We start from the raw sequence: 57,671 nt of genomic DNA, 5'->3' as shown, positions 1-57,671 counted from the left end.
CTTTCTTGTCAGTTCCAGGCATTTCGCCGGCGCTCAGCAGATCGCCGAAAGTCTTGCCTTCCGTTGCGCTCGCTTCTTTCTCAGCCTTCTTCAAAGCTTCTTTCAGCTTATCAGCGTCGGTTTCGTTCTTCTTTTCGAGGAATTTGCCGACAGCAACGCCGAAATTGTTGCGAGCACTCTTCTTCTTTTCAGTTGTTGGGTGGCAAGTTGTGCAGGTAACCTTGCCGTCCTTACCGTGAGCTTCTTCAAGCTTTGGGTAAACTCCCTGCATCATCGTTGGGAACTTTGGTCGAGCTGAGACCTGTTCAGCTGAAGATAGTGACCACACAGCCACAAAAGCCCCAGCGACTGCGAATCGAACAACATTCTTAATTGTCAGCATTTAAAACCTCCAGAGTTACTTTTCCAACGCCTGCCACCACGGAGCGGAGACGTCTGCATTCTTCGGCTGAATGGTCGAAGAATCAACCGATAATTGTTGGTTCTTCGATGAGATAGTTTTTAGATGGCGACTCGCCCGAATGTCAACCGTACAAACCCGGCGACCGGAAAACTTCATCCAGCTGCAACGAACAGTATCGGCAGATACTGATACCGCTTTCGAGGCGAAAATAGGGCTGTTTCCAACCTGTGTGTGGACTGCCCCGCTGTCCGCGCGGCTAATCCGCCAGTCAAACAGGAAGGCTCCTCACTTCGCCCGCTTGCTCCGAGACCGCTGTGTCGTCCAGATCGCAGGCAGAACGCGAAAGTCCAATGATCAAACCAACGGAAACAACACTTACGAGCAAATTCGTGCCACCGTAGCTGATGAACGGATGGGGCACGCCCTTCGGGGGGACCATAGCCGTCACCACTGCAACGTTTGCCATAGCCTGAATGACAAGTTGAAGCAGAAGCGTGTTTCCAACAATCCAGCGAAAGGATCGCCGAGGGAGGCACTGCAGGGAAGCGCGCCCCGTCAGGTAGAGGGTCCACCAGACGCAGCAAATAGTCACGGTACCAACCAGTCCCAGTTCTTCGCCGATGACGGCGAAAACGAAATCTGTGTTGGCTTCTGGCAGGTAACTGAGTTTCTGCCAGCCATTCCCAATACCGACTCCATCAAGTCCGCCGCTCCCGAGCGACAGCAACGATTGCCTGATCTGCCACGGTGCACGGCTGAGATCCTGCCACGCTGCAATAAATCCCGTGATTCGTTGCATCTGATACGGCCGCAGTATCAGAAGCGACATTCCCGCCGGGATGACAATTGCTGCAGCGGCAGCAAAGTAGCGAACTGGCCATCCTCCCAGGAAAAGGGCAATCACATAGCCCATTCCAAGAAACACCGTCGCTCCAAGGTCCGGTTCAACAGCGACCAGCGGAAGACAAATGATCATTGGTAACAAGAGCACCGGCAGGGCTGCCAAACGAAATCCTGTGCTCCGTCTGGTCTCACAAATTAACGATGCCCCAACAATGGGCATAACAATCCGCCCGAGTTCTGAGGGCTGCAGGGAAAGTCCGGCAAATCTCAGCCAGCGCTGCGCACCATTGACCCGAGTACCAATTCCCGGTAGCAGGACGCACACGAGAATCGCAACAAATGCCCAGAATAAAAGTCGGGCATTTTGCTCGAGAAGGCCAGAGGGAATGCGTGCCGCAAACCAGGCACAGCATCCGGCGAGGGCGAGATAGGACAAATGCCGCGACAGGAACGAGACATCAGAATGGCTCGAACCTGAAGACAAACTTGCGCTGTGGACCATCTGAATTCCCACAGCAACCAGTATGCAGGTCAGCCCCCCGAACAGGCTGCGCATGTCGGCGTGGTCACGATTCTGAACTGTCGATTTGCACGCTTCGTTCATGTCTCGATTCGGAAATCCCCTGTCATGCTCAGCCTGCATCCGTCAGTACGCATCAACGCAGACGGGGCGACGCATGAAGTACGTGGAGATTCGGGTTCAAGGTTCGTAATCGGGAAAGTATCAACACAGGCGTTCCTTCCCATGGCGCTTCGGCATTGCGGCTTGAGACCTTTGCTCCGGTTCCAAAATAGATAGTTGTGATGGATTTTCGTTCTCCGGAGTCAACTTCTGGTTCCGGAGAGCTGCCATGTTCGTGGCGCACTTGGATGGTAAACTCACCACTTTGGGCTGCTCACTCGAATTATGCCGCCTCTATGCCTTATTCTGCGGTTCCAACTTCGGCTGCGTTTGGGCATCCGACTGACCGCGTACCATATTGACAAGCTTCCGACAGAGTGACGACCAGCGAACATCAAGAATTTGCGCCCGAGAATTCTGCGGAATCCAGTCAGAGCACTCCCGCCGCCTGGCTGCGGTGGTTTCCGATCGCGTTGTCCGTCATTTGCCTCCTGATTCTGTTGTCGCCAACGCCCGAGGGCATGACGCCCGAAGCCCACCGACTTCTGGCCGTGACCCTGCTCATGGCGGGGCTTTGGATGACGCAGGCACTGCCGCTTGCTGCGACGAGTCTGATTCCATTGGCGGCATTTCCGCTACTCGGAATTATGCCAGCCAAGGCTGTGGCAAAAGCTTTTGCAAACGACTCTCTGTTTCTGTATCTCGGCGGGATGATTCTCGCTCTGGGAATTGAACGCTGGAATCTTCACCGAAGAATTGCCCTCAACCTTGTGTCTGTTGTCGGTGTCAGCCCGCGCCGGTTGGTCGGGGGATTCATGATAACGTCGGCGGTGTTATCGATGTGGATCAGCAACACAGCCTGTACCATGCTGATGGTTCCGATTGCACTGGCGATGCTGAAAACGCTGGACGAAGGAAGCGAATCCACTCAAATCGGCAGTACAACCGCCAGCAAGAAACCCTCCGAAACTCTTGCTGTACCGTTGCTTTTATCAATTGCTTACTCCTGCAGCCTGGGCGGGATGTCAACGATCATCGGGACTCCCACTAACAGTGTCGCAGTTGGCATTCTGCAGGAACAAATGCCGCAGGTTCCACGCATCACAGTGGCCGTATGGATACTGGCTGCAGCTCCGGTCAGCATTGTCATGTTGCTGATTACCTGGTGGACACTCACCCGGCGTCTGGGAATCAAGACGAATGCCGATGCCAGGCTCCGAATGGAACTGGAGTCCAGACTGCGGACGCTCGGGCCGGCGACCCGTGCTGAAATTCGAGTCTTCGCTGTTTTCGCTTTGACGGCAGCAGCATGGGTTTTCCAGAAGCCACTTCGAGTAAATGGTGTCACTGTCGTTCCGGGAATTGTTGACATCTGGAGCTGGGCTGTGGAGCGAGCTTCCAATCTCGTTGGAAATGCACCGCCCCAGCTGACCGGGGTATCCGATACCACAATCGCCATTATCGCTGCTATCGTGCTCTTCATTATTCCGGCCGGGGTTCCGAAAAAGGAGGGGGCCGTCGTACGCCTGATGGATTGGCCTTCGGCGAATCGCCTGCCATGGGAAATGATTCTGCTGTTTGGAGGTGGATTTGCCCTCGCAGAAGGCTTTACGGCAACGGAGCTTTCTGCCTGGCTTCGTGATTCACTTCAGGGCCCTCTTGCAGGCAGACCTGCATGGGTTGTGATCGCGGCACTGTGTTTCATGCTCACTTTCCTGACAGAATTCACCAGCAATGTGGCAACCGTCAACACCCTTCTCCCCACGCTGATCCCGCTTGCTGAGCCTCTGGGAATCGATGTTCGGTTGTTGTTCTTGCCTGTGACGTTGTCTGCGAGCTGTGCTTTCATGATGCCGATTGCAACTCCGCCAAACGCCATTGTCTTCGGTAGTGGGCGCGTGTCCATACGTCAAATGGCGATGTACGGTCTGTTGCTTAATGTCATTGGTGTTGCGGTCATGACAATCGGGACGTTCGCCTTTATTGAGCCAATCCTGCGGCTGATTCAGACGGATTGACCAATCCCGCAGCTCCGGCGAATGGTGGCAAACTTTTTCTACGGGCAGCGAAACTGGACGAATCCCAGCGATTTACGTGTGGTTTCCCGTTGAAGAAGCCGTCAAACCTTGTAAAAATCCGCGGCTCGGGCATATCGATTTTAGTTCAATCGTTTGCTTCATGAGTCTGCGGAGAAGTCTCACTCGCCTGGGAAAATCCAGAGTTTATTGATGGTTCTGTTGATCTGCAGCCGACTTTTTCAGGTCGGATCACTCTCCGCCGATCGAAATACAAGCACTTTGACACGTTTTAGAGATGGTTTGGTGTGTTATGAAGAAGGACCGGCCCCGAATCGAGCGACAGCTTGAACTCGCAAAGAAAAGCCTTGCCGATTGCGAACAGGGACTCAAGGCAGCAGGAGTAGAAGGAAAACAATTGGCGAAAGACCCAAAGTGGCGGCATTTGAACGCCGATTACCGCCAGTTGCGTCGTCGACTGATCGCAGTTGCAGCAGTGGAAGAGCGTGAAGCTGCTGCGGCACAAAGGAAGGCCGAGAAACTAGCCGCTGCCTCCACGGAAGATTAGAGCACTATTGCGGATGTTCGTTGACTTTCCTGAAAATCAACTTCTTGACGCTTTTTCCTTCCCTGCGTAATCTGATGCAAGGGATTTTCGAATGGTCCTCCCATTTCAACCTGGCTGCAGCCGCAGGGTTAAGCCGGGCATGAGTTTCGGAAGAGGGGGTTTCTTTATCGAGTCATGAACTTCAGGAAAGTCGATAGGTGTAGCCATGCTGGTTTTGTCACGGAAGAAGAACGAAGTTGTCACAATTGGAGATAACATCCGGGTGCTGATCGTCGACATCCAGGGGGACCGAGTTCGAATTGGCATTCAGGCCCCAAAGGAAATACCTGTTCATCGCCAGGAAGTTCTCGAGGCGATTTTGCGAGAAAATCTGAAGATTTCCTCCTCGCCCACCGAAGAAAAAGCTGGCTAGTTTGTTATAAAACGCCCGCCGAAAGGCACTACCCGGCCCCATCGTCTAGTTAGGTCTAGGACATCGGATTTTCATTCCGGTAACGGGGGTTCAAATCCCCCTGGGGTCATAAACCTCGACCATTCCGGTCGAGGTTTTTTCTTGCGCCGGTAAGTTTCTGCTTCTTGAGTCGTTCCGGGCTGCTCCCCAAGCAGGACCAGGTTCTTTCGCAACGACCCGAAGTCACTTGCTGTATCCATAACGCTGCCCGTACATTACAGAGGCCTGCTTCGGTTCTGTTCCCCCCTTCGAAAAACTCTTCAGACCCTTCGTGTTCTGAAGTAGCGGAGTGAACATCGTTGGTTTCTCAGTCCCTGGCGAACCAGTATCTTTCTGATCCTGATGTTCAGTTGATGCTCAGAGTTGCGCACGAGGCCGATCAGAAGGCCTTCGAGCAGCTCGTCGTCCTGTATCAGGATCGCATGGTCGGCTTCTTCTTCCACATCCTGCACGATCGTGCCGCGGCTGAAGATCTGGCTCAGGAAGTGTTTCTGCGTGTGTATCGTTCGCGGGAACGGTATGAGGCCAAAGCCCGGTTTTCGACCTGGCTGTTCCGAATCGCTCACAATCTGGCCAGCAACCAAAAGAGAGGGGCAGCCCGACGGCGGGAAGTCTCGCTGCAATCGTCCGCCGATTCTCAGGGATTTCCTTCTCGTTCTGAAAATCTGGCAGAAAAATCGGCACTTATGCCGACCAGGCAGCTTGATTCCATTGAGATTCGCGACGTCGTGCGTCAGGCCCTTGATGAACTGGGGGAGCGACAGAAAACGGCTGTGCTGCTCCACAAGTTCGAAGGGATGAGCTACGAAGAAATCGGTGACATCATGGGCCTTGGCACAGTTGGCGTGAAATCGCTGCTCGCGCGAGCCAGAACCAAGCTCAAAGAGAGTCTTGAACGATACCTATAGGACTCGATCCAATGACAAAGCAGCCCGACGGAAACCTCGACGAACCGGAAGAACCGGTCAACAATGAACTCGCAGATCTCGTCGCTTACCTGGATGGAGAGCTGGAGATTTCGCGGGCTAATGGACTGGAACAAAGACTGGCAGAAGACGAGCCATTACGGAAACAAGCCGATCAATTGGACCGGGCATGGCAACTGCTGGATTCTCTCGAAGAAATCACTGCCAGCGGCCAGTTTACGAATCGAACACTGGAATCCATGCAGTCCATATCGCTGGCTGAGACAGAAACCGGGTTTGAACCGGATCTCTCAGCGACAAGTCAGAATGAAGTGGTGCTTCGAAATACGCGGTCGACAGCATGGTCACACGTTCTTGCTCGAACGGCCATCAGCTTTTCCTTTTCGTTTGTGCTCTGTTTCGCTGTCATTGAAACCGTCGAATGGAACCGGCTTAGAAATCGGCCGCCGGATGATGTCGAATTGCTCCGGCATCGAGAAATGCTGGAGGGCCTTTTCCTGTACGACTTACCTCCCAACACGGAATTTCTGAAGGATCTACCAACACCAAAGCAGGTGGAGTCAACCGGTGGGTAATACTCGCGTTTCAAGTTTCCTTTTCAACCTGCTTAACCTGCTGGGCCTCATCGGTGGTTGCGCGACGGCTTTCGCCATCTTCGGACATTTACCCGAATCTGAATTGGATCTGCTGCGTAGTTCCTCGGACTACACAGCAATGCCGGTGACTGATCGTCAGGCTCTTCAGGAGGCCTTTGAAGCATTCAAGGGATTCTCGGCTGATCGCAGGCAGCGAGTCGAAACGACATTCAATGCTGTTAAACAGGATGGCGTTCTCGCAGCAAAGCTGACAATGCTGAATGAATGGTATCTTTCGCTTCCGCCTGTTGAGCAAACCGAATGGCGTACAAAAATTGTTGCCGCCGACGTCGCCGCTGTTGCTGAAAAGATTCAAGCCGATCTGGCATCCCGTGACCTGATCGTTGTGGATTTTTCGTTCGGGGCCAGATTTTCAAGAACGCAGCGCAGAACACAGAAGCGACCGGCGTCGGATTCGAATGCTCAGGTATCCCCGTTGACACTATCAATCAGCGACTATAGCAATATCATCGATACTGCTTTTCCGGACAGCGAACTGCCACACGACGAACGACTCCTGCTGGCACAGTTTGAATCCCCCTCCGAGCGTTTATTGTGCAAGACTCTGCTGGTCATAGACCGCCTGCGAAAACAGCATTTTGCGCAGGGTTCTCTGGCCTCGTTCTACGAAGTATTTGAGGCGCACATCGATTCCATTGATTCGTCCTGGAGGCACGAATGGGAATCACTCGTCAGGAAGTCCGAACGAAATCCAATGGCAAGTGGTTTCGTCAGAGTAATGATTCCAATGTCGATTCTCGATCAGGCCGTGATTGCCCTGAGTCAGCCGATTCGAGGCAGTATCTCCCCCGACTCCGAAAACCTGGTCGACGCGTTCGCAGAAATCCAGGATGAGAAAGTCCGACGAGACCTGATGAACACCGATCCTGAATCCGCCCGATTCGAAATTGAACAGATACTCCTGCTCAGTCAATATGACCAGAACTCCGCGAGACACCAATTGGCTCAAAGGCTGGTCAACTACGAACGCAGCCTGGACGCCATGGGGTTTCTGCGAGAAATTGGCGGGAGAGGACGTTTTCCAGTGCGCGAAGACGATCCTGGCAGATAGATGGTACGTTCAGTTGCTCAGTGTGCTGATTGTTCAGTGTGCTGATTGTTCAAGCCCGGTCATCGTTCCTGTAGATGAAGCGAAACTATCCACCTCGGCACCTGAGTGCTGCAGCACACTCACAAACAAGTTGGGCAGTGGGTAGTTGTTCCGACGATCAAACGCCAGATGCTGGCCGTGTCTAAACCGACCGCCGGCCAGTACCACTGGCATGTTACGGTTGTCGTGGCTGGATGCGTTGCCAAGATTGCTCGTCAACAGGACCGCGGTCTGATCGAGCAGTGATTTACCATCTTCCTGCACCGAACGCAGGTCGCGAAGAAATTCTCCCCACGCTGAAACGATCTCGGTTTCTACGAGTGTCAGTTGCTCCAGCTTCTCTTCGTCCATTCCATGGTGGCTCAACGAATGATAGCCCTCGTCAACTCCGCGCAAGGGCACCACGCCGCCGGAACCACCCAGATGGTAGGTGATAAATCGCGTGGAGTCAGTCTCGAGGGCGAGCTTCAATACTGAACTCATCAATCGTTGTCGCCCGATAAAATCATTGGGATTGCCAATGTCGACGGGGCGCGGCGCAGTCACCTTTGGCTTTGGCAGGTGTGCCCAGGACTCGGATTCTGCCAGTCGCAATTCAAGTTCCCGAACGCTGTCGAAGTAGTTATCAAGTCGTTCCCTGTCACCCTGCCCAAGTTGTCCGGCAAGTCTTCGTGCATCGTCACTGACCAGATCCATAATGCTTCGGCCCTCCCTGACTCTCTGTGCATAACGTTCACGATCTGCGGGAGACTCGTCGACAAATAATTTCTGAAACAGACGTGATGGGCTGTCTTCTGCCGGCACCATCGCACCGTTTTCGGTGTAAGACGGACTTGAGCTACCGCTGCTGCCAACGACCAGCGATGGAAAACGTGTTGCCGACCCATGGTACCTGGCCAGGTACTGATCGATGGACACTGTGTTCCTGGCACGTCCTGTACTTCCCACCGGATTCGCTGTCAGAATGCTGGCTTCTGCCCGGTGTCCGCCCGTAACTCCCGGGTGCGAACTGCCGGAAATGACTGTGAAGTGATTCCGGAGATCGTCAATTGGTTTCAGGTAGCGACTGGGCTCGTAGTTGCTACCGCCGGACGCTGGATTAAGATTGTCAGCAAGCAGCCCCAGCCCCAGTGTCATCGCAACGAAGCGGCGTGGAGATGTTGATGTGTTCTGAGAGAATGCGGGTTGCATAGCAGTCAGCCATGGCACTGACAGCGCGACACCAGCTCCTCGCAGCACTGAACGACGCGGGATATGCAGACCGCGGCTGAAAAAGATTCTCTTACTCATGTCCGACTTTCATGAATGCCTTTGGAACTTTGTATGCCGTTTTCCGGCTACAACCGGGCGTCTGACTGTGTTTTTAAATAATGATCCAGGGCAGCCAGTAGTGGATCAATTGTTTGCTCCTGGATTTGATGTGGAGGACTCCAGTCAAACCATTCATACCCGTCATGTTCGGTAAGTAAAATCTCAACCGGTCTCGTCAGCCTCCCAAGAAATATGCGAAGGATTTTCTCTGTGGTCCCCTTACCGCCGTATCGTTTCTGACTCACCATATATCGGTGCTCGAAAAGAAATTCCGGAGCAACCTCAATCGCGTCCGCTTCAATTCCTGTCTCTTCGGCCAGTTCGCGCAGTGCACACTGCAAATCTGTTTCGCCTGGGTCCACGTGTCCTTTGGGAAGGTCCCAGCGCTTGGGATGTTTCATCAGCAGAAATGACTGGATGGGTTGCCCCCTGACGACGAGGAAGCCACACGAAACAGGTTTCTTTCGGTCCATTTCCGTTATCCCGGGTGCAAAGTACAAATGAATTTGTAATCGCGCTTATTCGGCCAGAAGGGCTTCTGCTTCATCGCGAGGCAGAAAGTTCATGACAAGCGGCTGGCTGAGATCCTTCTGCGATTGCTGCCAGGTTGCATAGTAGCCCTCCGGTGCAGAAAGCACGTCGACGTATCGACTGCAGCCGGTTCCGTAAGGGCTGACAAACATTGGAGCGAGACGGGATAGACGAGTAAACGTCCCCGGATCATCATTGACAATGAATCCGGCTCCCCCGATTTCCTCACACGAATAGCCGCGGGGCCGCATGACGGCGGTCGCATGTTCGTCATGAGGTCGCAAACATTCCCCCCCACAATAGAACAAGAGACTCGTCGCGTGATCAGAGAAACGACCAACTCGCGGCAGTGGCAGGATGCATGTGCCTCGTGTCATTGCGACATCCCAGGTCGTCCCGCGCGGGATAACTCCAAAGTCCGTTTGCGGACTGGTAGCAGAATGACTGTGATTGAGCTGTAGGTCAGTGACGCAGGTGTTCGAACTGGACCAACTGTACGGATGACTGCAAAACCCCAGTCGTGTCTGTGATTTTCCGTGCCAGAAAAATGGATCCTTCACATGCAGATGTTCCGGATCGTTTGATCGAAGAAAAGGTACCGCACGGCCGCCTGTCAACGTATCAACAGAGCTGGCCTGAAGGACATCGATCGTCCATACCCCCGCGCCTGGCTTCAGGTAGCCTGAAAGTTCATCCGGATACGGGATACCGATCTTTTCTGTCGATACATAAAGTTCTGCGCCAGCATCGTGGAATCGAAGGCAACTCCCCTCAATCGACAGCACTTCCGCCTCAGCGGTGTTCAGCTCCGCCTTCCCCCAGGATGCAATCTTGTGAAAAGACTGACCCTGATCGGCGGACTTGAATATCGCCAGTTCGAGGCCGCGCGTTCCACTGGCAACACCTGTTCGCGAATCGCCCGCATTTCTGTAGCGCCCGACGACGAACAAATTTCCATCGCCATCGATCTCCATATTGCCGCCACCAAACCAGAAGCCCGAGGAGTTCTCCATCGGCAGGATAATCGGTTTAGCGGCTTCCTGATCGATCAGACGATGGCAGAACCTGCGAAGTACTTCTACTGGCGACACGATTGGAGGATCCTGAGCTTTGGTCCCTGGTCGCCGCGGCGACCGTTTATTTCGAATCACGATTTTTTTTTGACGGCATCACTGCACCGGTCGCGATTCTCCACGCTGCCAACTTCTTCTGCAAGTCTGCTGCCAGATCGGGGCTTGTGGCTGAACAATCTGTTTCTTCGCCCGGGTCTTCTTGTAAGTTGTAGAGTTCAAGATGGCCATCTTCGTAGAACTCAATCAGCTTCCATTCTCCGGAACGAACACACCCGGACGGCGACCCACCCTGATTGCCGTAGTGAGGATAGTGCCAGAACATGTCGGCTCGTTCCCGGCGACCTCCCTCAAGAAGCGAAACAAAGCTTTCGCCGTCCAGATGGGCATTTGGGCGAGAGTCCAGTGATGCCAGATCCAGCATTGTTGGAAAAAAATCCGTACTGATCACAGGAGAATCGCAAACGGCGCCGGGTCGTGTGATTCCGGGGGCACGAACAATCATCGGCTCGCGAATTCCACCCTCATACATCCAGCCCTTCCCACCTTTCAACGGCAGGTTGGAAGTCGGGTGTCCCTCGGATGTCGAAAGCCCACCATTATCCGACATAAAAAAAACAACGGTGTTTTCGGATAGTCCGAGTTCATCAAGTGCGTTCAGAACCTTGCCCACGGCTGAATCCATCGCTTCCACCATTGCGGCATAGACTGCATGCTCCTGAACTAACCTTACTTCTCGCTCACCCAGCTTTCCCCATTTGGCCTCCAGTCCCATGGCCTCTTTTTTCTTCTGATATTTGAGTTTCAGATCCTCCCGGGAAATCAGCGGAGTGTGAACGGAATAGAAAGAGAGGTAGGCGAAGAAAGGCTCGGTCTTGTGATTGGCGATGAACTTGACCGTCTCAGAAGCAAGTCGATCGGGAAGGTGCTCGCCTTCAGGTCCATCAGGAAGACGGATATTTCCATAGGGGCTGAAGTACTTCTTGCCACCATACGGACCACCGCGCTCCAGGCCACCAAGATTAAAGTCAAATCCCTGGTCCTCAGGAAAGTATCCCTCCGGACCCAGATGCCACTTACCGGCAAAGAATGTACCGTATCCCGCCTGCTTGAGTGCCTCAGCAATTGTAACTTCCTGAAGGTCCAGCCGATCACGATAAGGTGCTGGCAGCAACGGAGTCTGTCGCTTCCACTGTTCCGGCTGATTGGCGCCGTTGGGTGCGATGTAGTCTGTGATTCCAACCCGGACCGGGTACTTTCCTGTCATGATCGATGCACGCGTGGGCGAGCAAACCGGACAGGCAGCATAGGCATTCGTGAATCGCATCCCTGATGCCGCCAGTCGATCAATATTGGGCGTTTCATAGAAGCGACTTCCGAAGCATCCAAGATCTGTCCAACCGAGATCATCCACGAGGAAAAAGACGAAATTGGGTTTTCGAATTTCGGCAGAAGACTCCGTACCGATGGCCCGGCTGGCAAATGCCATCATCAAGCATACGAGAACAAAACGCATAGACAGTGTCCTACGATTCAAGTCGGCCGGGCCTGGTATGGGAGACAACGAATGGTGCCGCTTAGTTGCCAGACGGCGAAGGAGGAGTCCCTGAACCAGGAAATCCATTGCCGCTCCGCGGACCACCAGGCAATCCAGGGCCGCCGGGCAATCCCGGTCCGCCGGGAGGGCTGGGCAGTAGCTCCGGATGTTCATTAAGAATTGTGACCAAATCGCCGGGGACAGACACAGAGACGGTCAACACACTTTCAGAAGCACTGGCTTTCAAGCTTTGTACTGCAGAATCTGCTACAGGCTGAAGCAAGCCAGGCACTGCGCTGCGTCCCTGTGGCGTGACTGTATAAACCTGCTGCGCCATCTGAAGCAATGCGGTCAAGTGGGGGACAGCATCCGAAGCCGCCGCTGCTTCCGTCAGCAACACACTGATGTCGAGATCCAATGAATTCGAAAACCTGAAACCCAACGCAATCCCCTGCACCTTGCCCCGCAGAGCATTTGCAACGGCAGCGGCCGGTGGGGGAGAGCTTGGCGGCAACTGCGGAATGTTGCCTGACAGGCCGGCGAGAAGCGGCGTTGTAAACGCTAGTGAAGCCTGCGCGTTCTTTGGTGCGAAAGCGAACTGAGTCAGCGTACTTTCACCTTTGCCACGATCCAGGGCGGCCTTCAGTGCGTCCATGCTGCCTGTGAGCAGCGTTCGCGAATCGACCTGACAGATCGCTGTTTGAGGAAGGTCAATATTCATCCCCGCAGGAACTTCAGGCTTTGGCAACTGGTATCCGGTGAAATTTCCGTGTGTGAATTCTGCGTAACCTTTACTGGCCGCCAAAGCCTTCAGATCGAAATCCGACTTCATGTGAACGACATTGATCGCTGTCGGGTTGTTAGCGAACTGAGCCGCAGCAGCTGCCGGATTCCCTGCATTCATGAACATGCCCATGACCTTTGTCATGACATCGCCCATTCCTCCGGTAATCGACTCGACTTCCATCAACGGCAGCCCCTGCTGCTCCTCCAGTTTCTTCAGACCATCCTGGACATCCGGCCGGCTCAGAAGCGGCGAAACGAACGAACTGTTCAGAATGTCCGACATGCGAGCTGTGAAGAGCAATTCAGACTGGGGGGCCAGCCACGATGTGTCAACGGTTGTGGCGGCAATGGCCTGTGAAAATGGATTCGATGGTTTCTCTGGCAATTCTGCCGTTAGTCCGCCGGGATTAGTGGGACTACTGAATGGATTCCCTTTCGGAATCGGAGGCACGGTCGGTTTGGGTTCAGCCACGGGCGCAACAGGAGGTTCAATGACCGTTTTCGCCTCAGCTTCAGCCGCCTGTCGGAAGGCCTCCAGCGATGCCATTTCCTTTTCGGCAGCCAGAATCTGTTTTGCCGCTTCTTCTTCTCTTGCTCGCCTCGAGGTCTCCGCTGCGGCCATTAACTGTTCCCGCTGAGCAGCGTCTGCAACCTGCAGCTGCCGCTGAAAGTTTTGATATTCCGCGATGACCTGCCGTTGTTTCGTTTGCCGTGTCAGCAGTGAATCACCAGTGCTGACCTCAGTTTCTTCGATCATTCGACGGGCTTCACCCTGAACACCGGCCAGAACACGGTTGACGGACATCACCTGGTCGTAGCTGTTCTCCAGCGCGAGACCTTTGCGGAACGAATCCTTCGCCTCATCCGTCCGCCCTGATCGTACAAGTGCCACACCTCTCATATAGTGAAATCTCGCATCGCTGCCATCCTTTTCGATGGCACGATCGAATGCCGCAAGTGCATCGGCAACATTCTGCTGGCTCAATGCTTCCATCGCATTTCGGTAATCAATCGCCGCGGCAGCACGATCAGGGTCTGCAGCAATGCTGATTTTTGCCGTTCGCCGCGCCGATTCGATGGCCGCCCGAACGTCCCCCTGTACGTGTTCGAGCAATGGATTGATCAGGCGAGTCGAACTTTGTGCCACTTCAAGTCTCGCGGCTCTCGCAAAATCTTCCGCGCCATCGGCCCCCATTTGCGTCGCCAGCACACCACGCAGATACCAAACGCGGGGATCGACTGACTTCGCGCTGGCTGCTTCTTCGACCAGAGACATGGCCGTCCCCAAATCACCTGCCTGCCAGGATTGAATTGCCTGTTGCAACTTCACATCCAGCGGGGCCGAACCGGCCGAAAGAGACGGACAAAACGAATAGAAAAACAATACCAGCGCCATGACGGTCAGCATAACAGACCGGTGAAGACGCACGTCGTCTCGCTGTGGATTCGCAACAAGGGCCATTCAATCAACTCCCGCGTAGAAAGCGTTTGCACTTCCGTCAACCTGCACGCTTCAGCTGGATATCCCGCCCCGCGCGCTTTGCAGAATTGTGATCGATCTCTGATGCAGAGCACAGGAAATCTGTGAAACAAAATCAAAACGTCGCGAGATCAGTCAACGACAATTGTTTGCCCGTTCTTTCCGGCAGAGATTCCGAAGACCAGATATTCGGAATCTGTTTCCCATTCGCTCGTCATCCGATGTATTTCACCGGGATCCACGATCACCGTGTCACCTGGTTCCATTAGAACCGATGTGTCCGCAACTGTCATACGAACCCGCCCACTCACCAGAACAAACGCTTCCTGCATATCCTGGTGATAATGTGGTCGGAAACACGCCCCGGCCGGAAGTCGGGCCCAGTTCAGCATCTGCACATGCCCTTGCTGAAACACGCTCCGAGTTGCAATCACACGTTTCAGCACTCCCGGCCTCTCCTGATCTTCGTGGGATGCAGGAACAAACGGAGCGTTATCGGATGAAATGAATTGCATCAAATCTATCGATTGAAAAGGAAAGCCGGACTATTAATCAGAGCCCACATTAAATCCTCGGCGGCCTCACGCGGTGTCCCTACGGAATCAAAGTACGCCAATGACTTCTCCATCTCTGAATCTGCCGGCAGGCGGCAAAGCGTCGACAGGTAAATGGTCCTGACGAGTTCCTTGTTGTCTGCCCCCGATGCCATCGTCCGGGCGATGACGCCGTTGGGATGGATAATTGCATCACTGATGGTCGGTCCGTTAATCATGTTCAGTGTTTGCGAAAGACTGACATCGCTGTTGCGTTCGCATTCGCATGGCAGTTCTCGCGGAGGTCGACCAAACATGTCAAGAAATGCAACTTCGACCTGAGGGTCCGGCAACTGCGCTGCGCGAAATCCCGCGGGTACGCCTGGCAGGTTTCTTGGAGCTCCCGTGGCCTGCATAATGGCGTCATATAACTGCTCCGCAGTCAATCGTCTTGGTGATGAATGAGAGAAATTGGCGTTGTCATCTTCATTCCACTTGTTGGTTTCGAGACTTCGCTGATAAGCAGCCGAGTTACAAATCAGGCGGATGAGCCGTTTCAGGTCATATTGATGCTCAACGAAATCTTTCGTCAGTGCGTCCAGAAGCTCAGGGTTGGACGCCGGGTTACTTGCCCGGATGTCGTCAACAGGATCAATGATGCCACGACCGAAGAAGTAGCTCCAGTAGCGATTGACTGCACTGCGAGCGAAATAGGGATTCTCATCGGCTGTCAGCCACTGTGCCAGTTGCTTTCGCCGCGAACCATCCGATTCCACCTCCCCACTGTGCAAGAATGGAAACTGGGGAGAAGCTGGCTGATTAGTATCGGGGTTAATCACAGCTTCGGGCGTTGCCCGTGTATAAATGATTTCATCGCCATCTGCTGCCGGCTTACGGCCAACTTCCGCAAAGTAGGCGGCCAGCTCGTAGTATTGCCGCTGTGTCCACCGTTCAAATGGGTGATCATGACACTGGTTGCAATTGAATCGAGTGCCAAGGAACACCTGAGTCATGTTCTCCATGACCAGTTTTGGCTCACGGGCAATGCGATAATAGTTCCCCGCCGGATTCTCGATCGTGCTTCCCGACGCCAGGATCAATTCGGAAGCGAACTTGTCGTATGGAAGATTTGTGGCGACTGCGTTTCGGATCCAGTTTCGAAACGCCCAAACGCCGCGTTCTGTAATTGCCTTGCGGCGAGCCAGTAACAGGTCGCTCCATTTCAATGTCCAGTGATCCACATACCCCGGGTGATTCAGGAGTTCGTCGATTTTCTTTCGTCGCTTTTCGGTGCGTTCGGCTGGATCATTGATGAATGCGAGCGTCTGTTCCTGAGTCGGAGTAATCCCCGCGATATCAAGCGAAACGCGTCGGAGAAAGCTGGCGTCGTCGGCAAGTTCGGAAGGAAGGATTTTCATACGCTGCAGCTTGGCGTTGACAAAACCATCAACAAAATTCAGTTCTGCAGACTCGTTCCATTCGTAGCCGTCTCTGTTCCCGAGGATAGCGACCGGAGCTGCTGCGTAGTGTCCTTCATACCGCACAAGTGCTGCCGCTTCGCCCCGACGGACGGCCCTGACCAGGCCTGACTTTGAAACTGTCGCCACTTCAAAATTACTTGTTTCAAAAACAGCGTCACGCGTCGCGTCTCTGCTGGTGCCATCGGCATAGGTTGCAATGACGCTCAATTGCTGTTCGTCGCCGCTCGACTGCAGAAGTGGCGTTGGTGGGTAGACGACAATTCCAGTCACTCGGGCAGCCTGCTCATTAAACTGACAGCCCTCGGCGATCCATTGCTCAATCAGCTTGTAATAACGGGATTGTTCATCGAACAGAAACCCGCCCTCATGAGGAACCCCCTGCGTGGGCTTCAGCAGCATCAGACTCTGGTTTGGCACGGACCGATTGAAACGGCGGCCGGAAATGTCGTCCACAAGCGCTCGGTAATCGTATAAGGCATCGTAGCCACGCAAAGACAGCTTGAACCCATTCTTTCCACTCTGCGAACCGTGGCAGGTCCCCTGGTTGCATCCAGCCTTTCCAAGGACAGGATTGACTTCACGAATAAAATCAACCGCCACAGGCTCAGCTGAAGCGACTTTCACCGGCACCACCGCCTGAATCCCGGCGACTTCAACCACAATGCTTCCTTCACCTGCTGACGATGGATTGATGTATCCGTCCCCATCAAGCTGGCAGCAATCCCCTTCCACTCGAAACATCGACTTAAGAGTCAGGTCAATTCGCTGACCGTCCTCCGTCACTCCAGTGACCAGCAGACGTCTCGCATCACGGATAGAAGACAACTCCAGTCGTTCGGGGTAAACCTCGATCGATTTGAAAACACGCTCGGATTCCTCGCTGGCTTCCCCCCAAACGGTGGATGACTGCGTGAATACCGCTGCAATGATCAACGCTCTGACAAGAACTAATTGCATGAATAAGCCTCTCCGTGTTCGTATCATTGCCAAAAACTAACGCAAAGCCGTCGCGCTGACTTCGAGGATTGGGGCTGATGAAAAAGTCTTCTGAAGCCTACCCGATTCACTATCGAACAGTCTGATCTGACCATCAAATCCTGCCACTGCAACCTGTTTTTCATCCGGGCGAAATGAAACGGCAAACGCTGGACCGTTGATCTCCGGCAGATCAATCGTCTTCGCTGGATCGTCGGTTTGATAGATTCGCGCCGCACCACCAGTTGCCGTACTGGATCCGCACACGAACCGTGTTCCGCCTGGAGAAAAATCGATGTCGCACAGTCGGCCCGGAAGTTTTGGATACGCTCGGATCAGATTGAAATCGTCCCCGATCTTGCGAGCCTGCACACGAAAAATGCGATAAAGCCGAGGTTCACCATCAGCACCGACAGCCAGAACTTCTTCGTTCTTTGGGTGCCGTTGTACGTCAACGAGTCCGCCTTTTAACGCACCAGGAGTGATACTGGTGATGTTGTCAACAAATTGACCATTCTCAACCATGGTCAACTTCATCGACTGATCCCGACTGACGCTGATCAAATGATCGTTGGCTAAGGAAAAGGTCGACCCCAGGACCCAGTCGGAGTGGGCGTCCATTTGCATCACGACTTCTCCGGTTTCTACTTTCAAGGCCCTGAGACTATTGTCTGCACCTCCGAAAGCGACCAGCGTGCCGTCGGCGTTAAAGGAAACGCCAAACAGCGTGTCGTGCGAAATCGTTGTCGAATGCAGTTGTTTTCCGGTTTCAACAGACCAGATCTGAATCTCACCAAAAAGCGAAGGCGCACCACCCGCGACGGCCAGTGTCTGACCATCTGGTGAGAAGCTTAACGACTCAATCCGAGGCGATCGGCCAATAAGACGACGGGGAGCAGAATCTGCTTCCAGAGAATGCAGCAGCACTTCATGATACCCGGAAACGGCCAGCCATTTTCCATCAGGAGAGTAGTCCATCGTTGTCACAACAGGGGCCGTTCGATAAACGGGCGGATTTGATTCCGAGATCTCTGGCCCCAGCGATGCCGGCGTATCGTCGATTGCCCCAGCCTCGATCCATCGACGGATGGTGTCGACGTCCTGGGGGCTGAGCGGTTCAGCATTGAGCGGCATTTCTGGTTCTTCACCACTGATGTACTGGACGATGGTGCTGTCATCCGGTTTTCCCGGGATAACGCCGCCACCAGCCTCTCCGCCATGCAGCAGATCAGCAAATGACACTACAGATAGCTTTCCCTCTCGCTTTCCGGGGAAATGGCATCCCGAGCAATGCCGCTGCAGAATTGGACGGACATTGCGGTAATAGCCCGGAGATGGACTCTTTTCATCCGCGCTGACGCCTGAGAATGGCCCGAAAAGAAGAAGCAAAGACATGGCAAGGACCAAATGGCCCAGCCAGCAGGTATTCAGACAAGCGGGTAAATGAAATCCTGGCGTGTGACTCATTCGCTGACACCAATCAGGAGGGAAGGATTGGAGAGGCTTCGTTCATCTCTGCCTGATCAGGATCAGAGCTGAGCCTCGCTGGTCGAGGAGGGATGAGTGGCCAGAGTAACCGGCAATCCGCAAAAACGCAAAGAATTCAGGCGAATTAGATGTCCACAATTGTGTGCTCCATCAAACAGAATTGTTTCAACCCAGTCAGATTTTCCGCTGCGACCTCTGCATCATTGCACCATTCATGCAACGGAACCGCAGCAATTGAAAATCGCGACTGCCGATTTGAAAAGGAGATATCTCTCCTTCGGCATCGCAAACTGTAACCGCGGCCAATCGTCTATTTTCGGCCGGCCAGCCACCGAATTATTCGCACGAAGCGGCTCTCCCGAGCGTAAGACTCTCGGTAACTGCTCGAAGACCGTCCCTTTGGTTGCTCTTTACGGAAACGTTTTTTGAGGTAGGAAGCGGGCGTTGAAAGGAAAGACGCTATGGCATTCCAGAATGCCTTCTCGATGGATTCCATCTTCTTTCCCATCCGGGAAAGCAGCGGCCGAGAGCCGTTGGATCGATCGGCCCGGTGCTTCTCTACCAGCGAATTTCTGTCGCTGTTGGCGCTGCGAATAGAAAACAGCCGCGTGACAAAAGGCAGTCGACCAAGAAACGCGATGGGACGCTGATACCGTGTGAAACAGTGGGGACAGACAAACGTTCGTACCAGAAACAAGCTGACGATTCTGTCAATCGACTCTTCCGCTGCCGGCTTCAGGTACTCATCACAGAATTGACACTTGTAAGGCGAGTGCCGTTTGGATGAGCTTCTTTTACGATGTGAAGGCACAATTGCGTCCGGAGAGAGAGTGACTATTCGCGTGTCAGGTGCCGCCTCCCTCGATTCTGAAATCCTGCCATCTCCTAAACAAGCAATTCCTGAAACTGTCAGATAATTTCCGGCGAGTCGGCATCTGATCCTGTAGTCAAACGTTCATGAATCAGCGATTCTGCATGCTGATCAAATCTTCCCCGGGCGATAACCAGCCCGATTCCAGCCAGAGAAGCCGCTTCCATTCGCTGCGTACGCACGTGCGGGCCATACGCAATGGCTCGCGATCGCTGTTCGTCGTTGAGGACGGCGGCCACCTCATCAGGGCTGATCGAAGACATCCCAAAGTCCCAGACGACAATCGCTTCTGGATATTGTGCGGCCGCAGGAGAAAGTTCATCAACGGATGAAACGCGACAAAATTTCAGCCCATGCCGATCGGCAATGGCACTCAACCGGGATGTCATCATCAGGTCACTGCATAGCAGTATGACCGCGTCCGGGCTGACCATCACGGCTTGTCTCGAATCGGGGCAAATTTGATTTTGCTGATGAAACGCACCATCTTTCCGTTGTCCATTCGCCCGGAGCATGCGCTGATTGCTGCAATCACGTTCTCGTAGTGAAGCCCGTATGCGGGGTCGATTTCAACTTCCTGGTCTTCCGCAATCTTTGAAGAACCCGCAGCTTCCAGAGCTCTGATGCTGCGAAATACTTCTGCATTCAACAGTTGAAATGCGCCTTCACCTTTCCCCAGTGGGTTACCATTGAAGTAGAGTTGCTGCAATTCTCCGGTATCGGGATCCGCTTCCATCCTGACCTTGAAGGGTTGCAGGTCGGCGCTGCTGGAACTGCTTGCCGGCTTTCCAATCGGCATATTGATGTCGAAGTCACCCTCTGGTTCAATAATTTTCAACGTCAGCATGAAGAAAATCAAAAGCTGAAACACCACATCAATCATGGGTGCCATTTGCGCTTCGATTTTCGTCTCACCAGTTCGGTTTCGAATCTTCATGATTGGTTACACTCGCAGGTCAGAGCCTTTGCGTCGATACGGAATTTGGCAGAATCACCGTCAGAATCCGTCAACCTTCTGCGTAGCCTTTAGCGCAAATCGTTCAAACTGGATGTCGTCTTCCTGACACATTTGAATGAGTTCCTGGACTTCTCCCGATTTCACATCTTTGTCCGCCCGAATCTCGACAGTCACATCGCTTTTTTCTTTTCCAATTGCCTCGTAGAAACGAGCCTCCTGTCGAAGGCGATTCCTCACCGTATCGATCGTGAACTTCTGATCGCCGTCAAAGATGTAGGCAGTTTGATCGACGATGTTCCCCTGTACGTCACGATCAAACCCGAAATTCAGTGTGAAAGCGCTTTCGCGTTTGGAAACCGGGGGTTTCGCAAGCTGATCCTTGGGAAGAGACACCCGCTCGTCGGCCTTGTCCTGCTCGAAATTGCTGATCACCATGAAGAAGGCAATCAACTGAAAGACAATGTCGATCATCGGAGTCATATCGACTTCGGGAACCGTCGATGGCTGGCTTTTGATCTTCATTTGCGAAACCCGGAGCTTGGAATCAATCGAACATCGATTTCACGTGAAACAGGAGGCATAAAGGCCTGTTGAAAAACGGGAGCAGCCTGAGCAGGAGACCTTACAATATGACGGTTTACAGCCGTCCAGCGTGCCTGCCCGATTTTTCAACGGACAGCTAGCTCTTTTGCTTACCTGCCACGGCAAATCGGCTCATGAGTCCTTCGCTCACCATACCGATTTCGAGGACGAGGCGTTGAATTCGATTCTTCAGAATGCTGTAAAACACCATCGCGGGGATGGCGATCCCAAGTCCGATGAGGGTTGTAAAGAGTGCGGTTGAAATGCCCTCAGCGAGTTCCGATGGCTTTGGAGACACTGCAGATGCCGCAATCTTATTGAAGCTCGCGATCATCCCCTGAACCGTCCCCATCAGTCCAAGCATGGGCGCCACTGTACCAATCAAGGCCAGATAGCTCAGGCGATGCTCCAGTGCCATGTTTTCATCCTCGCCCGCTTCCTGCATCCCTTCAACGGCTTCGGCATAGCCGCGACTAAGCCGCCCCATTCCCGCAGCAAGAACTCGCGCGACGAAGGAATCGTCACTGCGGGCCATTTCGTAGGCATTCTGGAAATCTTTCGCGTTGAGTTTCTGTTCAAATTCCTCAACGAACTCGTTTGGCAGCAAGACATCGCGTCGCACCTGCAGCATGTTCATCATGATCAGGGCCACCATCACGAAGGACAGTAACGCGAACACCATCAGCCAGAACCAACCCAGGGCACTGATCATCGACTGCAGAAAACTGATGCTTTTCGGCTCCGGGGTTGCTCCATCTGTCGTGGCCGGGGCGTTGTCAGCAGCCGGAGCTGCCGTTTCCGCTGGTGCGCCATCATCCTGAGCACGAGCCGAAGACATAGTGGAGGGAATGGTAAGCACCATCAGAGCGAACATCAGGAAAGCCGCCCATTTGGTTCGGGTCGCGCTCAAGTTTAGCGTGCTCTGGAGGTCAGCCGAGGTCATGTTCCGCATTGTGATCAATCTCCGTGCAGGGTCGCACCCAACAGGCTTTTGAGTTTATACCGGACGGACAACCCTGGCATAGATTGCCCTCCCTTTCCGTATGAGTCTGTTCTTCTACTGGCAACAGGCGGGTAACTTTAATACCTGTTTGATCATCCGTCACCTCATTTAACTGCCCGAAACCCCCGAGCCTCGGAAACTTGTGCAGCTTACCGGTGAGCGAGGATATAACGGGCCATCCGGCGTCTAGTTGCCCGCCCGCATCTGTTTCGCCCAGGTACTGTTCGGGTATTTTTCGAGCAGACGCCCGGCGGCGTCATCAGCCCGATCAGCGTGCCCTGCAGGCCCCCACAGCTGTGACAATCGGTACAATGCCTGAGCATGTTCGGCTGGTTCTGAGGCGTAAAGGACATCCACGTGGAGATAGGCCATCATGGCTCCCTTCGGCGAATTCTTCTGGCGGAGGCAATCCCCCTTTTTATTCCATGCTTCAGCAAGGACGCGCGTATCTGCATCGCCAGCCTTGAAAATCACATCATCCAGGGCGGAAATGGCCTGATCCACCTCTCCCTGCTGAAGTTGACACATTGCCTTCCCAAGCATCCCGTCAAACATCGCTGTGGTCGCAGAAGTGTCGCCAGTGCTTTGCTGAACGACCTGATCGAATGCGATTGAGGCACCATTGACGTCCCCTGACGAAAGCAGCAAACGCCCGAGCTGCACACCAGCCTGCAGTTGAAACCCTTTCACAGAAGAAGCTTGAACCTGCTGGAGCAGAGTTTGCGCATTTGCTGTATCGCCGGCTCTCGAAGAACTTTCCGCTTCCAGAAGGCAGGCTTCGAGGAAGCGGAAATTCGTTGGAAATCCCGTTCGGAATTCCTGAATAGACTTCAAAGCCTCGGGCTGCTTTGCAGGATCTGCTTCCGAAAGCTTGACCAGTGTTCGAGCGATCAGAAACTGGACTTCGGCCGACACCCGTTTGTCACCACCCCCAAGTTCGCTCTGTACTTGTTGATACTTTTCCAACGCGACATCCAGTGCCCCGCTGCGTTCGTTGACCTGAGCCTGAGACATCAATGCCGGCTCTGCATCGAACCGGACGTTCCTGATGTCTGAGACCGGCACAGATTCAAGCTTCCCGTTCGAGAGCTTGATGGAAACAGACTCCACGGTCATATCGGTGAACTCGCCGCGAAGTGTCGCTCCATCACTCTTACGCGTCACCTGATCGGCCCGTGCTTCAGACGCGACAGCAAGAAAGCACAACACCGCAAGAAGTATCCCTGCGTGAGATACCGACCGCGGTTCTCCGGAAGTGTGGCACAGCTCTGTCATCGTGAAAGTTCTCAGAGATTTCATAAGCAACAAACCTTCTATTGGCAAATCCCGCACACGGATTCGAGGATTTCATTCTACTTCGGCAAGCATTATTGCTCGGGCGGCTTGGGACGCCTGGCAGGCTTCGTTTCGTTCGCTGCGGGCGGCTTTGGTCGAGTTCCTGGTGACGGAGAAGGCTTGCCTTCTGACGCAGACGAAGACGGTGGGCGTTTCGCAGGTGGTTGCCCCGATGGCTTTGGTCGAGGGGCATTTCCTCCGTTCGTCGCAGGTGGACTAACGTCGGGCGGATTCGGCCTTTTCTTAGCGGGCTGTGCGGTAGGCTGCCCCGGCGCTGGTCGGCCCGGAGGGGCCGGTTTTTCTGCGGCGGGGCGGGGTGAAGCTTTTTCAACCGGTCGCTTCGCGCCCGACGACGGGTTACGGGGCTCTGCCGGTTTCTGCGCGGCTTTCGGTTGAGCCGACGGCACACCGGACGAGACCTGTCCACTTGTGGTCGGGGGGCGACGCACGGGCTTAGCTCCCGCAACTGGCGAATTTTCACTGGACGCTGACGAAGGTTTCGGCACGGATGGTGTTTGTTTAGGGCGGGGAGCCGCTGCCTTTTCTGACGTCTTCGCACGGGGGGATTTTGTACCACCGCTCGAAAGGTTACTCAGGTCAGGTATCCCACCGTCGCCACCACCAATGGTTGGAAAGGCATTGTTTCCGGGGCTGGAGAATGTGGTGCGAACTCTCTTCTTCGGCTTATTGAGTAAGAAGTAGAACGCTGCTGCCAGACCAGCCGCAAGACAGACTCCAATCAAGGGGAGGAGGATTCCACTGCCGCCTGCATCCGCCGTCGCGGCATCTGTTTTGGCGGTTGTTGAGTTCGAAGGCGAATCCTGCGGGGTTGGTACGGGATCAGGTTCGACGGGGGCCACAGTCACCGGCCTCGCAAGTGGCTTTGGTAACTCACCCAGATCCGCCTGGATATCCTGGTAGAGCCGGTCGAATTTTGCCCACCAGCTGTTGTCGATATCGCGAAAGACCTCAACAAAAATTGTGATTTCAGCCAGAGCAGACTTTAGTTGTTCCTGTGCGTCGGCGGCCCCCGATGCGGCGTACCTTCGACGACAGTTGGAGACTTCCCAACGAGCCTCCAGGAAGCGATCTTTGAAATCAACGTTCGAATCATCTGCAGAAGTTCGGGACAGTGTTTGTTGAAGTCGACGCGCGATATTCGACCAGCCCCAAATCAGAAGATCGTCTGAGCCATCCTTTTTGACCCCCTGAATTGCCTCAAGCAGTTTGGCAGGTTCTCCATTGGCGCCCCAGTCGGAAAGGATACGTGCTGCTTCGAACTGGGCATCCAGGGCAAGATCATTCTGGAGAAGAATTGTCTTCGTGATTTCCAGAGCATCCTGAAACTGGAGTTGCTGTCGCCGACACCGAGCCAATCGAAGATTGATCGCGGTCGTTGTCGGTTCCTGAGTCAGGTTTCCGGTCAGAATTTCATTGTACGCAGTGGCCGCCTTGTCATAGTAAGCGGCTGCCGCTGCGACGTCTTCAGAAACACCCTGGCCAAGCCCGAAATAGGTCTCCCCGATCCATAGCAGAGAGTTGTAATCGCTCTGGTTTCGCTGTGCGTAGACTTTCTCCAGGAACTTCTCAAACGACGATCTCACTTCGTTCAGACGCTGCGTTTCATTGGCCGCTTTCAGTCGCTTCAATTCTTCCTGCAATTCCTGACCAAGCTGCGTGTACACCGCGGTGATGTCCTGACCGCCTGTCTTTTCGAGCAAAGCCATTGTGGCGATGGCCTGATCGATCTGCTGCGTTCCGACATAAGCGCGCAGAAGCAGACGATATGTCAGCCCGGCAAATGATTGGCTTTTGATTCCCTTCGCGGGGCGAGTGGTGCCTTCAGCCACCGAAATCAGTGAGACGACTGCATTCTCTCCACCGTCCGTCAGGCGCTTAATGGTCTCCTGGAAACGTCCTTCCAGATTCAGAATGCTGGCAAGTGACACCTCAGCCGCCACGACCTCATCCGAAGGTTTGACATTCTCTCCGCCAGCAGTTCTGGAGATTTTCACTCCGTCTGCCAGTAATGCCATGGCTTCTTCGCGCAGCTTCTTCAGATCGTCCGGATTCCTGCGATCCAGCGGATCCTTGGTTTCTTCTTCAGCAGACTGTCTGGCGTACGCTGCCCAGAATGACTGCCCGGCACTAATGCGGGCCGAGGCGTACTTCGGATCATTCTGAGGCACCTGAAGAAACCACTTCGCGGCCTCCATTGGATTTTCAAGCTGCTGATAAACGAGCCCAAGGCGAATTCGAGCTTCATTTCCGCGTGCCGACTGGGGATACAGCTTAAGAATTTCAAGGCAAACATCCCGGATGAGAGTGGTCTCGAAATCACGATCATTCGGCGGCGCGTCGTTCCACGCCTGCACCGCCGCCGAAATTGCAATTTCTGTCGCATTCAAGGCGGTATCCGGGTCTGCGATGGCATCTTTTGTCATGCAGTAGGATGACATGATGATCGCATCAAAATTCTTCCTCTGTCGGAAGTAGACGAAAGAAAGAAGATATCGTGCCTGTGCTACAGCTTTTGCATCAGTCGTGTCTTCCCGGAGGTCCAGAGCCAATCGGAGCAGTCTGCCGACTTCATTGATGTGCAGGTCGAGGGCATTCTGTTTCGTTTCACGTTCTGCGCCGGTTGCATTTGCAGCCTCACCCTTCAGACGTTCGATTTCGTCGATCATTCCCCGAGCACGTTCGAAAGCTGTCTCAAAGTCGCGGGGCTCTTTATCTTTATCACCCAGCGCGGCTTTGATCCGTCGACTTAACGCGTTGGCCGGCTCACGGAAAGCCCCGGGGTACCGTCCTACTGACTGAGCGTCCTCCATCGCCTGACGAAGCAGAACCTCTCTGTTCTTGGGGTCACCGCTTCGATCTTCGGCGAGCTTCTCTTCCGCCAGGGCCTTTTCCCACAGAATTCCAAGTCCCGTTGGAGTAGCGATCTTCGATCGGTTCTCCTGAAGCCATTCGCTGGCTTCCTTCAAAACGACCTGGTGATCTGACTTTTGCGGATCATTGAGACAGATGAGTCGATAGTGCAGAGCAATACTTTTCAGGTCGCGTACGGCAGGGTGGTCCGATCTATGGTCTTTCATCTCGTTGTAGATGCCGAGCGCACGACCGATGTCCCCCTGTTCCTGGAAACACTTTCCCATCATCAGGCGCGCGTTCTGCCCGATGACATTTGTCCGGCGACTTGTGTGAATTTCCTCGAAGAGCTCAGACGCCCGAATCAATGTTTCATTTCGCTCTTTGGACCCCGCCTCGTACGTCTGTCCTCGTTCGTAGGTGCATCGACTGAGCTGAAACCATGCTCTCAGGTATCTCGCCTCAGCATCCTTCCGCGCCTGAAACTGCTCTGGCTCGCGTGCTTCATCAATGAAGGTTGGGAAGGATTTGTACTGACTTTCATAAAGATCGAATGCCTTTTTATAAATGCCTTCTGCGTCATCGATCAGTTTTCTGGCGGCACCCTGTAATTCCGCTTTCCTGTCGGCGTTCGACGGCGACTCCGTTTGCCAGATCAGAGTCCGAGCGCGTTCAAAAAGTAACTCCCCCAGGCTGGAGTTTGCGAAAGCAGCCATTTCATGCTGTGGGTTGGCGGCAATGAACTTTCGAAAGGCCGCTTCAGCCTGGCCAAGGTGTTGCTCGCGATCTTCGGGTACGCGTGCAGCTGCACCCATTTGTTGCAGCGTGATCCCTCGCTGCAGTTCAATTGTCTGCCTGAATTCCGGGCTGATGCGTGACGATTTTTCCAGTTCGTTCAAATATTCGACGGCCGTGTCGTAGTAGGAACGTTCCCTGAGTCCCTCCAGAAACAGTGTTTCATGGTCTTCGGATTGCGCAGACAGCATCGTGGCGGAGACGGCAGCGATGCTTAGAACAGTAGGAACCAATAATCTGCTGATCTGGAAGTCCACGTGAACTCCTTGCATTTGCAGAGTCAACTGCATTCAGTTCTCACCCCGATCTCCCACACGCGACTACAGCGTCAGGGGATGAGAGTGATACAAATAAAGAATCCGTAAAGGTCCGGAATCAATTGTGGTGGATTACGTTAATCCAGATTCCGTGAATGTCCATCCGGGATGATCCAGGTGAAGGACCCCTGAAGAGAATCGCTCCGACCTGGGCCTCAGTTTTGCGTCAGATTGACTAATCGTTCTGTCTGGACGATCGCAACACTGATTCAGCCCGACGCTGATGCAGATTTACCCGAAGCTGGTTAGCATAGGACGCTGCAAACACGCTGGCAACAGGGGGCAACAGATTTGAGCAGGCAGTTCGCCCCATTTCCTCAGCCAGCCGGTCAAAGTCCCCTGCGCCAGACATCAATTGCAAAACGTTTGCCATTCGCAACACCGGTCAATGTTGAGGAATCGAACATTTTGGCGTATGAATCCGGTCCGACGTTCGTCGTCAGAATACAAACCACCCCCTTGCGGGAGTCGCAGGGCGCTTGATTTCGAACAGGAGGTCCGCAGTGGCCGAGAATACAAATATCAACCTATCCGACACCGACCGCGACCTGCCGAAGCACGTGAAAAACGGCTTTATGCGGTACAAAGACTTTAAGCCGCTGACACAGGGAGGTGAAGCGATTCTGCGGACCTGCGTTGATGAAAATCTTGGTCGGACCGTGGTTATGAAGACACTTCAGCCACAGTTCCAGAATCTGGACACGTACCAGAAGCGATTTCTTCGAGAAGCTCGCGTGACTTCGCAGATTCCGCACCCGGCGACCATCCCGGTCTATGAACTCAGTCGGGATTCGGAAGGAAATCCGTACTTCACGATGAAGAAGCTCGGAGGACGGGACCTCTGCGACATCCTCGATCACATCGCAGAAGGACATGAACCCACGAAAAGCCAGTTCAGCCGGGATCAGTTGATTAACGTTCTGGTCCATGTTGCTCAATGCCTTTCGTTCTCACATTCGCGCGGTGTTGTGCACCGGGACATGAAACCCGCAAACATCATGATTGGTGAATACGGTGAAGTGATGGTTCTGGACTGGGGGCTTGCCAAGGTCTGGGACATGGACGATGACGACGAAGTCGACAAACTCATCCGCAGTGGACAGCAGCGGATTGCGGGACGATTGACGGGCAAAGGTGACGTTCAGGGAACACCTTTTTACATGTCGCCCGAACAGGCCACTGAAACCGGAGACGTCGACGAACGGACCGATATCTACAACATGGGGATTATCCTTTTTGAAGTTCTGACAGGCGAAAGCTACATGTCGGGTAAGAACTTCAAGGAAATCAAGCGCAAGATCCTCGAAGATCCCATCCGGGAGCCGGCCAAAGTTGCACCCAGGAATGGCATCTCTCCGGAATTGAACGCCATTTGTGTCAAAGCTCTGCAGAAAGAACCGAAGGATCGTTATTCGAAAATGAGCCTGATGATGGAAGACTTACGAGCCTCGCTTCTCGGAAATCCGGTTTCCGTCTACTCAGAACCAACCGTGGTCAAACTTCTGAAATGGCGTGATCGCAAGGTGCTGAGTGCTGCTTCTGTGGTCTGGATGGTGATTGGAGTACTTTGTACTCTCGCAATTCAGTACATCGTTGGATATCTGACGTAGAACACTCCGAGCGAAAGAACCTCGAGATGTCGGCAATCAACCTGTCGTCTGCTGGTAGCGACGGTACCGTGCGTGCGTTCGAACAACGACGCACTGGCCTCACTCGGATGAAATGCACACAAGCCCGCTGCGTCGCATCAGTCGTCGTTGCGATCTTCATGTTATCGGCTTTATCCGACGTGAATGCTCAGGATGGCAACCGAGCGCAAGTCACACAGAGTGCAGAAATACAGAGTGCAGAAACACTGTTTGCACTGGAGATCCAGCCGCTCCTGCAGCGTCGGTGTTTTGGGTGTCATGGCTCGGATGAAGCCGATCGAGAAGGCAACCTGGATCTCACCAGCCATGAGAGCGCATTGAAGGGAGGAAGCTCCGGCCCCATTGCGTTGGTTCCCGGAGACTCGGCAGACAGTCTGCTATTTCAGCTGGCATCCGGGGCGGATCCGGACCGCATGATGCCGCCGAAAGCATCCGAGCGTCTCACCGCGGAAGAGTTGAAGCTTTTGGAAAGCTGGATCAAGCAGGGTGCGCCCTGGCCAAGCGACAACGAAATCGAACGAATTCGCCATGAATCGGGCAGCGGCCTCGTTGTGAAAACCAGCGGTGGCCTCACTGCAGACTGGAATAACCGGCGATACGAGCCAAAACACCTTTGGGCGTTTCAAGCCCTCTCAGACTCCTCACCTCCAGCCAGTACGATTTCCGGGCACTCCGCTGTGCCCCCAACGATCTCAAATGGAATCGATGCCTTTGTTGCTCAAAAGCTGATGGATATCGGTTTATCTCCCGCCCCAGTGGCCGACAGAAGAACATTGATCCGACGGGTCACTTTTGATCTGATCGGCCTGCCCCCAACACCTGACGAGATTGAAGCTTTTCTGCGCGACACTCGCGCTGATTCCGCTGCATTTTCAGATGTCGTGGACCGTTTGCTGGATGATCCCAGATATGGTGAACACTGGGCACGGCACTGGCTGGACGTGGCCAGGTATGCCGACACTGCAGGACTTGCCAACGATTTTGAACGCCCGAATGCCTGGAGATATCGCGACTACGTGGTTCGTTCGTTCAATAAGGATGCGCCTTACGACCAGTTCGTGCGAGAACAGATTGCAGGGGATGAACAGGCTCTGGTGACCAGCGACGGACTGATTGCCGTGGGATTTCTGCGAATGGGGCCTTGGGAACAAACGGGGATGAGCGTAGCTCGGCTGACCCGACAACAGTTTCTGGACGACGTCACAGACATTGTTGGTCAGACTTTCCTTTCAACTCCCCTGCAATGCTGCCGTTGTCATGATCACAAGTTTGACCCGATTCCGACGCGCGACTATTACGCAATTCAGGCCGTTTTCGCTTCAACGCAGTTCGCCGACAGGGATCTTGAATTTCAGCCCGTAGAGGATCCGGGAGATATTACGTTCGACAGAAGCACCCTGCGCACACAGATTAAATCCTACGAAGCAAGCCTGGCAGCGATTCATCAAAAGAATGTTCAGGCGGAACGGGACTGGTATGCGGAACGCGGACTTCCGTACGTGGCACGCAGCGAGATCAAAAAGAATTCAATTCCGCCGGATCAAATAGCGCCACGCCACCTCGGATTAACGACGGAGGACTTTGGTTTCGAACGTGTGTGTCGAAAGAATCTTGTCCGCCACCGGTGGGAGCTGGATCGTTACCAACCCATCGCATTTTCCGTCTACAGCGGAGAAAATATCGACCTCAGGTCGGTTTCAAGTCGGATTTCACTCCCCGAAAACCTGGGATCACCCGCTGATCCGCCCGTCACTCATATCCTTATCGGAGGCAGCCTTGATGCACCGACAGAAGCCGTCACTCCGGGCGTACTAAGCTGTCTCCAGCAGACATTGACGCCCGTTGAAGCGAGTCGTGGCGGACTACGGAATGTCGGTTTCACAATCCCCGACACCATGAATGGACGACGCGCTGCACTGGCTGACTGGATTGCTTCGCCATCGAACGTCCTGGCAATGCGGTCGATTGTCAACCGAGTTTGGGCATGGCATTTCGGTCAGGGAATCGCCGGAAATCCAAACAACTTTGGACAAACCGGCCGGCATCCGACTCATCCCGAGTTGCTCGACTGGCTTGTCAAACAATTCATCAAAGACGAAATGCGATTCAAATCACTCCATCGACACATACTGCTGTCCGAAACCTGGCGGAGATCATCCAGCCATCCAGACCCGCGGAGCGTTCAGCAACTTGACCCGAACAACACGTCTCTTGCAGTATTTCGGGTAAGACGGCTTGAGGCGGAAGAGATGAGGGACTCGATACTGCACGTGAGTGGTGAATTAAATCTCCGGATGGGCGGGGTGCCGGTTCGGCCGGAAATCAACATGGAAGCAGCTTTACAGCCAAGACAGATCATGGGCACCTACGCGCCAGCCTGGCAACCGTCCGCTCGGCCGGAACAGAGGCATCGCCGGAGCATTTATGCGATGAAAGTTCGTGGTTTAAAGGACCCGACGATGGATGTGTTTAACCAGCCATCGCCCGATTTATCGTGTGAGCGCCGGGAGACGTCGACCGTGACTCCCCAGGCATTCGCGATGATGAACTCCAGCGACATGCAGAACCGCGCCATCGCCTGGGCGGCTGAGTTGCTGAGTTCTGACGGCCGAGATGAGCCCACAACGCTGGACGATGGACAAATTCTCGAAAAGGCCTTCCTTACAGCGTTTGGGCGGCGGCCGGATATTCTTGAGTCGAACGAATGCCTTAGCCATTGGCGCAAAATGACACGACGACACGAATCTTTGTCGTATGCGGCAATCAATCCGCCCGTTCAGATTACTCGTCAAGCCATTGAAGAAATGAACGGCGAACCGTTCACTTTTACAGAACTGCTGGAATCGAACCGACACTTCGTCGCAGACCTCCAATTTGCGGATTGCGACGCACGCACCCGAGGACTGGCTGAGGTTTGCCTGGTTCTTCTGAACAGTAATGAATTTGTGTATATCGATTAGCGATCTGCAGCCCCTGCTCCCGGCGAAGGTTGCGGCCTTCGGGTTTGATCCATCCGAAATGCAAGGGCCAGGCAGGCCTCAGGATCGGGAACCCGAATGTGATTCAGAACGGGAACTACCGGTCACCGACCAGCGTTCAGGGACAGTTCAGGTCCCCGACATCCGCTGATGGCCAAAGAGCGGTGCGACCGCTCGCTGCAATATCACAATGGGCTCGAAATCATTGAAAAAAGGCCAAATTGGTCGTTACCGGGGATTGTCTCAGTCTCGGTGAAACGCCGAACCCGCCCCGCAATCCATTGCCTGCGAACAGTTCGCCTCTATCATTCAGGCCAGTAGGGCCGCCTTGGGGCGTCAGTAACGCAGGACGTCCATCACACGGCAAACCGCAATCGAAAACGAATTTTGCTGCACGAACCCGGGAGTTTTTCAGGCAATGACCGAACAGAAGGCAACGAACGTAACTTGGCACGACCATCAGGTGACGAAGGAAGAACGTCAGAAACTTAACGGTCACAAAGGTGCCGTGCTGTGGTTCACCGGGCTGAGCGGTTGTGGAAAAAGTACCGTCGCAAACGCAGTAGACGCGATTCTCCACTCCCGGGGAATCCACACGTTCGTGCTTGACGGTGATAACATCCGAATGGGTCTCAACAAGAACCTTGGGTTCTCGCCGGAAGACCGCACCGAAAATATTCGTCGTATCGGCGAGGTCTCCAAGCTGTTTTGCCACGCTGCAACCATTGTCTCAACAGCATTCATTTCTCCCTACAAAGCCGATCGCGATCTGGTTCGATCAGTGATGGGTGAAGGCGAGTTCATTGAAATCTACGTGAACGCAAGCCTGGAAACATGCGAAGCTCGTGATCCAAAAGGGTTGTACAAGAAGGCACGGGCGGGCGAGATCAAAGGGTTCACTGGCATTGATGCCCCCTACGAAGCGCCGGACGCGCCTGAGCTCGTACTCGATTCCGACAGTAAGGGGATTGAAGAACTTGCGAACGAGGTGATTGCTTACCTCGACTCAAAGGGATATTTCTCCGCATAGTACAGTTAATGATCGACGCCCAGACTGCCCGGCAGTCTGGGCTCTGTTCTGGTTGCCGAATATCCCGGTGACCATCGATTCTGCCTCAATCCTGAATCCAATCGGAAGGCAGAAATCCCTGTTCCCTGCTCCTCCGTGGCGGCGATTCAACTTCAGGATGGCCGGGGTGAGCAATTGAAAGGACGCATTGCCAATGACCAGCATGCTATTCGTGGCAGCATTTTCGTTTCATCAGGTCATTTTTCTGGCATCCAGCAGGCTCCTGCTGGACAACGTTGCAGACCCGAACGTTGACCGAACGGACCAGCAAGTCGAACAATCATCGGGAATGCCGGATTCCGCGCTTCCCGGAACCTGGCTGCTCTCTTTCGAAGAGGCAGAGAAAATCGCTATCCGTCAGCAGGTTCCGCTGATTGTCCACTTCGAGGCTTCCTGGTGTGGACCGTGTCGACAAATGGAGTCTTCCGTGCTGAACAAGGCTGCAGTGCAGGATCAGCTGAAGCACCGATTTGTGGGGGTCCGCGTGGATGCAGATCATCACAGCGACCTCGTCTCCCGCTTTGGCGTTGCGTCTCTTCCAACCGAAGTGATCATATCTCATGATGGTCGTGAGCTGGCTCGCTATGTGGGAGTGACCTCACTGGATTCCTACATCGCTCGCTTGAACGATCTGGCCGGGCATTCGAACCCTCAGAAGTCTGCAGGTTCTAAGGCTGACGACGAATCAAACCGCTCCTGTCTGATTGTTCGACACGATGGCAAGATGGTTGGCCTTGGTGGCTTCTCACCTGTCGCACTGATTGGGGAGAAGGTCTGGGAAAAAGGTACCGAGCAATTCGTTGGAACCTTCGAAGACGTTGACTACTTTTTTCGTTCCGAATTCGAACGGGACCGATTCCTGAACGATCCCCAGGCATTCCTGCCAAGACTTCATGGCTGCGACCCGGTTTCGCTCTACATGAAAAACCGTGCAGAGGCAGGCTCAATCGAATATGGAGCCTTCTACAAGGGCCAGCTGTACTTTTTTGCGAGCATTCAAAACCGTCGCACATTTCAGCGAAACCCGGATTTCTACGCCGGGGGCGTTATGCGGGACTACATCGACAATTCGGAACAGTTCCCGTTCATCGATTCGACGATTCTTGAATGACCATTCAGCGCATCACTTCATATAAGTAAATCACCAAACAGCCCGGGAAGATCCTCGGGCTGTTTCGCTTTGCCCCGGAAGCGTGCCTTCCGCCGGGAAGAATCACCGTAGGATGGCAGTCCCTGAAGCAGCGGTCTGAAACACGACAGGTTGAGGAATAGCCTCCGGGAAATACACATAGTTGCTGATGCTGGAGGCGATCCACGGTCGCTGGTAGTACTCCGGCCAGAGATGTTTGTCCCGGATGTAGCGTGAGACATCAAGGTCTCGCACTTTTCGTCCGTGGTACCCAAGCTCTTCCCGGTCATCCTCTGTGAACCCTGCCTGCCCCAGTGAACGGCTTGAAAACGGTGGTTTTCGCAGCGGATACAACTTCAACGCGAGGTCATGCTTGTTTCGAAGGTTCAGCAAACATTCGACACAGCACAACGCTCGTCCAAATCGTTCGTCAGGATTCAGCCAGTCATGGTCGATCGCGCTGGCGGCAAATACAACGCGAATCCGTCGGTTTCGGCAACTCACACAGGGATGCGAATAGCCTTCGACAACACCACCGCCCATCAAATGAAGTGACGAAGCCACAACACGAGTGCCGTGGCTGTGTCCAATCAATGAAACAGGAGACTCCGGAGGCAAACGCTGTATCAGGTCTGCCAGATAGAAACCGTTTAAAGAGGCTCTCCGTCCAAGCACGCTGATATCCAGCTGGACAATTGGTCCGAGTGGCCGATAGCTGGGCCACGTGAAGTAGATGAACTGGAGCGGTAGTTCAGGACGTCCCGCCTGAAGCCATTTCCAGGTGCAACGGGACTCCGTATAGACGCTCTGCCAATCCATAAAGCTTCCATGTGCAGCAACCGAGACAGGCAGCCCCGGCGACAGGGAAGCCAGAAGCTCATCTAATGAACTATGTCGAAAACCAATGCATTCGTCATACCGGATGACTTTTGGACAGAACCCGGAGCGACGACTGAATGACTGCGACAAATCATGTGTACTGACAATCCAGTAGCCATGCCCCGGCGGAATAAACTGGACACCGGACGTGCTGGATTCAGGAAGGGTCAGCGGTGCTGATTCAAAAGTTAGTCCCTGAGTCTGATTCGACGGTGAGAAGGCAATTCGACTCGAATCGGCCAGAGGGATAGCGATTGGCGGTTCTGCGCCCGATGAATCTGCGCCCGATGAATCTGTCTGTGCAAATGCGGCCGGAAGACTTATGCAGGCGGCTGCGAATACCAGAAACAATCGCAGAGTGTGAGAGTGAGAGAGGGACACAGTCGGCATGTCTACACCCAGACTCTTCGAAAGTACCTTCATGGTGCTGTCGAAGACTGCAAAGGGAATCCTGCCGCATCCCATCGGCTTCGGGCCAGTTGAGCGCAAATACAAGCTATGTGGCTGTGTGCGCAAACGATCTTCCCAATGGTCATCGACGAGATGACAGTCTCTCTGTTTTTTTTTGCGTGAGTTTGTGTTTATGCCTGAATTGAGGATTAGTCAGAACAACGCAGAAGGATACCCCTGCCCGGATGATCCCCTGCCCCGGATGATCCCCAGCCCCGGATGATCCACAGCCCCGCAAGAACCTGTTCTGTTCCTTCCGGCGCGGCGTCGGTGATTCAATTCCTGCATTCGTTAAGATCTGGCAGGTCGCATCGCCCGACAATGCTGTTCGACACTGTGACTAAAATTTCTGACGGCCTGCATTTGCGTGTCCAGGGCTTCCAGAGTGAAGCCGGTGTGGTGGATTGACTTCATTCGACGCTGAAGCTGGAGGAAGTCATCCGAATCTGGTTCGGGAACGGTTAGATCTCGAGCATTTCCTCGAACCATTCGAAGGCAGTCAATCAATTCCCGCAGAAAGACGTAAGCTGTTTCAATCTGAGAGAACTGTTCCGGTGCGATTAATCCAAGACGAGCAGTTCGTCGGAGGGCGGTCAGCGTATTGCTGTGGCGTAATTCAGGGATCTCCTTGCCAAAGGAAATCTGGATGGCCTGCACTGCATATTCCAGATCCACCAGTCCTCCGTCGCTGAGCTTTGCATTGATGCTGCCGCCTCGCACAAGTTGACGAATCTGTCTCTCACGCATTGCCCGCATGGCAGAAAAGTCAAACGTATCCCGCGCGTAGATCACTTCATGACACGTTCGAATGACTTCTTCAGAGAACTCACGATCCCCCATCAGCAGTCGAAGCTTGACCAGCCCCTGACGTTCATACGGCCAGGCTGGCCCATTCGGCCCGTAGTACGAGATAAAGTCTCTCAGTGACACTGCTGCCGATCCAGCCTGACCAAACGGGCGCATTCGCAGGTCAACGTGAAAGATGCCGTCCTGACGAGCAGAAATCCCTGATCGAACGGCATTGATCAGTAAGTCGAAGAAACGAGACGTGGAGATTTGGTTTACGCCGTTTGTTGTCCCGTCGGAATGATAGATCAGTAACAATTCGATATCGGATGCGTAACCCATCTCAATGCCGCCGCATTTCCCAAGTCCGGCGACCACATATGGGCAGTGTTCTCGCCCCGAATGAATCAGTTCCGGCGTTCCATATTCTTTTTCAAGTTGTCGTCCAGCGATCAGGAACGCCCGTTCGACGACCAGTTCAGCAAGCTCAGTGATTTCTTCAGAGAATGCGCCGAAAGGATGGCAGTGTCCCAGCACATGCCGCATGTCAATGCGAAACAGATGTCGATCTTTGAATGTATTCAGTCTTTGCCATGGATCCTGAACGTACAGGGCGTTCATTTCATCGTTCAGCTGCCGGCTTAATTCTTCTCGTGAAATTCGATCATTCAGAGCAGCAACATTGGTCAGCAGCGGAAGAAGCTCGTCGTGCCGTGCGCGAAGAAAGTCTTCCCAGAGAAACTGACTAATTCCCAGGACACGTGCAATTGCATGCAACACCCCTGGATTTCTCATTGCTTCGATATTCTGAACAGATGAGGCTGACGGCTGCAGTCTTGCCAGTAACTCGCGAAATCGAATCAGGGCTTTCTGGGGATCAGATGTCGTTGGAAGCCAGTGAGTGAACTGCTTGATCAATGCAATAAACACCCGCAATTCTTCCAGTCTTTCATCACGAATGACCGGCGTGCGATCCTTCTCCGTAATGTCGATGGTGTCTCGAACCTGGTTACCTTCAGAAGCCACGATTGACCGAACGATTCGGAACTGGCTGATCGAAAGGGCATTGGACATTTCAAACAAAAATCCGGGCGTATCGGTCCCACTGATCTCAAGGCGTGTTTCCTGAGCAGCGTCGTCAGGGATGACATCAATCTGCATATCCGCCAGATGCAGGCCGGTATTGCCCGATTTGGATGCTGCAGCACCGGTCACCGAGACCGAATTCTGGGCGGCAGTCATCGTCCGGCAGAAGCGTTCGATTAGATGGTTTCGGACCCGTTGAATGTTCCCATTCTCCACCTGCTCAAACAGCGACTGGATTTCAGATGACAGCGAGTTGGCAAATGCATGCGGATCATTCACGGTTTCGCTGAAAGATTTGTATCCGGCGGCCTCGAAACTGCCGGATGGTTCCACTGTCATCTGGAAATAGAAGAAATCTTTGACGGGGGACTCGCCGTTGGCGGCCGACTCAAAAATACCTGCTTCTCCCTGAAGAATATTCAGATCTCTGCTGGCAATGAGTCCCGTAATGACCGACAGCCAACCGGACGTTGCAGTTCCCAGAATAACCAGTTCTGCACCTTTCGCAGACTTCTGAAGAAAGACTGCCGGAGACGAGAGATCCTCCACTGAAAGCTGGTAACGCTGCAGCAATTGTTCAGCACGCACACTTGTTGAAGGAGTTGCCACGACGTCCGGAGTACAGGAAGCACTCCCGGAATCCGGGCCTTCTTCTGGGGGGGACGTTCTCAGCAATTCGCCGCCGGAGCTGATCGGTGGAAGCGCCGCATTGTCGCCCACCATTCCTTCGGTTTCGACATTCCGAAGGCACTCATCGAAGATGTTTCGGATCGACGTTCGATGCTCATTGAAACGCCGGAACAGAGTCTCTTCGCCGGGATAATCCAGGCGATAGGCAAGCCACTCTCTTTGTGGTAATTCTGCTGGCAGCTCATGTGTCTGCTGGTTGTGCAGCAGTTGCAAAGAATGCTCAACTGTCCTCAGAAACACGTACCCCGCCCGAAGCTGTCGGTACCACTTCGGGCTGATTAGTCCAAATTCCGTGAGACGTACAAGGGAATCGAGCGTGTTGAAGCTCAGAATTCGGGGCTCTGCTGATCCATGTGCCAATTGCAGATACTGAACCAGAAACTCAACATCACGAATGGATCCAATGCCCAGCTTCACTTCGACATCGAGCCGCCCTCTTTGTCTCAGCCGCTGTTCAATGCGTTCCTTCATCTGCTGGATGCTGGTGCGAATCACCGATTCGGGCTCCTGCAGCAGAAGTGGACGAATGCGGCGGAGGAATTCCCCTCCCAACTCACTATTACCAGCGACAACGCGTGCTTTCAGCAGTGCCTGTTTTTCCCAGAGTGCGGCATCGGTTTGAAGGTACGAACAATATGCGTCGATCGTGCTGACAAGCGGTCCAGCATCTCCCCAGGGTCGCAGCCGAAGATCGACACGATAAAGGAAGCCGGGAGAAACATTGTCTGCAAGTCCATCTATTGTCAGGCGGGCAATTTTCTGGGTCACGCCAGCCTCTTCATCGCTGATCAGAATCAGATCGATGTCCGAACTGTAGTTCAGTTCTTCGCCGCCATGTTTGCCGAGTGCGATGACAACCATCGACTGGGCGTCCGCACCGCATTCTGCTGCCGCAAGTTGAAGGCAAACCTGCACCATAGCATCGGCCAGCAGCGACAACTGCAGAGTGACAAAGCGCAGATCCATCAGTCCAAACAGGTCGCACATGCTAATCCGCAGCAGTTCGCGGCGGTGGAACCTGCGCAGAGCGGCGAGTTTCCTCTGACGCTTTAAACTTTCAGGATTGATGCCACCAGGCGTATGTCCATCGGCAGGACTTTTTTCTTTCGAGCAGTATTGTTCAATGGCGACAAAAGCTTCCTGACTGAATTGCTCTCGCGATTTGACCTCTGATACTCCTCCGCCCTTGATGAGCGTATTCAGCGAGTCCGGATCTGCGACAAGCGTTTGCGTGAGGAACGGACTGCCGCATGCGATCCTTGCGAGCACTTCGAGCGCTCTGGGGGTCCCCCCGAACAGAGAGAATGGGTCGAAATGAGGAATTGCGTTTGCGACGAACTGTGTCACGGAATGGAGCACACGGTCTCGAAGCGGGGCGTCACGCAGTACACGCTCCAGAGTTACATACCAGGCAGGATCTTCTCTGAATCCACCGGGCGGCTGCTCGGCACTCAAGCTTCGCAGGGTTTCAAGTTCCCTGCAGGCCGATTCCGGATCATCGTATCCAGCGGCCAGCAAATAACGGACATTTGCTTCTCTGTGCCCGACTGTCAGCTTGTCAAATCGTGGAAACATCTGAGCAAAGTTCGTTTTCGTCAGGCGTGGGGCTAAAATCGATCTCAGAAATCACACCCCACTCATCCTTCGATTCGTTTAGAACTGACTGAAAGTCGTTTCACATGTCAATGACGTTTTCTGATCCGGACAGGAACACTCTGGAGACATTCGAAAACCCGTTTCCACAGCGCGACTTTCTAATAGAAACCGTCTGCCCGGAATTTACGTCATTGTGCCCGAAGACAGGTCATCCTGACTACGGAACAATAACAATTACCTACATTGCAGATCAAAAGTGTTTTGAACTGAAGTCGCTCAAACTTTACCTGCAGCAATACCGCAATCACGGTGCATTCTATGAAAAAGTCACCAATCTGATTCTGGACGATCTTGTAGCGGTCACTGAGCCGCGATGGATGAAAATTGAAGCGGCATTCACCCCCCGGGGCGGGATCCGCACCACGGTGCACGTCGAGCATGGTAAAAAACCATAGAGGGCAATCGCTGATTCGCCGTGTGGATTCTCAGACTTTCGCTGCGACCACCGGGACGACGATCCACCGGCACCACCGATCCCTCCCGGTATGCGTTGGCATTCCCGCAATGTTCGGGAATGCCGGGCCCTCCGGCCCCAGACTTTCAAGACGTGCGGAATCAGCCGAGCCGCCTTAAACGACTCAGCGAGAGCTCACTCAACAATAGGCTAATCAAACAGACTCCGAGGCCTGTTCCATCACGCTTGCAGGGAGTTCGTCGGTAATCGTACGATCGCGAAGCATCGCTACACGGCCGGTACGCACCATCTCAAGAATTCCGAATTCCCGCATACGATCGACGAACGCTTCGATCTTATTCTCGCGGCCGGAAATCTCAATCATCACATGGGCAGCGCCAACATCAACGATGCGACCGCGGAAAATGTCCACCAGTTCGCGAATCTCACTGCGGCGGCCATTTGATGTGCTGACCTTGATCAACATCAAGTCTCGTTCAACAAAATCGCTGCTGGAGAAATCCTGCACAGTGACGACAGTGATGACCTTCTCCAACTGTTTGCGCACCTGATCAAGCATCTTCTCGTCGCCATTGACGACAAACGTGATTCGGGAGAACTCAGGGTTCTCCGTCGCGCCGACAGCGAGACTATCAATGTTGTACGCGCGCGAAGCCAGCATTCCGGAGATGTGAGCGAGAACGCCGGGCTGATTCATTACCAGGGCAGAAAGTACGTGACGCATTGAACTGACGAACCTTGAGGAACGTTTGATTTCATTCGGAATGAGGCTTCAGGTACAGACTGCATGGCACCTCCGAATGATGGCGGCTAACGCAGCATACTAGTCGCCAACACAGGCTGGAGCAACCGCCCGTTTCCGTTTGTTGCGAACGAAAATCCCTGACGTGGGCAGGCATGTAGACCAGCCGTGTGGGGTGACGGACAATTGCGAATCCCAAACTATGCCTGCCACCATTCAGTCTTTTCGCAATTCTCGGCAAGCACTGCCAGATCTTTTTCGTCCGACAGCGACACTACCAGAGGATCGCCATCTGAACCTTCCTGAACCACGCGATGGCCCGTTTGGCTCTCGGCGTTCTCTGAAGGAGCAGTGACGTGGTCGCTGGACACTAAATGTCCGTCAGCCGCAGCTACGGTGCGGTGGATCGGCTGCTCTTCGACTTCGACGGACGAGGGGCGGGTGGTTGGCAACAGTTCACCGGTTTTCAGGTGCGTGGCCACAGCAGTCAGCAGCAGCTCGGTCGATTCGATGGGCGACTCCACAGAAGCTACCGCAAAATTGACTGCGTTGCTCCATCCCAGACCGTTGCCGCTGGAGTCAATCGCCTGAACCCAAACCCGGTAGTTGCCGGAAGGCAAGACGAAAGTCGGCTGGTAGCTGTTGGTGGTGATGCCGTAATCCTGAATGTAGCGGAAATTCACGCCGATTGCCGAAATCCACACGTCATACGACTGTGCGCCGGGAATTGAAATCCAGTTGATTGTGGGATTTCCTGTGACCGACTCGCCTTCAGCGGGGGAGGTGATTTGAGTGATACCGCCCGATGCGGTGAAGCTGAACGATTCACTCCACAGACTCATTGCGCCGGTTGCACTGACCGCCCTGACCCAGGCTGTGTACCGGCCGGGGACGAGGTTTTGCTCGAACGTATACCAATTCTCGGAGACTGCCGTCTGGATGTACGGTGTAGAGCTCGCTGATGTACCAATCCATACTTCGTATCGCGCCGCCTGATCAATTCGCGCCCAGGTCACCGTGGGGCGAGCTTCGTAGACAACCGTTTCACCAGCTTGTGTTGTGTCGTCCCCGAGCGGGCCTGTAATTCGTGGACGGGCCTTGATAACTGTGGTGGCGGCTTCTGTTTGCCGCACAGCAAATGCTCCCGTGTCCGTACCGTTGGTAACAGTCACAGCGACTGGAGTACTGACTCCTGTGAAGCGGATGGTGTGGGTGTAGTTGTTGATCGTTTCAGGCAGATTTGGCCCGTCATTGACTGACGACACGGTTACTGCGCCAAATCCGGTCAGGCGCCGCAATGCAGCCTGGATCTGAGCACCTGTGGCGTTGAAGGCCAGATTTGAAGTGCTCAGCGTGCGAGCTCCAGGGACGACTGGAGTCACGTTGAGGCGGTAATAACCGGACAGGGGATTGCCTGATACGGTTACGGTCGTGGTCTGTGGAGAAACCGTTGTATTGGCCGTCGCAAATTCAGTTCTGGCGCTCCAGACACCCACAACGCTGGCTCCGGCCCCTTCGGTTACGATAAGGTGGGGGCGAACCCAGAAGACATAATCATTTGCATTGAGCGTATCTGGAATCTGGAACGAAGTTACATCCCCAAGAATCTCGTGGTAGAGAGTTTGTGAGGCGGCTTCTCGTCCTTTCACACTGACCCAGATTTCGTAATTTGTCGCTCCGGGAGCTGCCTTCCACTGAAGCAGAGGCGTGTTATCGAACGTCAGAATCGGGAAGGAATCTCCGGCATCAGGCTTCGGCGAAACGATGTTCGGCTGCGGCGTGACATCAAATCCATACGCTGGCGTCCAGTTGGTTCTTCTTCCGCCATTGTCCATCACGCGAAGGAAGACCTGGTAACGCCCCATATTCAACGCCATCGAGGCTGGCACTTCGTAGCGAAGCGTATCGACATACTGAGGGTCATTGACCGCGTAGCTACCTGTCGCTTCGCTTTTTTCCACGGCAACAGTCACTGGATTCGCACTACCGTAGAAACGCAGGGTGTAGGTTGGAACACCGGAAATCGTTGCTTTAAAGACCTGAGCCGACTCGTAGCCACTCACCGCACGCAGGGCAGTTTCCAGTTGTTCTGCCGTCGCATTGAATGGAACATTCGCAGTGAGTCGTGATACCGGGGTTCCTGTGGCCCCTTCAGCGGCAGTCAGCTGCAATCGGAAAGTTCCAGCTCCTGGTGAAACCGTCATCCGAATCTGCGACTGTTGTGTCTGTCCAGGTACGGTAATTACCTGAGACTCCAGCGTAGTGCGATTACTCAGGTAAAGCTCGATTGAGGCGGCACCAGAAACGCCGGTCCAGGTGATCGTCGGCGTCGTATCGTCAATCTTACGCTGCGTTGCGTTTGCTGAAGGACTGCCGGGACCTGTGAGTTGTGGCTGTGTGGAGACCACGAAGTCATGATTCGAAGACCATTCCGAGACGCTGGTGTCTGCAAAGTGAGCTCGAACCCATGTTCGAATTCGACCTTGCGGCAGGGCAAACGTCGGCACGTAACTGGTCGTTTGAATATTGAACTCGCGGGCAATCAGAGTCTGCGTCTCGGCATTGCTGATGTAGATCTCGTAGCTGGCTGCGTTATCAACGGCTTCCCAGACAATCGTTGGCTGTGTATTCCCGATTGTGCCGTTAGGCGAAAGTATGGTTGGAGCCGTCAGTAATGCTCGCTGCTCAAAAGTCTCTGCCGTCTGCGGAATTGGAGCATTGCTGCGACGACGGTTCGAGCGAGCGGATCCAGTGATTGATTCGAACTTCATGATATGCTCTGCCACGCTATACAAACGGAAAGTGTGTTTATGACGATCCTTCGTCCTCTTGGGTATCGCCAACACCGAGGCCCAGGTTTGAAGTGCGCATCGATACGATCGGTAAAACACACAAATCATCAATGATGGGTGTCGTGCCTCCGGTGTGACCGGAATAGTCAACCCAGCCCTCCTGATCTGCCCAGCCGTAAACTACAGCAGCACACGGTCGCAGAGACTCTCGCCGGAACGGCGAACATCGCCGATCACCATTTCTGGAGACGCCGTTTCGCCGGACATCTAACAGATCACTGCCGTTCTACCGTTGTTATCGTCAGAATTCATAGCGGCTTCTGACGTCGCGGCGGATTGTCTGTGCGGTCCGTTCAGCGGGCACCGAATTTCACGATAACCCTCACCGGCATCAAATGGGACCGCTTCTCCTCCCGCGTACGACACTGAACTGATGGCGACACCCAATCGACCACCAAACCTCGATTGTCATAAGGACGTGAGCCTGTACGATCGGCTGCGCAAAATGAAGGTTGCAATTTCCCTGCCTGATGGGATGCCTCTTGCGACAGAAATGCTGGATATTGCAAGGGAGGACATTCTGGTTCTGACGGACCGTCCGCTCAGATTCGGCACTCGATTAAGGGTCGCTGTATTCGGCGACCTGGTTTCCATGGTCGTCTACACAGAAGCGATCGTACATTTCTCTCGAGCCACTCATTGTGGCTGGAAGATTGGCGCATTTCTGGATCGAGTCCTGCCTGAGCGTCTTGTGGATCATCACTGGGACGATCTTCGTTCACAGATTCGATACGACTGCGACTGGAAAGCCTGGGTCCACACAGAGCAGACAGGCGATCTGGAAGCCGTCCATTTGATCGACTATTCTCTTTCCGGTATCCGTCTTGCATTGAATTCTCCTTTGGAAATGGGGACAAAATTTCGACTGCATTCCTCCGCGGGTAAGAGTCGCTGCGTATCGCTCTACGGCAGAATTGAATGGTGTCGCTTTGTGGAGGGACGTTATGTCGCCGGGGCGCTACTGCCGGACCAACAGGGACGCCTGATTCCGCGACTCTTCGGAAATCTGATTGACTTGCACTTCGATGGTTCAGAATCCGGGAACCACGGAATCTCCCGCCAGCATTTGAATCTGCTGGACGCGTACAGTCATGTGGAAAACGACCAGTTCCACCCTGCAACACACTGACCCCCCCGGACGCAGAATTCGATCCGTTCGGCCCTCATACGACAGCTGCCACTGTTCAGAACTCTGAACGACGGAATCCGACACGCAGTCATTCCTCCAGGCTCCCTGAACTGCCATGGATTTCCAGCCTTTGCCCAGCAGGCCGGATTACCGCACTCCCCAGAACATCGCTGAATCTCAATTCCACTGGCCTGATCAGCGCCCCCCATTCATCAGACGGATGCTTCGGAACACTTGCAACCGGACCGTTATTTGAAGATTCTTCAGCCCACGAAATGATGTTGCCCGATTGACTTCGGGGACCAGGACGCCTCCTTTCCGTTCTCTGGAACGAAAGTTGGTGGGCACTGTTCAAACCCTTGCCGTCTGTAGCAGTTCAGACCTGAACCACGATTTGACTTACGGAGACCTGTCCGTTGCACGCCGAAATGCCTCCCGATTCGAACCTTGTCAAGGACCCAAACTACAAGTGGTACAAAGAGTTAAACCGGTATCACTGGTTCGTTCTTACCGTTTCTGCTTTGGGTTGGCTTTTTGATTGTCTGGACCAGCAGCTGTTTACGCTGGCTCGCCCAACGGCCATGCGGGATCTGTTGCAAGTGCCGGCTGGCGACCCGCTCATTGCAGAATGGGGCGGCTATGCCACCAGCATCTTTATCATCGGCTGGGCGACGGGAGGGCTGATCTTCGGTTCACTGGGAGACAAAATTGGTCGCGCCAAGACGATGGTGATCACCATCCTGATCTATTCCGCATGCACCGGCCTGAGTGCACTTTCAACTTCTTTCTATGACTTTGCATTCTATCGATTCCTGACCGGGCTTGGCGTTGGAGGGGAGTTTGCCGTCGGTGTCGCCCTCGTCGCTGAAGTCATGCCGGATCGCGCTCGACCTCGCGCCTTGAGTCTTCTGCAGGCTCTTTCCGCGGTTGGTAATATTTCCGCCGCATTTATCGGTGCAGCGCTCGCTCCTTATGAAGCAGAAGGACTGAGCGCGTGGCGGGTGATGTTTGTGATCGGTGCCGTCCCCGCGCTTCTTGCGCTGGTGATCCGTCGGAAACTGAAAGAGCCAGAGCGATGGCAGCAGATGCGAAACGATCCCAATCGCGACAAGCGTACGGGATCCTACAAAGCTCTGTTCTCGGATCCACGCTGGCGCAGGTCAGCACTTGTCGGACTTTTCCTGGCGATTCCAGGTGTGATTGGACTCTGGGGTATTGGGTTCTTCAGCGGTGACCTGACACGCATGGTTTTCCGGCAAAGAGTCGCCATTGAAAAATACGAAACAGAACTTGCCTCGGCCGACGGTGATCGACTAGAAGTGTTGACTCTGCTGCGTACGTGGGAAACAGATCTGACTCCCAAGTCTGAACGACGAGAACTCACCGAGTCGGAAGCGATTATCGCCAAGGAAATGCAGGACAAGATCAGTAGTGAACTGACTTTTTGGCAAAGCCTGACTCTGCTTTCTCAACAAATTGGAGCGGCTCTCGGGATGTACACGTTCGGCTGGATTGCGCAGCAGCTAGGGCGGAAACCAGCGTTCCTGATAGCTTACATTGCTGCCATGCTTTCGACTGCACTGGTATTCTGGAAGCTGGACTCACCGCAGGACTTCTGGATGATCTCAGTCATGGGCTTCTTTCAGCTGTCTTTGTTTTCCCTCTATGCGATTTACTTCCCGGAGATTTTCCCGACATACCTGCGGAGCACCGGCACATCGTTTTGCTATAACGTTGGTCGATACGTAGCCGCATTTGGTCCGACAATCTTTGGTTTGTTGACAAGTCGAGTGTTTACGGGGCCTGGCTATGAAGCTCCCTGGAACTGGCGTTATGCCGGTATGTCAATGTCCCTGGTGTTCATGGTCGGGATCGTGACCCTGATTTTTGCCCCTGAAACCAAGGACAAACCACTTCCAGAGTAAGGCTCGTTACGGGGTAAGCGATTGACAATGGCTTGCAGGCCTGTCCCACAATTTCCTGAGTATGCTGCAAAGAAGAAAGCTCTTGCCGGGATCATCCGATTCCGACAGGAGCTTTTTCTCAAAGTGGTGCTTGCGCTGGTCATCTGCGGTTGTAATCGTGGTACCTCGACCAGCGAACCCACAACGACACATTCATCGCCGCGCAGCCCTGGTGCGTCTGCCGGTGACGCTGAAGTGACGGCACCTTCCGCTTCGCTCGAAACCATCCTGCCGACGGATTCAATTTCTGCCGAACAGAATTCGGGGAAACCAGGGAAGCGTTTCGTCGTTCCGTCAGAAACCATAGCGACGCCGCAGGAACTTCGTCTGGACGATGACCGCCCAGCGCTGAATCGCAGCTCAATGCTGAATTCAGGCATCACAGTCACAGACTCACCGCATTTAATCCTTTGCACAGACACGAATATTGCTTCGAACTCACAACTCCATCAGTTTGCTGGCCAGCTGTTTGACCACCTTGAGAAGGAAGTCGGTCCTTTAAACCGTTCCAGAAACGGGAGTGTCTTTCAAACGACAGGTTTCTTGATTCAGGCAAGGGAGAGATTCGAAGAAGCGGGAGTCATGCCAGACCCAAACTTTACGATTCAGCATGGCCGCCATCTTGGTTATCAATTCTGGATGTTTGATCCCGAGTCAGAATACTATCGCAGACACCTGCTCCTGCACGAATTTATCCATTGCTACATGATGTGCGAACACGGCAATCGGAACATTCCACCGCTTTGGTTTACAGAAGGAATCGCCGAGTATTGGGCAACACATTCTGTAACGGCAACACCTTCGGGACCGATCGCCCAATTTGGTGTACTCCCCGATTCCATTGTTGATTTCGAAGGTTGGGGAAGAATTTCTGAAATCCGGCGGTCGTTCGAAGGCACCGTAATCCACGGTGTGGGCTTTCAACCTGTTCAGCATGATCAGCTTCTCAGTGATCAGGTTTCATGCGAGCGTCGGGAGCTCAACGAGAGCGCCGAGAAAGTCGTGGATGCTGGTTTCGTCCCACTTCGTACGGTGCTGTACCCCAAAACGCCTCGCTTTCAGGATGATTGGCAGTATGCACATGCCTGGGCACTTTGCTGGATGCTCAGTCATCATCCGGATTACGCGGACAGGTTTTCCCGTCTTCGCCGGATTCGTGAGGGCTCTGCATTTGAAGCCATGTTTGAAATGGAGTTTCGACCTCTGCTTGACACGATGGCGATCGAATGGTTGCTGACGCTGGATTCCCTCATTGAAGGCTTTGATATGACTCGGTCATTTCCACGACGGTCGATCGTGCAAACTGTCCAACACCAAAATCCGCAGAGCTTAGACGCAGGAGAGCTCGCAACGGTCAAGGTTAGAGCGGATCGTGGTTGGCAGTTTACAGGACTGACAATTGGAGAAGGAGAACAATTCAGAATTGATGCATCGGGGCAATTCACTCTCGGCATGGAGGAGTTGCCTCTCGTTTCTGAAGCGGCTGGCATCACACTTGAATATTATCGCGGCAGGCCGGTTGGTGAGCTTCAGGCCATTCTCGTGTCGACGGACGGAAGTCTGGCATCACGTCGCTTCGCTATCGGATGCTCGGGAAGTATTCAGTTGCCCTTCAGAGCTGAACTCTGGTTACAGCTGAACGAACCAGAGTCGATGCGTGCGGATAATTCCGGTTCCGTGAACGTTCGCATTAGATCTTCAGGAAATTCCCCAGCAGCGAATACCCATCCTCAGTGAGAAAACTCTCCGGGTGGAATTGAACACCGAAGACCGGATATTCTCTGTGTTGTAAGCCCATCACTTCAAAAGAGTGGCCCTCGTCATCAACCCACGCAGTGATTTCCAGACAGTCGGGAACCGTCTCCTTCGGAACGATCAGGCTGTGGTATCGAGTCGCAAGAAATGGATTGGGAAGATTGGCGAAGACGCCTTTCCCGGAGTGTGAAATCATCGACGTTTTGCCATGCATCAGTCGATCTGCCCGAACGACTTTTGCGCCGTACACATCAGCAAGGCATTGGTGCCCAAGACAAACACCTAGAACGGGCAATTTGGGGCCGAAGTGCGCGATCAGGTCACGAGATAAGCCGGCTTCTGCGGGTGAACACGGTCCCGGAGAAATAATGATGCGTTCGGGATTCAGGGCCTCGATCTGTTCTACAGACGTCTGGTCATTACGCTCCACGCGGACCTCGACCGACGGGTCAATTTCCCCAATCCTCTGGACCAGGTTGTAAGTAAAGGAGTCGTAGTTGTCGAGAAGAAAAATCATTTCGAATTCGATTTGACGTGTGCGGAACAGGGAAGCCAGGACCGACTCCTGACACCATCCGACTAGATAACTGCCAAACCGTCGGACTGCAATCCTCTGCAGTCATTTTGCCGACACCGGGTTCAATTTGGGTAATTGGGGAGGCTGGTTCTGATCAGGACGACCCGTCCGGGAACCTAACTTCCCGACGACACCGGTTCGATTGAACCGACCCTGACTGACTGGTCGAAGGAATGAATGGCGACACTGCACCCTTCAAACAGATCGGCCTAATCTGCCGGTTAACAGCAAGGCTGCTACGAGGAAGCCGTCGCCTTCGCAGTGAATCTGAAGCAGGATGTATGCCGTCATGAATAAGTCCGGCCTTTTATCTCTCGCGTGCCTGTTGCTTGCATCATCTGCCGGATGCATGACGGGGCCTACAATTCTGGAACGACACGACCAATACAGTGGTCTGGAGCCGGGCTCAGATGCATGGTGGGCTGAAAAAGCAGCGTTGCCCGGCGGCGTACGGAACAAATGCTATAAAGGCAAGCAGTGGCCACCTGTTCCTCGCTCAACCGAAGAGCCGCAGCAGTTTTCGCACACCTACTATGCTGAGCATTACTGGCCATTGCCATACGTATGCCAGGATCGCGCGGCCGTCGCCGTGATGATGGAACAACAGGTCTCACTTGGCTGGCAGGATCAAACGACACTCTACGATCAACACTTCGACGAAAACTCACACCAGATTTCTCGAGCTGGCCGGCTTCACCTGCAATACATTCTGAGAACCGTGCCCGAATACCGCCGAACTGTTTACGTTCAGTCGACATTCGATGCAGAACAAGACGCCATGCGAATGCAGGCGGTGCAGACTGAAATGCAGATGGCGTCCCGAACCGGAAGCACTGTACCAGTCGTCCTGCGAGAATGTTCGCAATATGGGCGCCCGGCTGCTGAGGTCGATCAAATCCACAATCGCTATCTGAGCACCATGCCGTCGCCGCGACTAAAAGGTGGCGGTGGCGGAGGTTCCTCAGGTGGAGGCGGTGCCGCTGGTGGTGGTGGTGGCGGTGGCGGAGGAGCAGGCGGTTCGTCATTCTAACTGCCTGTTGAAAAACGGGACTGCCTCGAGCAGGAGACCTTGAAACACGACGGTTTCCAGTTGTCCTGCGTGGCTGTCCCGGTTTCTCAACGTACAGCTACACCCCAGCCTTCACGGTAAAGTCTTCTGCCAAAGCTCCATAGGGAGCTTTGGCAGAAGTCGTAAGATCATGCTGAAGCGGCCCAACAACGCTCATGATACGACCAACACCCCGGATTGTGATCCAAATCCGGGACGCACTGACGGACAGAAGCGAAGCAGCAGCCTCAATCAAGAGATCCAGCGCCGGCAATTCCGGTCCTGTGATGGGACCTCGACTGCAAAGTTGACGTGGTTGATAGACTCACCTCTTGCTGTACGCAGGCGGCAGCCCTCTGCAACCGTGTCATCATTAATCCCCTGGCTCATTCGTAGGGCTTTACGAGACACGTTCCTGACGTCGGGTACGGCCGTGCCAGCCGCCGCTGCTGGCTGACTCTTGCAGCAGGTCAGGACGTCCGATAGATCCGGGAAAGCGAAGTCTCCGGCAGACATCCCCATCGGTTTGTCTGCACGTCCGCCTGGATCCGTCATTAGGAACGAGTTTCCCGGAAGATGCCCCGTGATCACCTCGAAATGCTGTTGGGTGGCATCAGCGTTTCAGAAGACCTCTTCGAAGGCAATTCGCCGATCCGAGTGTTTGCGGGCGAAGAAAGCTGAGATCTGAACCGTCGAGGACAGTGATTTGACTCGTTGTATGGCTTTCCCCATGTCTTCGCGCTGACGGCTTTCGATTTGAAGCGGAGAAACATGCAGACGTTCACTGTAGAAAGCGCAACCATCGTGTGCAATCAGAATAATTCGCTCCAGACCATGAACGTCTACGAGAAAACGCAGCTGATGAATCACACTTTCAGATTCGCGATACGTTGTGAAATGACTGGCCAGACATGCTGCCCCGCCCGGAACGGCAAGTCTGTCATACCGTGGCAGATTTAGTGCATTTTGAATGAGATCGTCACACTGCTCCCCGAATCGGCCATCGCTGCAATAAACCGCCGCAGCGCGTATGCGAGTTGACTCGAAGGGAATGCTGCTGCAGTAAGTCATTGATGAACGCACCGTTCGGCAGCCTTTTTCAGAATTCTGAGGAATGCAAGGGCGGGACATGCCGGCAGGATACACAAATGCATCCAAATTGCATGGAATTCCGTGATCTGTTCTTTCAACGGCGTCGTATGGACACCTGTAAATCTGAAGATTTGCAGGTGGTTTGAACACTCAAAGGCGTCACTGGCCGCAGTGCCGCCATTGGAAATGGACGTAGGTTCCTTCTGGACCACGCCTTTTGAATTGTACGAAAGGGAAATGCTATGAAGAGCGTCGTCGATCAAAATGAACTCAATCAAAATGCCGGCGCGCTGGAAATGCTCCTGGTGGTCATTGTTACCGTCTTCTTTCCGCCCATCCTTCTCTTTGGGTTCTTCATCGTCAATCCCAGGGAAGAGATCGTCGTCCTTCGGTTCGGTAAGTTTGTCACCGTGCTCAAGCAACAGGGCATTGGCTGGATCCATCCGGTTGGACGAAGTCTGTTACGAATTCCGACTCGTGACCTGACGCTCGACATCAATACAACCACCGTCCTTGAACGCAATGGGAACCCCATTCAGATTAGTGCAGTGGTCGTGTATCGAGTGGAGAATTCCTACAAGGCCGCACTGGATGTCGAAAGCTACCGCAAATTCATTGAAGATCAGGCCGGCGCTGTCGTAAAACGCTGCAGCAGCCAGTTCCCTTATGAGTCGTCGGACCACAGTGAACCATGTCTGAAAGTCGAAAGCGATGAAGTCACAATGTCGTTCATCAAAGAACTTCAGGATGCTGTCGCCGCGGCAGGAATAAAAGTGCTGAATGTTCGACTCAATGATCTGACCTACGCACCTGAAATCGCTCAGTCGATGCTTATGAGACAGCAGGCAATGGCACTGATCGATGCACGCAAAACAATCGTGGAAGGTGCTGTGGAGATCGTGAGGGATGCAGTCGACCGACTGGAGAAAGCGGACTTGCAAATGACGCACGAAGAACGCGAAAGGCTGGTCAGCAATCTTCTGGTGGTGATTTGCAGCGGCGAACGGGCACAACCTGTTCTACAAGTAAATTCCGGACAGTCTGGTCACAAGCGACACTCATAAACGCGGCTTGAACCTTAGGCGACAAGTCCCCTGAGCATCGAACGATTTGTTCGATGCTTTTTTCATAGAGTGCCGGCGTTAAGTACCGGCGAAACTTCTGAATAGGCTACATGATGAGTCGTCGTTCGCCATGATCCTCATGAACTCCCCCCGACATTTCTTAGCTGGTGAAGAACCGGGGCAGGGCGCAAAGGACAACTGGAAACCATCGTGTGCTGGGGTCTCCTGCTCGAGCCAGTCCCGTTTTCAACAGGCTGTTAGATTCAACAGGAAGAACGGATCTTAGTGGACGATGACGAATTCGCTGCAATTCAGATAGGCCCAGAGCATGTCTTCACAGGCAATCTGAAGGGCAATGTCGGCTCCCCCGCTCCGGCTTACCTGCTGAATACGGTTTTGAAAGACCTTTAGCTCAACGTCCTGCGGCATGCGGGAAACAGTGGCCAGCGACAGTTCAGCAAGCAGTTTCGACGGGGCCAACTGATCACGCGTGCGATCTGCGAGCAGATAATTGACAGCCAGCGAAATATCCTTCAACAGATCTTCGCCATTCATCATCAGAAGTGCCTGAGAGATATTCCCGTCGAATCTGAGGGATTCATCATTTTCGTCTGTTCCGTAGGATTCAACGAACTGCCGAACCCACTGCCGTCGATGCGATGTTCCCCATGATGAATCGATCGGTTGACGAGCAACAGATCGAATCGCGGTACGGATCGAATCGTAGACTTCTTCCGGCATCATCTGGCGGGCATAGACCTGATTGAAGACCGGCATTCCACCTGCTTCGGGAAGGAAGTCGGTTGCCAGAGTCACACCGTCTGCTTCGGCCAGCCGACTTGATTTCTGCCACGCGTCACTCAGCGACACCCAGAGCATCAAACGACGTACGTCATAATTGTGGTATGCAAATGCGTCTGCCAGAAAATCAAGCAGTTCAGGGTGAGAAACGGGAACGTGGGGACCCATATCGTCAACCGGCGCAGTGAAGGCGGCACCAAAGAACTGTTGCCAGACACGATTCACCATAGCTCGAGCGACACGTTGTTGTGGATCCGTTCTAATAAGCCGCACGAGCTCTTCACGTCGGTGCACTCCATCTTCCGGAGGCAGCGTCTCCCCCGCAAATTCCGGCAGGACGGCCACCTGCTGACCACGAAGTGTTTCGAAGAAGGTCATTCCGCCGATATCCGTATCCGTCAAGGCCCAAATGCGTTGATCACCCCGTTCGGAGTTGCTCGCCAATCGAACAGGTTCGCGACGCGTCTGTTTGAAGAACGCATTGAGAGACCAGAATTCATTCTGCTTAACGTCACTGGAAAATGGGTGATCATGGCATTGAGTGCAGTGCACCTGTTGCCCAAGGAATAATCGTGCCGTCACAGCAGTTGCCGGAGTCGCCTGATTATTCAGGTGTGCCAGCAGAAAGTTAGTAGCACCGTTCTGATCACTCCGGCCTCGCGCGGACATCAGCTCGCAAACGGTATCCATCCAGGATTCGTTACTTGCAAATCGATCTTTCATGTAGACATACAACGATTCCTCGTCGACACGACCGGGGTTCGAGCGTCCGATCATCAGGTTCACCCAGTAAACGGCCAAGTGTTCGGCCGCCCGGTCTGAACTCAGAAATTCAAGTACCGCCTGATGACGTTGACGGAATGAAACGGCCGGCGTCTCTGAGAATGACCGGACTCTGGATGATGCAGGAATGGCCCCCGTGAGGGTTAATGATGCGCGACGGATCCATTCACCCGCAGGCGCTTCGATCGCAACGGGCACTTCGTTTTCAGCCCATGATCGGGCCAATAAAGCATTGATTTGTTCAATAATCTGGTCGTCCGTGTCCGGCACCCTGACCGTTTCGGCCTCTAAAGCCGTTGGTGCTCCGGCTTCCGGAGGATGGACACTGACAACCTGATCTTCAATTGCGTTCAGTCGAATCGGCGGTAATCCGTCATCGTCCGGCTGACTGCCAGAAGCATTTCTCGACACGATTTCCGCGCCACGATATGTGCTGTCGCCGTCGGCAACGATGATGGATTTCGCAGATGCATTATCGTCCGATGCAGTCAGGTTCAGCGCATTCTCCGGTGTCGCTGAATTGGCGGCCAGTTGCTCTGTCCTGCCGGAAATCCACCAGCCTCGAGCAGCGAACAGAACGATCAACGCTGCGAGCAGACCAACTGTCGGGCGAAGCCACCCTGCGACCGTCCTTCGGCCGTAAGGCGTCTGCCGTCTGACGGGAGATTCGGCTGCCTGGCGCACCAATTCGGCACCGCTATGACCAGCATCCCACGTGAGTTGACCGTGCAACTGGATGAATTCGATGAAAGTTCGACGAGCTGCCGCCGATTCTTTCAGGATTGACGAGAGTCGCTGGCCCTGCGAAGGATCGAGCAATCCGTCGCAGTACCTGTTTGTCAAATCCAGCAGCTCCGAGAGAAGTGGATCAGAGAGCGATCCGTCGGGAGCGGTATGGTCATTGTCACCGGCATTGTTCATTTGATTTTGCATCTAACCAGCCTCCGTCACGGAAAGCTGTCGTTTCACACACTCCAGGAGTGTTCGGCGAATTCGTCCAATCGATTGATAGACAGAGTTTGCCGGTCGGCCAAGTTCATTTGCCACATCATCGCCAGTATTTCCCGGTGTGTATCGCTTTTCGATCAGCTCCCGGTCTTTGGGGCGCAGTTTACCAACGCAGTTCGAAAGAGCATCGCGTCTCAAATCAACATTCAGTGTTTGCTCATCCACTTCACTGGCCAGCAGATTGATGACGTCGTCACCCAGCAATTGATCCTTGTGGCTACTTCGACGACGAAACCGGAACACTTCAAAGCGAGCGATGGCTCGTCCCCAGGCCAGGAAATTCGTTCCGGGCTGGTATTCGGACCGCTTCGTCCAGATCACCACATTCGTTTCCTGCAGTACTTCTTCAGCGTCTGCAGCACAGGAGACTAACGGAATGATGTAAAGATAGAGCGCGCGCTGGCTCTGTGTGAAATTCCGGACAAAATCTGCCTCTCCCGAATCAGCAGAAGACAGTTTTGCGAAAGAACTCGCGTTTTCAGATGGCGATGCTGAAGCTGGCGTCACCATGCGGATCCTCTGAATTATGAACGTTCTTGCTCGTTCGCTGTCGATCAATCACTTCCAGCCAGAAACCGGCCTGATGCCCGAGAGGACATCAGGCCAGCAATGCATTCGGGCTAACAAGTCGCCTGATCACTTAGTTCCGGGACAGACAAGTCTCCGTGGAGTTTCGGAACGACCTGACTCATTTCCGGCCGCCAGATTTCGCTAACCGATGAGCTCCTGAATCGGAGTTCCACCGTTGGCCAGTTTCATCGGTCGTCCACGCTTTGAAGTGTGAACGGTGTTCACTGGAATTCCCATGGCATAGGCAACGGTCGCCCAGATATCGCCTGGAAGGTAGCTCTTGCTTCCGTCTGCAATCTGGAGACCGTCTTTGTCGGTCGCGCCAATCGCCTGACCATTCTTCAAACCACCGCCACCCATCATTACAGACCAGCATGCAGCCCAGTGGTCACGGCCCACATTCTGATTGATCCTTGGCGTACGTCCAAATTCGCCCATCCAGACGATCACGGTGTCGTCAAGCATCCCTCGCTGTTTCAGGTCGGTGACAAGGGCCGATATCCCTTTGTCAAGCACTGGAAGTCGACCTGTTCGAAGCGTATTGAAAACATCCTGGTGGAGGTCCCATCCGCCCATGTTCACTTCAACAAAAGGGACACCGGTCTGGACCAGACGGCGTGCCATCAGCAGACCCTGACCAAATGGATTTCGACCATAGGCGTCTCGAAGTTGGTCCGGTTCGGATTCCAGTCCAATAGTTGGCTCAGCCCGATCGACACTGAATGCGGCCATCTGACTGGAGGTCATCAGGTTCTTTGCATTTTCGTAGACATCGCGATGTGCTTCCGGAAGCTCACCACGTTTTGACGAGATGAAGCTGTTCTCGATCTCATTCAGCATGGTGAGGCGAGCCGGAAGCCGCAACTTGTTTTCATCCGTTGGTGCATTACGAATGCGACCGGTATTGTCGACAGCGAACGGTGCGTGCGCCATGCCGAGGAAACCCGCCTGACCGGCACCTCCATCGATCGATACGAATGCAGGAATCTGCAACGCCGTTCGCTTCCGCCCGATCTCATAGCTCACCACGGAGCCGAAAGTCGGATGAACCACCGTTGGGTTTGGAACATAACTGGTCTGCATGTAGTACCGTCCGCGGTTGTGGTCCGCTTCACGGGTGCTCATCGAACGAACGATGGAAAGGTCATTGAAAACCTTCGCCGTTTCTGGAAGGCCCTCCGAAATCTGAACCCCAGAAGCGGCGGTGTCGATCGGTTGCAGTTCACCACCGTTCTTTGAGCCAGGCTTCAGATCCCAGATATCGATGGTTGGTGGTCCACCGCCCATCCACATCAGGATGCACGATTTCTGATTGCTCTTCAGCGTTGCAGCGTTTGCCTGAACGTGTGAGAGGAAGCTCATTGCCGGCACAGTAGCTGCTGCTGTTGCCATGTGCTGCAGGAAGTGCCGCCGATTCATTCCGTAGTTATTCCAAATGGCCATGAGACAGGTTTCCTTAATGGATGAATACAAATTCGTTTGAGTTCAAGAGAGCCCACATCAGGTCCTGGTACGCAGCCAGTCTGTTTGCGGGGGGGTAACTTCCGATCATTCGCTGGATCTTTGCAAGCTCCCCGCGAGTCGGATGACGCGACAGACAGGCAAGATAGAGGTCATCAATCTTTGTCCCGTCTTTTCCAGGTGCACTCAACGTTTCGAACAGAAAACTTCCCCGTTCGACGCTGACCGCTTTGTCGGTCAGATCGCTGTTCATCAGCATGAGTGCCTGAGGGATGGTTCCATTAAACGTCGTCGCCTCAGCGTTTTCGTCATTGTCGAAGGAAACAACAAACTGCTGCATCCATCGACGGCGCTGATCCTCCTGAGCCGCCCAACCGCCCTGACCCGCCTGATGGGCATTTGACGCCACGATCAAAGAGTCGAATAGTTGCTCTGCTTCCATCGACTTCAGGTACATTCGACTAAACAGCGGCATCTCGCCGGCAGAGGGATTGTCAATCTCGTTGTCTTTGCCCCACTGGCTAGTCAGATGGTACGGGT

Annotated in this window: 43 protein-coding genes and 1 tRNA gene (1 of these 44 running past the window's edge); 17 read left to right on the top strand and 27 right to left on the bottom strand. The window is 53.8% G+C overall.

Annotation, left to right across the window (positions count from 1 at the left end; all coding sequences use genetic code 11):
* Both R3C20_16685 and R3C20_16680 read right to left on the bottom strand, forming a co-directional pair.
* Positions 1–382, bottom strand: the 5' portion of a protein-coding gene (locus R3C20_16685; protein MEZ6042141.1) for a hypothetical protein. 8 nt of this gene lie to the left of the window's left edge; the window shows 382 of its 390 coding nt (coding positions 1–382); it begins with the start codon at positions 380–382; the stop codon falls past the left edge of the window.
* A gap of 289 nt (positions 383–671) precedes the next feature.
* Complete coding sequence (locus tag R3C20_16680) at positions 672–1,850, bottom strand: FtsW/RodA/SpoVE family cell cycle protein (protein ID MEZ6042140.1); 1,179 nt, start codon at positions 1,848–1,850, stop codon at positions 672–674.
* Between the two features lie 395 nt (positions 1,851–2,245).
* Here R3C20_16680 and R3C20_16675 point away from each other — a divergent pair, with 395 nt between their 5' ends.
* The 7 genes from R3C20_16675 to R3C20_16645 all read left to right on the top strand — a co-directional run bounded on the left by R3C20_16675 (position 2,246) and on the right by R3C20_16645 (position 7,535).
* Entirely contained in the window at positions 2,246–3,886 is a 1,641-nt protein-coding gene (locus tag R3C20_16675; protein ID MEZ6042139.1) for an SLC13 family permease, read from the top strand.
* Positions 3,887–4,196: 310 nt separating this feature from the next.
* Complete coding sequence (locus R3C20_16670; GenBank protein ID MEZ6042138.1) at positions 4,197–4,451, top strand: hypothetical protein; 255 nt, start codon at positions 4,197–4,199, stop codon at positions 4,449–4,451.
* A 205-nt stretch (positions 4,452–4,656) separates the two neighbouring features.
* The gene (gene csrA / locus R3C20_16665; protein ID MEZ6042137.1) at positions 4,657–4,863 is read left to right on the top strand and encodes a carbon storage regulator CsrA; all 207 of its coding nucleotides are present in this window, start codon (positions 4,657–4,659) and stop codon (positions 4,861–4,863) included.
* Positions 4,864–4,897: 34 nt separating this feature from the next.
* Positions 4,898–4,972: transfer RNA gene (locus tag R3C20_16660), tRNA-Glu, on the top strand.
* 229 nt (positions 4,973–5,201) lie between these two features.
* Entirely contained in the window at positions 5,202–5,810 is a 609-nt protein-coding gene (locus R3C20_16655) for a sigma-70 family RNA polymerase sigma factor (protein ID MEZ6042136.1), read from the top strand.
* A gap of 11 nt (positions 5,811–5,821) precedes the next feature.
* Entirely contained in the window at positions 5,822–6,403 is a 582-nt protein-coding gene (locus R3C20_16650) for a hypothetical protein (GenBank protein MEZ6042135.1), read from the top strand.
* A complete protein-coding gene (locus tag R3C20_16645; protein MEZ6042134.1) occupies positions 6,396–7,535 on the top strand; it encodes a hypothetical protein in 1,140 nt (379 codons plus the stop codon). Before R3C20_16650 ends, R3C20_16645 begins: the two co-directional genes overlap by 8 nt.
* Positions 7,536–7,568: 33 nt before the next feature.
* Here the strand turns inward: R3C20_16645 and R3C20_16640 are convergent, their stop codons facing one another.
* From R3C20_16640 to R3C20_16575, 14 genes are all read right to left on the bottom strand, one after another.
* Positions 7,569–8,864, bottom strand: coding sequence for a DUF1552 domain-containing protein (locus R3C20_16640; protein MEZ6042133.1), 1,296 nt, complete (start codon positions 8,862–8,864; stop codon positions 7,569–7,571).
* 47 nt (positions 8,865–8,911) lie between these two features.
* Complete coding sequence (locus tag R3C20_16635) at positions 8,912–9,358, bottom strand: NUDIX domain-containing protein (GenBank protein MEZ6042132.1); 447 nt, start codon at positions 9,356–9,358, stop codon at positions 8,912–8,914.
* 45 nt (positions 9,359–9,403) lie between these two features.
* Positions 9,404–10,507, bottom strand: a complete 1,104-nt coding sequence (locus R3C20_16630; protein ID MEZ6042131.1) for a hypothetical protein — start codon at positions 10,505–10,507, stop codon at positions 9,404–9,406.
* Positions 10,508–10,553: 46 nt separating this feature from the next.
* Positions 10,554–12,002, bottom strand: a complete 1,449-nt coding sequence (locus R3C20_16625; protein MEZ6042130.1) for a sulfatase — start codon at positions 12,000–12,002, stop codon at positions 10,554–10,556.
* Between the two features lie 61 nt (positions 12,003–12,063).
* Positions 12,064–14,271, bottom strand: coding sequence for a tetratricopeptide repeat protein (locus R3C20_16620; protein ID MEZ6042129.1), 2,208 nt, complete (start codon positions 14,269–14,271; stop codon positions 12,064–12,066).
* 149 nt (positions 14,272–14,420) lie between these two features.
* Positions 14,421–14,804 (bottom strand): cupin domain-containing protein, encoded by a 384-nt coding sequence (locus R3C20_16615; GenBank protein ID MEZ6042128.1) that lies wholly within the window; start codon positions 14,802–14,804, stop codon positions 14,421–14,423.
* Positions 14,805–14,809: 5 nt separating this feature from the next.
* Positions 14,810–17,260, bottom strand: coding sequence for a DUF1553 domain-containing protein (locus R3C20_16610; GenBank protein MEZ6042127.1), 2,451 nt, complete (start codon positions 17,258–17,260; stop codon positions 14,810–14,812).
* A gap of 36 nt (positions 17,261–17,296) precedes the next feature.
* Positions 17,297–18,673, bottom strand: coding sequence for a c-type cytochrome domain-containing protein (locus R3C20_16605; GenBank protein MEZ6042126.1), 1,377 nt, complete (start codon positions 18,671–18,673; stop codon positions 17,297–17,299).
* 1,002 nt (positions 18,674–19,675) lie between these two features.
* Positions 19,676–20,074: a hypothetical protein gene (locus R3C20_16600; GenBank protein MEZ6042125.1), complete on the bottom strand. Its 399-nt coding sequence runs from the start codon at positions 20,072–20,074 to the stop codon at positions 19,676–19,678.
* A complete protein-coding gene (locus R3C20_16595) occupies positions 20,071–20,574 on the bottom strand; it encodes a biopolymer transporter ExbD (protein MEZ6042124.1) in 504 nt (167 codons plus the stop codon). Before R3C20_16595 ends, R3C20_16600 begins: the two co-directional genes overlap by 4 nt.
* Positions 20,575–20,634: 60 nt before the next feature.
* Positions 20,635–21,117, bottom strand: a complete 483-nt coding sequence (locus tag R3C20_16590) for a biopolymer transporter ExbD (GenBank protein MEZ6042123.1) — start codon at positions 21,115–21,117, stop codon at positions 20,635–20,637.
* Positions 21,118–21,274: 157 nt separating this feature from the next.
* Positions 21,275–22,087 (bottom strand): MotA/TolQ/ExbB proton channel family protein, encoded by an 813-nt coding sequence (locus R3C20_16585; protein ID MEZ6042122.1) that lies wholly within the window; start codon positions 22,085–22,087, stop codon positions 21,275–21,277.
* A 279-nt stretch (positions 22,088–22,366) separates the two neighbouring features.
* Positions 22,367–23,479 (bottom strand): tetratricopeptide repeat protein, encoded by a 1,113-nt coding sequence (locus tag R3C20_16580; GenBank protein MEZ6042121.1) that lies wholly within the window; start codon positions 23,477–23,479, stop codon positions 22,367–22,369.
* A gap of 68 nt (positions 23,480–23,547) precedes the next feature.
* Positions 23,548–27,372, bottom strand: coding sequence for a hypothetical protein (locus tag R3C20_16575; protein ID MEZ6042120.1), 3,825 nt, complete (start codon positions 27,370–27,372; stop codon positions 23,548–23,550).
* A 629-nt stretch (positions 27,373–28,001) separates the two neighbouring features.
* Here R3C20_16575 and R3C20_16570 point away from each other — a divergent pair.
* The 4 genes from R3C20_16570 (at position 28,002) to R3C20_16555 (ending at position 34,305) form a co-directional block, all read left to right on the top strand.
* Positions 28,002–29,108 (top strand): serine/threonine-protein kinase, encoded by a 1,107-nt coding sequence (locus R3C20_16570; GenBank protein ID MEZ6042119.1) that lies wholly within the window; start codon positions 28,002–28,004, stop codon positions 29,106–29,108.
* A 26-nt stretch (positions 29,109–29,134) separates the two neighbouring features.
* The gene (locus R3C20_16565; protein ID MEZ6042118.1) at positions 29,135–32,107 is read left to right on the top strand and encodes a PSD1 and planctomycete cytochrome C domain-containing protein; all 2,973 of its coding nucleotides are present in this window, start codon (positions 29,135–29,137) and stop codon (positions 32,105–32,107) included.
* Between the two features lie 436 nt (positions 32,108–32,543).
* On the top strand, positions 32,544–33,155 hold the full coding sequence (cysC, locus tag R3C20_16560) for an adenylyl-sulfate kinase (protein MEZ6042117.1): 612 nt from the start codon (positions 32,544–32,546) through the stop codon (positions 33,153–33,155).
* Positions 33,156–33,348: 193 nt separating this feature from the next.
* Positions 33,349–34,305 (top strand): thioredoxin domain-containing protein, encoded by a 957-nt coding sequence (locus R3C20_16555; protein MEZ6042116.1) that lies wholly within the window; start codon positions 33,349–33,351, stop codon positions 34,303–34,305.
* 102 nt (positions 34,306–34,407) lie between these two features.
* Here R3C20_16555 and R3C20_16550 read toward each other — a convergent pair whose 3' ends face one another.
* Both R3C20_16550 and R3C20_16545 read right to left on the bottom strand, forming a co-directional pair.
* The gene (locus tag R3C20_16550; GenBank protein MEZ6042115.1) at positions 34,408–35,592 is read right to left on the bottom strand and encodes a hypothetical protein; all 1,185 of its coding nucleotides are present in this window, start codon (positions 35,590–35,592) and stop codon (positions 34,408–34,410) included.
* A gap of 351 nt (positions 35,593–35,943) precedes the next feature.
* Positions 35,944–39,789 carry a glutamine synthetase adenylyltransferase gene (locus R3C20_16545; protein MEZ6042114.1) on the bottom strand — a complete coding sequence of 1,282 codons (3,846 nt, stop codon included), beginning with the start codon at positions 39,787–39,789 and terminating at the stop codon, positions 35,944–35,946.
* 104 nt (positions 39,790–39,893) lie between these two features.
* Here R3C20_16545 and queF point away from each other — a divergent pair, with 104 nt between their 5' ends.
* A complete protein-coding gene (queF, locus tag R3C20_16540; protein MEZ6042113.1) occupies positions 39,894–40,265 on the top strand; it encodes a preQ(1) synthase in 372 nt (123 codons plus the stop codon).
* A gap of 213 nt (positions 40,266–40,478) precedes the next feature.
* Here queF and ilvN read toward each other — a convergent pair whose 3' ends face one another.
* Both ilvN and R3C20_16530 read right to left on the bottom strand, forming a co-directional pair.
* Positions 40,479–41,009, bottom strand: coding sequence for an acetolactate synthase small subunit (gene ilvN / locus R3C20_16535; protein ID MEZ6042112.1), 531 nt, complete (start codon positions 41,007–41,009; stop codon positions 40,479–40,481).
* 218 nt (positions 41,010–41,227) lie between these two features.
* The gene (locus R3C20_16530) at positions 41,228–43,798 is read right to left on the bottom strand and encodes a hypothetical protein (protein ID MEZ6042111.1); all 2,571 of its coding nucleotides are present in this window, start codon (positions 43,796–43,798) and stop codon (positions 41,228–41,230) included.
* A gap of 526 nt (positions 43,799–44,324) precedes the next feature.
* Between R3C20_16530 and R3C20_16525 the strand changes: the two genes are divergently transcribed.
* The 3 genes from R3C20_16525 to R3C20_16515 all read left to right on the top strand — a co-directional run bounded on the left by R3C20_16525 (position 44,325) and on the right by R3C20_16515 (position 48,709).
* On the top strand, positions 44,325–45,008 hold the full coding sequence (locus R3C20_16525; protein ID MEZ6042110.1) for a hypothetical protein: 684 nt from the start codon (positions 44,325–44,327) through the stop codon (positions 45,006–45,008).
* 428 nt (positions 45,009–45,436) lie between these two features.
* Positions 45,437–46,933 (top strand): MFS transporter, encoded by a 1,497-nt coding sequence (locus R3C20_16520; GenBank protein ID MEZ6042109.1) that lies wholly within the window; start codon positions 45,437–45,439, stop codon positions 46,931–46,933.
* Between the two features lie 27 nt (positions 46,934–46,960).
* Entirely contained in the window at positions 46,961–48,709 is a 1,749-nt protein-coding gene (locus R3C20_16515) for a hypothetical protein (protein MEZ6042108.1), read from the top strand.
* Here the strand turns inward: R3C20_16515 and R3C20_16510 are convergent.
* Positions 48,663–49,244: an aminodeoxychorismate/anthranilate synthase component II gene (locus R3C20_16510; protein MEZ6042107.1), complete on the bottom strand. Its 582-nt coding sequence runs from the start codon at positions 49,242–49,244 to the stop codon at positions 48,663–48,665. The two genes, R3C20_16515 and R3C20_16510, sit on opposite strands and share 47 nt — an antisense overlap.
* 349 nt (positions 49,245–49,593) lie before the next feature.
* Between R3C20_16510 and R3C20_16505 the strand changes: the two genes are divergently transcribed.
* The gene (locus R3C20_16505) at positions 49,594–50,334 is read left to right on the top strand and encodes a hypothetical protein (GenBank protein MEZ6042106.1); all 741 of its coding nucleotides are present in this window, start codon (positions 49,594–49,596) and stop codon (positions 50,332–50,334) included.
* 97 nt (positions 50,335–50,431) lie between these two features.
* Here the strand turns inward: R3C20_16505 and R3C20_16500 are convergent, their stop codons facing one another.
* Positions 50,432–50,626, bottom strand: coding sequence for a hypothetical protein (locus tag R3C20_16500; GenBank protein ID MEZ6042105.1), 195 nt, complete (start codon positions 50,624–50,626; stop codon positions 50,432–50,434).
* A gap of 347 nt (positions 50,627–50,973) precedes the next feature.
* Positions 50,974–51,435 carry a carbonic anhydrase gene (locus R3C20_16495; protein MEZ6042104.1) on the bottom strand — a complete coding sequence of 154 codons (462 nt, stop codon included), beginning with the start codon at positions 51,433–51,435 and terminating at the stop codon, positions 50,974–50,976.
* A 251-nt stretch (positions 51,436–51,686) separates the two neighbouring features.
* Here R3C20_16495 and R3C20_16490 point away from each other — a divergent pair, with 251 nt between their 5' ends.
* Positions 51,687–52,508: an SPFH domain-containing protein gene (locus R3C20_16490; protein ID MEZ6042103.1), complete on the top strand. Its 822-nt coding sequence runs from the start codon at positions 51,687–51,689 to the stop codon at positions 52,506–52,508.
* 282 nt (positions 52,509–52,790) lie between these two features.
* On the opposite strand, the gene R3C20_16485 is transcribed toward R3C20_16490, so the two are convergent.
* From R3C20_16485 to R3C20_16470, 4 genes are all read right to left on the bottom strand, one after another.
* A complete protein-coding gene (locus R3C20_16485; protein MEZ6042102.1) occupies positions 52,791–55,025 on the bottom strand; it encodes a DUF1549 domain-containing protein in 2,235 nt (744 codons plus the stop codon).
* The gene (locus R3C20_16480) at positions 55,026–55,610 is read right to left on the bottom strand and encodes a sigma-70 family RNA polymerase sigma factor (GenBank protein MEZ6042101.1); all 585 of its coding nucleotides are present in this window, start codon (positions 55,608–55,610) and stop codon (positions 55,026–55,028) included.
* A gap of 201 nt (positions 55,611–55,811) precedes the next feature.
* Positions 55,812–57,113, bottom strand: a complete 1,302-nt coding sequence (locus R3C20_16475; protein ID MEZ6042100.1) for a DUF1501 domain-containing protein — start codon at positions 57,111–57,113, stop codon at positions 55,812–55,814.
* A gap of 13 nt (positions 57,114–57,126) precedes the next feature.
* Positions 57,127–57,671, bottom strand: a 545-nt coding sequence (locus R3C20_16470; GenBank protein ID MEZ6042099.1) for a DUF1553 domain-containing protein, incomplete at its 5' end; no start/stop codon positions are given.

It is taken from the genome of Planctomycetaceae bacterium, assembly GCA_041398825.1.
In the GTDB taxonomy this organism is placed as follows: Bacteria; Planctomycetota; Planctomycetia; order Planctomycetales; family Planctomycetaceae; genus F1-80-MAGs062.
This window is presented reverse-complemented; position numbering and strand designations above follow the sequence as displayed.

What these genes read in the sequence shown, in the direction of transcription:
- R3C20_16680 (MEZ6042140.1), bottom strand. Translation starts at nt 1,850, where the DNA reads ATGAACGAAGCGTGCAAATCGACAGTTCAGAATCGTGACCACGCCGAC.
- R3C20_16670 (MEZ6042138.1), top strand. Translation starts at nt 4,197, where the DNA reads ATGAAGAAGGACCGGCCCCGAATCGAGCGACAGCTTGAACTCGCAAAG.
- csrA (MEZ6042137.1), top strand. Translation starts at nt 4,657, where the DNA reads ATGCTGGTTTTGTCACGGAAGAAGAACGAAGTTGTCACAATTGGAGAT.
- R3C20_16650 (MEZ6042135.1), top strand. Translation starts at nt 5,822, where the DNA reads ATGACAAAGCAGCCCGACGGAAACCTCGACGAACCGGAAGAACCGGTC.
- R3C20_16640 (MEZ6042133.1), bottom strand. Translation starts at nt 8,864, where the DNA reads ATGAGTAAGAGAATCTTTTTCAGCCGCGGTCTGCATATCCCGCGTCGT.
- R3C20_16635 (MEZ6042132.1), bottom strand. Translation starts at nt 9,358, where the DNA reads ATGGACCGAAAGAAACCTGTTTCGTGTGGCTTCCTCGTCGTCAGGGGG.
- R3C20_16625 (MEZ6042130.1), bottom strand. Translation starts at nt 12,002, where the DNA reads ATGCGTTTTGTTCTCGTATGCTTGATGATGGCATTTGCCAGCCGGGCC.
- R3C20_16620 (MEZ6042129.1), bottom strand. Translation starts at nt 14,271, where the DNA reads ATGGCCCTTGTTGCGAATCCACAGCGAGACGACGTGCGTCTTCACCGG.
- R3C20_16615 (MEZ6042128.1), bottom strand. Translation starts at nt 14,804, where the DNA reads ATGCAATTCATTTCATCCGATAACGCTCCGTTTGTTCCTGCATCCCAC.
- R3C20_16610 (MEZ6042127.1), bottom strand. Translation starts at nt 17,260, where the DNA reads ATGCAATTAGTTCTTGTCAGAGCGTTGATCATTGCAGCGGTATTCACG.
- R3C20_16605 (MEZ6042126.1), bottom strand. Translation starts at nt 18,673, where the DNA reads ATGTCTTTGCTTCTTCTTTTCGGGCCATTCTCAGGCGTCAGCGCGGAT.
- R3C20_16595 (MEZ6042124.1), bottom strand. Translation starts at nt 20,574, where the DNA reads ATGAAGATTCGAAACCGAACTGGTGAGACGAAAATCGAAGCGCAAATG.
- R3C20_16590 (MEZ6042123.1), bottom strand. Translation starts at nt 21,117, where the DNA reads ATGAAGATCAAAAGCCAGCCATCGACGGTTCCCGAAGTCGATATGACT.
- R3C20_16580 (MEZ6042121.1), bottom strand. Translation starts at nt 23,479, where the DNA reads ATGAAATCTCTGAGAACTTTCACGATGACAGAGCTGTGCCACACTTCC.
- R3C20_16575 (MEZ6042120.1), bottom strand. Translation starts at nt 27,372, where the DNA reads ATGCTGTCTGCGCAATCCGAAGACCATGAAACACTGTTTCTGGAGGGA.
- R3C20_16565 (MEZ6042118.1), top strand. Translation starts at nt 29,135, where the DNA reads ATGTCGGCAATCAACCTGTCGTCTGCTGGTAGCGACGGTACCGTGCGT.
- cysC (MEZ6042117.1), top strand. Translation starts at nt 32,544, where the DNA reads ATGACCGAACAGAAGGCAACGAACGTAACTTGGCACGACCATCAGGTG.
- R3C20_16555 (MEZ6042116.1), top strand. Translation starts at nt 33,349, where the DNA reads ATGACCAGCATGCTATTCGTGGCAGCATTTTCGTTTCATCAGGTCATT.
- R3C20_16550 (MEZ6042115.1), bottom strand. Translation starts at nt 35,592, where the DNA reads ATGCCGACTGTGTCCCTCTCTCACTCTCACACTCTGCGATTGTTTCTG.
- R3C20_16545 (MEZ6042114.1), bottom strand. Translation starts at nt 39,789, where the DNA reads ATGTTTCCACGATTTGACAAGCTGACAGTCGGGCACAGAGAAGCAAAT.
- queF (MEZ6042113.1), top strand. Translation starts at nt 39,894, where the DNA reads ATGTCAATGACGTTTTCTGATCCGGACAGGAACACTCTGGAGACATTC.
- ilvN (MEZ6042112.1), bottom strand. Translation starts at nt 41,009, where the DNA reads ATGCGTCACGTACTTTCTGCCCTGGTAATGAATCAGCCCGGCGTTCTC.
- R3C20_16530 (MEZ6042111.1), bottom strand. Translation starts at nt 43,798, where the DNA reads ATGAAGTTCGAATCAATCACTGGATCCGCTCGCTCGAACCGTCGTCGC.
- R3C20_16525 (MEZ6042110.1), top strand. Translation starts at nt 44,325, where the DNA reads ATGAAGGTTGCAATTTCCCTGCCTGATGGGATGCCTCTTGCGACAGAA.
- R3C20_16520 (MEZ6042109.1), top strand. Translation starts at nt 45,437, where the DNA reads ATGCCTCCCGATTCGAACCTTGTCAAGGACCCAAACTACAAGTGGTAC.
- R3C20_16515 (MEZ6042108.1), top strand. Translation starts at nt 46,961, where the DNA reads ATGGCTTGCAGGCCTGTCCCACAATTTCCTGAGTATGCTGCAAAGAAG.
- R3C20_16510 (MEZ6042107.1), bottom strand. Translation starts at nt 49,244, where the DNA reads ATGATTTTTCTTCTCGACAACTACGACTCCTTTACTTACAACCTGGTC.
- R3C20_16505 (MEZ6042106.1), top strand. Translation starts at nt 49,594, where the DNA reads ATGAATAAGTCCGGCCTTTTATCTCTCGCGTGCCTGTTGCTTGCATCA.
- R3C20_16490 (MEZ6042103.1), top strand. Translation starts at nt 51,687, where the DNA reads ATGAAGAGCGTCGTCGATCAAAATGAACTCAATCAAAATGCCGGCGCG.
- R3C20_16485 (MEZ6042102.1), bottom strand. Translation starts at nt 55,025, where the DNA reads ATGCAAAATCAAATGAACAATGCCGGTGACAATGACCATACCGCTCCC.
- R3C20_16480 (MEZ6042101.1), bottom strand. Translation starts at nt 55,610, where the DNA reads ATGGTGACGCCAGCTTCAGCATCGCCATCTGAAAACGCGAGTTCTTTC.
- R3C20_16475 (MEZ6042100.1), bottom strand. Translation starts at nt 57,113, where the DNA reads ATGGCCATTTGGAATAACTACGGAATGAATCGGCGGCACTTCCTGCAG.